At 72.2% G+C, this 56,931-nt stretch carries 46 protein-coding genes, 3 tRNA genes and 1 pseudogene (2 of these 50 only partly in view); 29 read left to right on the forward strand and 21 right to left on the reverse strand.

Annotated features, from left to right (window positions below; translation table 11 throughout):
* The 6 genes from ACSMXR_RS12050 to glmS all read left to right on the forward strand — a co-directional run.
* Positions 1-1,045, forward strand: partial view of a lysine N(6)-hydroxylase/L-ornithine N(5)-oxygenase family protein gene (locus ACSMXR_RS12050; RefSeq protein ID WP_473171842.1) — the 3' portion only. Its footprint begins 233 nt before the window's first position; the window shows 1,045 of its 1,278 coding nt (coding positions 234-1,278); the start codon falls outside the window, past its left edge; the stop codon is at positions 1,043-1,045.
* The gene (locus ACSMXR_RS12055; protein WP_473171843.1) at positions 1,042-1,611 is read left to right on the forward strand and encodes a GNAT family N-acetyltransferase; all 570 of its coding nucleotides are present in this window, start codon (positions 1,042-1,044) and stop codon (positions 1,609-1,611) included. The genes ACSMXR_RS12050 and ACSMXR_RS12055 overlap by 4 nt, the downstream gene beginning before the upstream one ends.
* Positions 1,608-3,386 carry an IucA/IucC family protein gene (locus tag ACSMXR_RS12060; protein ID WP_364884238.1) on the forward strand — a complete coding sequence of 593 codons (1,779 nt, stop codon included), beginning with the start codon at positions 1,608-1,610 and terminating at the stop codon, positions 3,384-3,386. The genes ACSMXR_RS12055 and ACSMXR_RS12060 overlap by 4 nt, the downstream gene beginning before the upstream one ends.
* Positions 3,387-3,506: 120 nt before the next feature.
* Positions 3,507-4,388, forward strand: coding sequence for a DUF4429 domain-containing protein (locus ACSMXR_RS12065; RefSeq protein WP_137232878.1), 882 nt, complete (start codon positions 3,507-3,509; stop codon positions 4,386-4,388).
* 86 nt (positions 4,389-4,474) lie between these two features.
* Entirely contained in the window at positions 4,475-4,750 is a 276-nt protein-coding gene (locus ACSMXR_RS12070) for a hypothetical protein (protein ID WP_003968990.1), read from the forward strand.
* A gap of 75 nt (positions 4,751-4,825) precedes the next feature.
* On the forward strand, positions 4,826-6,655 hold the full coding sequence (gene glmS / locus ACSMXR_RS12075) for a glutamine--fructose-6-phosphate transaminase (isomerizing) (RefSeq protein WP_137232876.1): 1,830 nt from the start codon (positions 4,826-4,828) through the stop codon (positions 6,653-6,655).
* Between the two features lie 136 nt (positions 6,656-6,791).
* Here glmS and ACSMXR_RS12080 read toward each other — a convergent pair whose 3' ends face one another.
* Entirely contained in the window at positions 6,792-7,313 is a 522-nt protein-coding gene (locus tag ACSMXR_RS12080; protein WP_103507822.1) for a universal stress protein, read from the reverse strand.
* 882 nt (positions 7,314-8,195) lie between these two features.
* Between ACSMXR_RS12080 and ACSMXR_RS12085 the strand changes: the two genes are divergently transcribed.
* The 3 genes from ACSMXR_RS12085 (at position 8,196) to ACSMXR_RS12095 (ending at position 10,222) form a co-directional block, all read left to right on the forward strand.
* Positions 8,196-9,413, forward strand: a complete 1,218-nt coding sequence (locus ACSMXR_RS12085; RefSeq protein WP_137232875.1) for a helix-turn-helix domain-containing protein — start codon at positions 8,196-8,198, stop codon at positions 9,411-9,413.
* Positions 9,414-9,423: 10 nt separating this feature from the next.
* Positions 9,424-10,029, forward strand: a complete 606-nt coding sequence (orn, locus tag ACSMXR_RS12090; RefSeq protein WP_030085331.1) for an oligoribonuclease — start codon at positions 9,424-9,426, stop codon at positions 10,027-10,029.
* Between the two features lie 120 nt (positions 10,030-10,149).
* Positions 10,150-10,222 (forward strand) — tRNA-His (locus ACSMXR_RS12095).
* A gap of 95 nt (positions 10,223-10,317) precedes the next feature.
* Here ACSMXR_RS12095 and ACSMXR_RS12100 read toward each other — a convergent pair.
* The 7 genes from ACSMXR_RS12100 to ACSMXR_RS12130 form a co-directional block, all read right to left on the reverse strand.
* Complete coding sequence (locus ACSMXR_RS12100) at positions 10,318-10,908, reverse strand: lytic polysaccharide monooxygenase auxiliary activity family 9 protein (RefSeq protein ID WP_218527381.1); 591 nt, start codon at positions 10,906-10,908, stop codon at positions 10,318-10,320.
* A 186-nt stretch (positions 10,909-11,094) separates the two neighbouring features.
* A complete protein-coding gene (locus ACSMXR_RS12105; protein WP_473172370.1) occupies positions 11,095-13,164 on the reverse strand; it encodes a TerD family protein in 2,070 nt (689 codons plus the stop codon).
* Between the two features lie 197 nt (positions 13,165-13,361).
* Complete coding sequence (locus ACSMXR_RS12110) at positions 13,362-14,399, reverse strand: LacI family DNA-binding transcriptional regulator (RefSeq protein ID WP_137232872.1); 1,038 nt, start codon at positions 14,397-14,399, stop codon at positions 13,362-13,364.
* A 169-nt stretch (positions 14,400-14,568) separates the two neighbouring features.
* Positions 14,569-16,038, reverse strand: coding sequence for a GH1 family beta-glucosidase (locus tag ACSMXR_RS12115; RefSeq protein ID WP_473171844.1), 1,470 nt, complete (start codon positions 16,036-16,038; stop codon positions 14,569-14,571).
* Between the two features lie 76 nt (positions 16,039-16,114).
* The gene (locus ACSMXR_RS12120; protein ID WP_103507818.1) at positions 16,115-17,035 is read right to left on the reverse strand and encodes a carbohydrate ABC transporter permease; all 921 of its coding nucleotides are present in this window, start codon (positions 17,033-17,035) and stop codon (positions 16,115-16,117) included.
* Between the two features lie 14 nt (positions 17,036-17,049).
* Positions 17,050-18,048, reverse strand: coding sequence for a carbohydrate ABC transporter permease (locus tag ACSMXR_RS12125; protein WP_137232870.1), 999 nt, complete (start codon positions 18,046-18,048; stop codon positions 17,050-17,052).
* 152 nt (positions 18,049-18,200) lie between these two features.
* Positions 18,201-19,523 (reverse strand): ABC transporter substrate-binding protein, encoded by a 1,323-nt coding sequence (locus tag ACSMXR_RS12130; RefSeq protein ID WP_218527379.1) that lies wholly within the window; start codon positions 19,521-19,523, stop codon positions 18,201-18,203.
* A gap of 295 nt (positions 19,524-19,818) precedes the next feature.
* Between ACSMXR_RS12130 and aspT the strand changes: the two genes are divergently transcribed.
* Positions 19,819-21,495 (forward strand): aspartate-alanine antiporter, encoded by a 1,677-nt coding sequence (aspT, locus tag ACSMXR_RS12135; protein ID WP_473171845.1) that lies wholly within the window; start codon positions 19,819-19,821, stop codon positions 21,493-21,495.
* Between the two features lie 48 nt (positions 21,496-21,543).
* Positions 21,544-23,241: a bifunctional aspartate transaminase/aspartate 4-decarboxylase gene (locus ACSMXR_RS12140; RefSeq protein WP_473171846.1), complete on the forward strand. Its 1,698-nt coding sequence runs from the start codon at positions 21,544-21,546 to the stop codon at positions 23,239-23,241.
* A gap of 112 nt (positions 23,242-23,353) precedes the next feature.
* Here ACSMXR_RS12140 and ACSMXR_RS12145 read toward each other — a convergent pair whose 3' ends face one another.
* The 3 genes from ACSMXR_RS12145 to ACSMXR_RS12155 all read right to left on the reverse strand — a co-directional run bounded on the left by ACSMXR_RS12145 (position 23,354) and on the right by ACSMXR_RS12155 (position 27,176).
* Positions 23,354-24,829, reverse strand: a complete 1,476-nt coding sequence (locus ACSMXR_RS12145) for a glycoside hydrolase family 18 protein (protein WP_473171847.1) — start codon at positions 24,827-24,829, stop codon at positions 23,354-23,356.
* Between the two features lie 179 nt (positions 24,830-25,008).
* Positions 25,009-26,448 carry a sensor histidine kinase gene (locus ACSMXR_RS12150; RefSeq protein WP_137235621.1) on the reverse strand — a complete coding sequence of 480 codons (1,440 nt, stop codon included), beginning with the start codon at positions 26,446-26,448 and terminating at the stop codon, positions 25,009-25,011.
* Entirely contained in the window at positions 26,445-27,176 is a 732-nt protein-coding gene (locus ACSMXR_RS12155; protein ID WP_381795524.1) for a response regulator transcription factor, read from the reverse strand. Before ACSMXR_RS12155 ends, ACSMXR_RS12150 begins: the two co-directional genes overlap by 4 nt.
* A gap of 134 nt (positions 27,177-27,310) precedes the next feature.
* Between ACSMXR_RS12155 and ACSMXR_RS12160 the strand changes: the two genes are divergently transcribed.
* Positions 27,311-27,865 carry a hypothetical protein gene (locus ACSMXR_RS12160; protein ID WP_364884259.1) on the forward strand — a complete coding sequence of 185 codons (555 nt, stop codon included), beginning with the start codon at positions 27,311-27,313 and terminating at the stop codon, positions 27,863-27,865.
* Between the two features lie 15 nt (positions 27,866-27,880).
* Here ACSMXR_RS12160 and ACSMXR_RS12165 read toward each other — a convergent pair whose 3' ends face one another.
* Entirely contained in the window at positions 27,881-28,840 is a 960-nt protein-coding gene (locus ACSMXR_RS12165) for a spermidine synthase (RefSeq protein ID WP_473171848.1), read from the reverse strand.
* Positions 28,841-28,917: 77 nt separating this feature from the next.
* Positions 28,918-29,355: a hypothetical protein gene (locus ACSMXR_RS12170; protein WP_374202314.1), complete on the reverse strand. Its 438-nt coding sequence runs from the start codon at positions 29,353-29,355 to the stop codon at positions 28,918-28,920.
* A gap of 294 nt (positions 29,356-29,649) precedes the next feature.
* Here ACSMXR_RS12170 and ACSMXR_RS12175 point away from each other — a divergent pair, with 294 nt between their 5' ends.
* Positions 29,650-31,092 carry a tetratricopeptide repeat protein gene (locus ACSMXR_RS12175; RefSeq protein ID WP_473171849.1) on the forward strand — a complete coding sequence of 481 codons (1,443 nt, stop codon included), beginning with the start codon at positions 29,650-29,652 and terminating at the stop codon, positions 31,090-31,092.
* A 253-nt stretch (positions 31,093-31,345) separates the two neighbouring features.
* On the opposite strand, the gene ACSMXR_RS12180 is transcribed toward ACSMXR_RS12175, so the two are convergent.
* On the reverse strand, positions 31,346-31,942 hold the full coding sequence (locus ACSMXR_RS12180) for a histidine phosphatase family protein (RefSeq protein ID WP_030631948.1): 597 nt from the start codon (positions 31,940-31,942) through the stop codon (positions 31,346-31,348).
* A 251-nt stretch (positions 31,943-32,193) separates the two neighbouring features.
* On the opposite strand from ACSMXR_RS12180, the gene ACSMXR_RS12185 reads away from it, so the two are divergent.
* The 7 genes and pseudogenes from ACSMXR_RS12185 (at position 32,194) to ACSMXR_RS12215 (ending at position 38,864) form a co-directional block, all read left to right on the forward strand.
* Positions 32,194-33,219 (forward strand): phosphatase PAP2 family protein, encoded by a 1,026-nt coding sequence (locus ACSMXR_RS12185; protein ID WP_473171850.1) that lies wholly within the window; start codon positions 32,194-32,196, stop codon positions 33,217-33,219.
* A gap of 106 nt (positions 33,220-33,325) precedes the next feature.
* Positions 33,326-34,368 (forward strand): annotated as a pseudogene (locus ACSMXR_RS12190) (hypothetical protein).
* Positions 34,359-36,002 (forward strand): hypothetical protein, encoded by a 1,644-nt coding sequence (locus tag ACSMXR_RS12195; protein ID WP_473171851.1) that lies wholly within the window; start codon positions 34,359-34,361, stop codon positions 36,000-36,002. Before ACSMXR_RS12190 ends, ACSMXR_RS12195 begins: the two are co-directional and overlap by 10 nt.
* A gap of 67 nt (positions 36,003-36,069) precedes the next feature.
* Complete coding sequence (locus ACSMXR_RS12200; RefSeq protein ID WP_218527371.1) at positions 36,070-37,404, forward strand: AAA domain-containing protein; 1,335 nt, start codon at positions 36,070-36,072, stop codon at positions 37,402-37,404.
* 119 nt (positions 37,405-37,523) lie between these two features.
* Entirely contained in the window at positions 37,524-37,865 is a 342-nt protein-coding gene (locus ACSMXR_RS12205; RefSeq protein ID WP_098025437.1) for a hypothetical protein, read from the forward strand.
* 248 nt (positions 37,866-38,113) lie between these two features.
* On the forward strand, positions 38,114-38,800 hold the full coding sequence (locus tag ACSMXR_RS12210) for a hypothetical protein (protein WP_473171852.1): 687 nt from the start codon (positions 38,114-38,116) through the stop codon (positions 38,798-38,800).
* Positions 38,791-38,864, forward strand: a tRNA-Lys gene (locus ACSMXR_RS12215). Before ACSMXR_RS12210 ends, ACSMXR_RS12215 begins: the two co-directional genes overlap by 10 nt.
* 64 nt (positions 38,865-38,928) lie before the next feature.
* Here ACSMXR_RS12215 and ACSMXR_RS12220 read toward each other — a convergent pair.
* On the reverse strand, positions 38,929-40,170 hold the full coding sequence (locus ACSMXR_RS12220; protein ID WP_137235631.1) for a M6 family metalloprotease domain-containing protein: 1,242 nt from the start codon (positions 40,168-40,170) through the stop codon (positions 38,929-38,931).
* A 386-nt stretch (positions 40,171-40,556) separates the two neighbouring features.
* Here ACSMXR_RS12220 and ACSMXR_RS12225 point away from each other — a divergent pair, with 386 nt between their 5' ends.
* Positions 40,557-42,497 carry a putative bifunctional diguanylate cyclase/phosphodiesterase gene (locus ACSMXR_RS12225; protein ID WP_473171853.1) on the forward strand — a complete coding sequence of 647 codons (1,941 nt, stop codon included), beginning with the start codon at positions 40,557-40,559 and terminating at the stop codon, positions 42,495-42,497.
* 36 nt (positions 42,498-42,533) lie between these two features.
* Here ACSMXR_RS12225 and ACSMXR_RS12230 read toward each other — a convergent pair whose 3' ends face one another.
* The gene (locus ACSMXR_RS12230; RefSeq protein ID WP_376184622.1) at positions 42,534-43,676 is read right to left on the reverse strand and encodes an LLM class flavin-dependent oxidoreductase; all 1,143 of its coding nucleotides are present in this window, start codon (positions 43,674-43,676) and stop codon (positions 42,534-42,536) included.
* A 122-nt stretch (positions 43,677-43,798) separates the two neighbouring features.
* Positions 43,799-44,563 carry a maleate cis-trans isomerase family protein gene (locus ACSMXR_RS12235; RefSeq protein WP_218527367.1) on the reverse strand — a complete coding sequence of 255 codons (765 nt, stop codon included), beginning with the start codon at positions 44,561-44,563 and terminating at the stop codon, positions 43,799-43,801.
* A 248-nt stretch (positions 44,564-44,811) separates the two neighbouring features.
* Between ACSMXR_RS12235 and ACSMXR_RS12240 the strand changes: the two genes are divergently transcribed.
* The 8 genes from ACSMXR_RS12240 (at position 44,812) to ACSMXR_RS12275 (ending at position 50,880) form a co-directional block, all read left to right on the forward strand.
* Positions 44,812-45,798, forward strand: a complete 987-nt coding sequence (locus tag ACSMXR_RS12240; RefSeq protein ID WP_473171854.1) for a D-2-hydroxyacid dehydrogenase — start codon at positions 44,812-44,814, stop codon at positions 45,796-45,798.
* A gap of 251 nt (positions 45,799-46,049) precedes the next feature.
* On the forward strand, positions 46,050-46,952 hold the full coding sequence (gene ehuB / locus ACSMXR_RS12245; protein WP_137235636.1) for an ectoine/hydroxyectoine ABC transporter substrate-binding protein EhuB: 903 nt from the start codon (positions 46,050-46,052) through the stop codon (positions 46,950-46,952).
* Between the two features lie 18 nt (positions 46,953-46,970).
* On the forward strand, positions 46,971-47,702 hold the full coding sequence (ehuC, locus tag ACSMXR_RS12250) for an ectoine/hydroxyectoine ABC transporter permease subunit EhuC (protein WP_137235637.1): 732 nt from the start codon (positions 46,971-46,973) through the stop codon (positions 47,700-47,702).
* A complete protein-coding gene (gene ehuD, locus ACSMXR_RS12255; protein ID WP_218527365.1) occupies positions 47,699-48,343 on the forward strand; it encodes an ectoine/hydroxyectoine ABC transporter permease subunit EhuD in 645 nt (214 codons plus the stop codon). Before ehuC ends, ehuD begins: the two co-directional genes overlap by 4 nt.
* Complete coding sequence (gene ehuA / locus ACSMXR_RS12260) at positions 48,333-49,190, forward strand: ectoine/hydroxyectoine ABC transporter ATP-binding protein EhuA (RefSeq protein ID WP_137235639.1); 858 nt, start codon at positions 48,333-48,335, stop codon at positions 49,188-49,190. The genes ehuD and ehuA overlap by 11 nt, the downstream gene beginning before the upstream one ends.
* 167 nt (positions 49,191-49,357) lie before the next feature.
* Positions 49,358-50,116 carry an IclR family transcriptional regulator gene (locus ACSMXR_RS12265; RefSeq protein WP_473171855.1) on the forward strand — a complete coding sequence of 253 codons (759 nt, stop codon included), beginning with the start codon at positions 49,358-49,360 and terminating at the stop codon, positions 50,114-50,116.
* A gap of 53 nt (positions 50,117-50,169) precedes the next feature.
* Positions 50,170-50,730, forward strand: a complete 561-nt coding sequence (locus tag ACSMXR_RS12270) for a hypothetical protein (protein WP_364884292.1) — start codon at positions 50,170-50,172, stop codon at positions 50,728-50,730.
* A gap of 76 nt (positions 50,731-50,806) precedes the next feature.
* Positions 50,807-50,880: transfer RNA gene (locus tag ACSMXR_RS12275), tRNA-Lys, on the forward strand.
* Between the two features lie 70 nt (positions 50,881-50,950).
* Here the strand turns inward: ACSMXR_RS12275 and ACSMXR_RS12280 are convergent.
* From ACSMXR_RS12280 to ACSMXR_RS12295, 4 genes are all read right to left on the reverse strand, one after another.
* Positions 50,951-52,603: an AMP-binding protein gene (locus ACSMXR_RS12280; RefSeq protein WP_473171856.1), complete on the reverse strand. Its 1,653-nt coding sequence runs from the start codon at positions 52,601-52,603 to the stop codon at positions 50,951-50,953.
* Positions 52,604-52,629: 26 nt separating this feature from the next.
* A complete protein-coding gene (locus tag ACSMXR_RS12285; RefSeq protein ID WP_093445071.1) occupies positions 52,630-53,220 on the reverse strand; it encodes a lytic polysaccharide monooxygenase auxiliary activity family 9 protein in 591 nt (196 codons plus the stop codon).
* Between the two features lie 227 nt (positions 53,221-53,447).
* A complete protein-coding gene (locus ACSMXR_RS12290) occupies positions 53,448-55,172 on the reverse strand; it encodes an SPFH domain-containing protein (RefSeq protein WP_473171857.1) in 1,725 nt (574 codons plus the stop codon).
* Positions 55,173-55,789: 617 nt separating this feature from the next.
* Positions 55,790-56,931 carry the 3' portion of a peptidoglycan-binding protein gene (locus tag ACSMXR_RS12295; protein ID WP_218527361.1) on the reverse strand. Its footprint extends 151 nt past the window's final position, so only the last 1,142 of its 1,293 coding nucleotides appear in the window; its start codon lies off the right edge, out of view — the gene reads right to left on this strand; it ends in the stop codon at positions 55,790-55,792.

The raw sequence follows: 56,931 nt of genomic DNA on the forward strand, positions 1-56,931 counted from the left end.
CTACCTGAAAGAGCGCGGCAGGCTCTACTCCTTCTACATCCGGGAGAACTTCTACCCGCTGCGCACCGAGTACAACGACTACTGCCGGTGGGCCGCCGGGAAACTGAGCAGCATCCGGTTCGACGAGACCGTCGAGACGGTGACGTACGACGAGGGCTCCGGGCTCTACACGGTGACCACCGTCTCCGGTGAGGCGTTCCGGTCCCGGCATCTGGTCCTCGGCACCGGAACTCCGCCGCACATCCCGGACGCCTGCCAGGGGCTCGGCGGCGACTTCCTGCACAACTCCCGCTATCTGGGCGGGAAGGCCGAGCTCCAGAAGAAGAAGTCGATCACCCTGGTCGGCAGCGGGCAGAGCGCGGCGGAGATCTACTACGACCTGCTCTCCGAGATCGACACCTACGGCTACCGGCTCAACTGGGTCACCCGTTCCCCGCGGTTCTTCCCGCTGGAGTACACCAAGCTGACGCTGGAGATGACCTCCCCGGAGTACATCGACTACTTCCACGCGCTGCCCGAGGAGACCCGCTACCGGCTGGAGACCGGGCAGAAGGGGCTGTTCAAGGGCATCGACGGGGAGCTGATCGACGCGATCTTCGACCTGCTCTACCAGAAGAACCTGCCGGGCCCCGTGCCGACCAGGCTGCTCACCAACTCCGCGCTCGTCAGCGCCCGTTACGACGAGGAGGGCGGTGCGTACAGCCTCGGTCTGCGCCAGGAGGAGCAGGGCAAGGACTACGAGCTGACCACCGAGGGCCTGATCCTCGCCACCGGCTACCGCTACGAGGCGCCCGCCTTCCTCGCGCCGATCGCCGGCCGGCTGCGCCACGACAGCCGGGGCCGCTTCGACGTGGCCCGCAACTACAGCATCGACACCACCGGGCGCGGGGTCTTCCTCCAGAACGCCTCGGTGCACACGCACTCGATCACCTCGCCCGACCTCGGCATGGGCGCCTACCGCAACGCGTACATCATCGGCGAACTGCTCGGCCGCGCGTACTACCCGGTCGAGAAGTCCATCGCCTTCCAGGAGTTCGCCGTATGAACCGCCCCGACAAACACGCTTCCGGCACCATCGGCACGTTCACCGTCCGGCCGCTGGACCCCGCCGCCGACGCCGCGCTGGTGCACGGTTGGGTGACCCACCCCAAGGCCGCGTTCTGGCTGATGGGCAACGCCGAACTCCCGGACGTGGAGCGGGAGTACCGCGACATCGCGGCCCACCCGCACCACGACGCGTTCATCGGGCTGTACGACGGCGAGCCCGCCTTTCTGATCGAGCGCTACGACCCCACCGAGGTCGAGCTGAAAGGGCTGTACGAGGCGGAGCCCGGCGATGTCGGGATGCACTTCCTCGTCGCCCCCACCGACACCCCGGTGCACGGCTTCACCCGGGCCGTGATCACCGCCGTGATGGATTTCCTGTTCGCCGACCCGTCGGTGCGCCGGGTCGTCGTCGAGCCCGACGTGACCAACAGCGCCGTCCAGGCCCTCAACAAGGCCGTCGGCTTCGAGGTGCTCCGGGAGATCGCCAAACCGGAGAAGGACGCACTGCTCAGCGCCTGCACCCGTGAGCAGTTCGAAGCAGCAACCGGAGGTAACGACCGATGACGACCGCCCTCACCGACAGCGTCGCCCACCTCTCCCCGGGGCGCTGGGCCACCGCAAACCGACTGCTGGTACGTAAAGCACTGGCGGAATTCAGCCATGAGCGGCTGCTGGCGCCCACCCCGATCGGCGACGACCGTTACACCGTCCGTAGCGACGACGCCTCCACCGAGTACCGTTTCACCGCGCGCCTCTTCGCCCTGGACCACTGGCAGGTCGAGGCCGAGACCATCACCCGGCACCGGCACGGCTCCGAACTCCCGCTGGACACGCTGGAGTTCTTCATAGAGATGCGGCACACCCTCGGGATCTCCGAGGAGATCCTGCCGGTCTATCTGGAGGAGGTCTCCTCCACCCTGGCCGGAACCGCCTACAAACTCACCAAGGAACCGGCCACCTCCCGCCAGCTCGTCGCCGCCGGCTTCCAGGCCATCGAGACCGGGATGACCGAGGGCCACCCGTGCTTCGTCGCCAACAACGGGCGGCTCGGCTTCGGCGTGGACGAGTACCGGGCGTACGCGCCCGAGACCGCCGCGGAGATCCGGCTGGTCTGGCTGGCCGCCCGCCGGGAGCGGGCCACCTTCACCGCGGGCGCCGGTCTCGACTACGACACGCTGATCACGGACGAGCTGAGCGAGGCGACCCGGAAGCGGTTCGACGGCGCCCTGCGCGGGCTCGGCCTCGACCCGGAGGACTACTTCCTGCTGCCGGTCCACCCCTGGCAGTGGTGGAACAAGCTCGCGGTCACCTTCGCCGGAGAGCTGGCCGAACGGCATCTGGTGGTGCTCGGCGAGGGCGAGGACGGCTACCTCGCCCAGCAGTCGATCCGGACGTTCTTCAACGCGGACCACCCCGAGAAGCACTACGTGAAAACGGCGCTGTCCGTGCTCAACATGGGCTTCATGCGCGGGCTCTCGGCCGCGTACATGGAGGCGACCCCGGCGATCAACGACTGGCTGGCCGGCCTCGTCGAGCGCGACGACCTGCTGCGCGGGGCCCGGTTCTCGATCATCCGGGAGCGCGCCGCGATCGGCTACCACCACCGGTCCTACGAGGCGGCCACCGCCAAGGGCTCCCCGTACCGGAAAATGCTCGCCGCCCTGTGGCGCGAGAGCCCGGTGCCGGGCCTCCAGCCGGGCGAGCGGGTCGCGACGATGGCCTCCCTGCTCCACACCGACCACGAGGGCGGCTCGGTGGCCGGGGCGCTGATCGCCGAGTCGGGGCTGGACCCGCAGGCGTGGCTGCGGCACTACCTGGACGCCTATCTGGTGCCGGTGCTGCACAGCTTCTACGCCTACGACCTGGTCTACATGCCGCACGGCGAGAACGTGATCCTGGTCGTGGAGGACGGCGTCGTCACCCGGACGATCTTCAAGGACATCGCCGAGGAGATCGCGGTGATGGACCCGGACGCGGTGCTGCCGCCGCAGGTCGAGCGGATCCGGGCCGAGGTTCCCGAGGACATGAAGCTGCTGTCGGTCTTCACCGACGTCTTCGACTGCTTCTTCCGTTTCCTGGGCGCGGGGCTGGCCACCGAGGGCGTCCTGGACGAGGACACCTTCTGGCGGACGGTCGCCGCGTGCGTACGCGACTACCAGGAGTCGGTGCCGTATCTCGCGGACAAGTTCAAGCAGTACGACCTGTTCGAGGCCGAGTTCGCGCTCTCCTGCCTCAACCGCCTCCAGCTGCGCGACAACCAGCAGATGGTCGATCTCAACGACCCTGCCGGTGCGCTGCAGTTGGTGGGGCGCCTGAAGAACCCGATCGCCGGGTTCTGAGCCCCGGCCGCCCGGTCGTGGCGGCCCTTGTACCGGTGAGCGCCCGGGGACGGTCCCCCGGGCGCTCACCCTCGTCTCCTGACTCCGTCGGCGGCGCGGCGGGCTGGCAGAATCGCGGCCATGGCGGAAATCATCCAGCGGGACGGAACGTGGACGTTCGACGGCGACACCGTGCGCATCGTGCCGGGCGGAAAGGCGCACCCGGTCCGGCAGGCGCTGGGTGAGACGGCCGTACCCCTGGAGGCGGTGGCGGGCATCTCCTTCGAGCCGGACCGCAAGGGCGGGCGGCTGCGGCTGCGGCTGCGCGGCGGCGCCTGCCCGGTGCTGCGGGCCGCCGACGGCCGGCTCAAGGACGGCGCCGACCCGTACGCCCTGACCGTGGAGAAGGACCGCACGGGGGTCGCGGAGTACTTCGTCGACGAGGTCCGCAACGCGCTGCTGATCGAGCAGGTGCCGGACGGCCCCGTGGACCGTTTCCTGCTGCCCGGCCCCGCCCTGCCGGTCTCCGGCGGGGGCGGCGACGGCACGGCCTCCTTCGACGGCGAGACCGTCCGGCTGACCTGGAACTGGAAGGCCGAGGAGTCCAAGACCTCGGCCGGTCCGACGTCCTTCCCGCTGTCGCGGATCGCGGGCGTGCGCTGGCTGCCCGCGATCGGGCTGGAGAACGGCTATCTGCGCTTCGAGCCGGCGGAGGGCCCCTCCGCCGCGCCGCCGAAGTACGACACGTACTCCCTGGACCTGTGGGGGATGTCGAAGAAGGAGTACACCGCGGTGGTGGTCGCGGCGGCGGTGCTGATGCGGCTGCCCGGGGCCCGTGCGGTGCCGGCCGCCCCGGAGGCGCCCCCGGCCCTGACCAAGGCGGCCGGGCCCGCCGCCCCGCCCGCGGGCGACCACGACGCGCTGCTGCGGCGGCTGCGGGAGCTGGGCGAGCTGCACCGGGCCGGGGTCCTCACCGACGAGGAGTTCAGCACCGCGAAGCAGGCCGTTCTGCGCAGCATGTGAGCCGATCCGGGGGCTTTTAGCGACTCCCCTGCCCGATATCGGGCAGATTTCTTGCGTAACCGCGCCCCGGCACGCAATATCGACGGGTGCTGGAACGCCGCTCGTCGCACGACGACCTCATCGACCACCTCGTACGCTCCACCGCGCTCCAGCGCGGTGAGGCGGCCCGGGTGATCCTCGACGTGCTGGCGTACTTCGACGAGAGCACCGACGACTTCGTCCGCCGCCGCCACCGCGAACTGCAGTCCGGCGGCCTGGTCAACACGGAGATCTTCGAGCGGATCGCGGCCGAGCTGCCGCACCGCGCCGTGGCGCCGCCGGAGCTCTCGCTCCGCCAGCTGCGCCGCATCGTCTACGGCTGAGCGGGCCGGGCGCCCGTGCGCGGGGCGCCACAACGCATGCAGATACGTGTACGTCGATGGAGGGGCAGAGAATCCATGTGCGGGATCGTCGGATACATCGGGAAGCGTGACGTCGCTCCGCTGCTGCTGGAAGGGCTGCAGCGGCTGGAGTACCGGGGCTACGACTCCGCGGGCATCGTCATCACGAACAAGGCCGCGGCGGGCAAGCCGGGCACGCTGAAGATGGTCAAGGCCAAGGGCCGGGTCCGCGAGCTGGAGGCCAAGGTCCCCAAGCGGTTCGCCGGCACCACCGGCATCGCGCACACCCGCTGGGCCACCCACGGCGCCCCGAGCGACGAGAACGCCCACCCGCACCTGGACGCGGAGAACAAGGTCGCCGTCGTCCACAACGGGATCATCGACAACGCCTCCGAGCTGCGCGCCAAGCTCGTCGCCGACGGCATCGTCTTCCTCTCGGAGACCGACACCGAGGTGCTGACCCACCTGATCGCCCGCGCCCAGGCCGAGACCCTGGAGGAGAAGGTCCGCGAGGCGCTGCGCCACGTCGAGGGCACCTACGGCATCGCCGTGCTGCACGCCGACTTCAACGACCGCATCGTGGTGGCCCGCAACGGCTCCCCGGTCGTCCTCGGCATCGGCGAGAAGGAGATGTTCGTCGCCTCCGACGTCGCCGCCCTGGTCGCCCACACCCGCCAGGTCGTCACGCTCGACGACGGCGAGATGGCCACCCTGAAGGCCGACGACTTCCGTACGTACACCACGGAGGGCTCAACCACGACGGCCACGCCGACCACCGTGGAGTGGGAGGCCGAGTCGTACGACATGGGCGGCCACGACACGTACATGCACAAGGAGATCTCCGAGCAGGCCGACGCCGTGGACCGGGTGCTGCGCGGCCGGATCGACGACCGGTTCTCCACCGTGCACCTGGGCGGCCTCAACCTGGACGCGCGGGAGGCGCGCGGGGTGCGCCGGATCAAGATCCTCGGCTGCGGCACCTCGTACCACGCGGGCCAGATCGGCGCCCAGCTGATCGAGGAGCTGGCCCGGATCCCCGCCGACGCCGAGCCGGCCTCCGAGTTCCGCTACCGCAACCCGGTCGTGGACCCCGACACCCTGTACGTCGCGGTCTCCCAGTCGGGCGAGACGTACGACGTGCTGGCCGCCGTCCAGGAGCTGAAGCGCAAGGGCGCCCGGGTCCTCGGCGTGGTCAACGTGGTCGGCTCCGCGATCGCCCGGGAGGCCGACGGCGGTACGTACGTCCACGCGGGCCCGGAGGTCTGTGTGGTCTCCACCAAGTGCTTCACCAACACCGTGGTCGCCTTCGCACTGCTCGCGCTGCACCTGGGCCGGATCCGTGACCTGTCGGTCGCGGACGGCAAGCGGATCATCGACGGACTGCGCCGGCTGCCGGAGCAGATCAGCGAGATCCTGGCGGGCGAGGACGAGATCAAGCGGCTGGCGGCGGAGTACGCGGACGCCAAGTCGATGATGTTCATCGGCCGGGTGCGCGGCTATCCGGTGGCCCGTGAGGCCTCGCTGAAGCTGAAGGAGGTCTCGTACATCCACGCCGAGGCCTACCCCGCCTCCGAGCTGAAGCACGGCCCGCTCGCGCTGATCGAGCCCGCGATGCCGACCGTGGCGATCGTGCCGGACGACGATCTGCTGGAGAAGAACCGCGCCGCGATGGAGGAGATCAAGGCCCGCAGCGGCCGCATCCTCGCCGTCGCCCACCAGGTGCAGGAGAAGGCCGACCACACCATCGTCGTGCCGAAGAACGAGAACGAGCTGGACCCGATCCTCATGGGCATCCCGCTCCAGCTGTTCGCGTACCACACGGCCCTCGCGATGGGCCGCGACATCGACAAGCCGCGCAACCTGGCGAAGTCCGTGACGGTCGAGTAGACGGCTCCGCACGGACGTTGGGCCCCGTACCGTCACGAAGACGGTGCGGGGCCCAACGCGTGCCGTTCCAGGGCTTCCTGGCGGCCACTCAGGTCGGCTCAGGTCGCTCGGGTCTCGTGCGGGCCGTGCGGGTCGCTCAGGGGATGACGATGACGGGGCGTTGCGCGCGGCGGGCGAGGCGGCCGGCCACCGATCCGAAGATCCGGCCGACGATGCCGTGCGTGGAGCCCACGACGATGGCGTCGGCGGCGTACTCCCGGCCGACCTCCTCCAGCTCGTGGCAGATGTCGCCGCCGCGCTCGACCAGCACCCAGGGCACCTCGGAGAGATAGTCCGCGCAGGCCAGTTCCAGGCCGAGGACCTCGGTGCGGTGATCGGGGACGTCGACGAAGACGGGGGGCTCGCAGCCCGCCCAGACCGTGGTCGGCAGCCGGTTGGCGACATGGACGATGATCAGGCCGGAGCCGGAGCGTCCGGCCATGCCGATGGCGTAGGCGAGAGCCCGCTCGCTCGACATGGAGCCGTCGAAACCGACCACGACTCCGTGCCGGAAGGCGGGATCGCACGCATGGCGTGCTTCTTCGACCGTCCGCGGCTCCGACCCGGGGTCGGCTACCGGCTTGCGGTCTTTGGGTTCAGGGATTTCGTGACCGGCCATCGGTGTCTCGGCGAAGAGAGTCCTCGTGAGGAGGGAACGGTTTCGAGAGGTGCATCAGCAGGTGGTGAAGCTCTGTCCGGGAATCATCTTCCCAACCCCATACCCCCAAGGGTACGGCGTCATACCTCCACCGCCCAGACCCCCGCAAAAGCGTGCGCGACGCTGGAGGGAGCATGCCCGAGGCTGTCCGGGATGGCAATGCCGGATGTGTCGTACACGGGCCTCGGAGGCGTGGAACACCGTCGGCCGTCCTGTTTTTCACGACGCCCTCCGGCCCCCCGTCGTACCGCCCTCCGGCACCCGCACCCGGTCCCCGTTGGCCACACCGCCGCCGGCCCATCACCCCGAGGAGTGACTCCGCTCCGCCCTCGGCCCCGACCGCACCGCGACAACCCGCCGCACCCTTCCCCCGGCAGCCCGAACCCGCCATGGTTCACCGCGATCAGGGAGCGCACCGGCGCGGCTGCCACAGGCCGGTTGTGCGCCCGGCGTGACCGGATACAGCACACACAACCGATAGTTTTCAGCCAACTTCACCTGAGGCCCGAACCCTTCGCCGTATGGCCGGACACCCCACCGCCCACCAGGCAGGAACGGACCGCGCGGTACGCTTTCACCCGACGCGGACGGGCCACGTTGTCGAAGGGCACTTCCCTGTGCGCTTCGCAGGTGAAACGCTTCGTGATCGAACGCTTCACGCCACGTTTCCTTATCGACATTGAGCTGGTGGGGGAAGGTGTCACGGCGGGACCACGCGACGCAGTAGATTCGATCTTGGAAATCGGAGACTGGGGACACGTGCGACACCGAGGGGAAACGTGCAGGAGCGACAGGCCCGTAAGGACCAGGGAGACGCGAACACCGAGGGGGGCTTAGCGTCTCATGAGCCAGGACTCCGCCGCCGCGACGGAGGCCGCACGCAAGCTGACCGGGCGGCGACGCCGGGAAGTCGTTGCCGTGCTGCTGTTCAGCGGCGGCCCTATCTTCGAGAGCTCCATCCCGCTCTCCGTTTTCGGAATCGACCGGCAGGACGCGGGAGTTCCCCGCTACCGCCTGCTGGTCTGCGGTGGCGAGGAAGGACCGTTGCGCACGACCGGTGGGCTCGAACTCACCGCGCCGTACGGCCTGGAGGCGATCAGCAGAGCAGGCACCGTGGTGGTGCCCGCCTGGCGGTCGATCACCTCGCCGCCGCCCGCCGAGGCACTGGACGCGCTGCGGCGCGCCCACGAGGAGGGCGCCCGCATCGTCGGTCTGTGCACGGGAGCCTTCGTGCTCGCGGCCGCCGGCCTGCTGGACGGCCGGCCGGCCACCACGCACTGGATGTACGCACCGACGCTGGCCAAGCGCTATCCGTCGGTGCACGTCGATCCGCGCGAGCTGTTCGTGGACGACGGCGATGTACTCACCTCCGCCGGAACGGCGGCGGGTATCGATCTCTGCCTCCATATAGTCCGCACCGACCACGGCACGGAAGCCGCCGGGGCACTCGCCCGCCGGCTCGTCGTGCCGCCGCGGCGCAGTGGCGGGCAGGAGCGCTACCTGGACAGGTCTTTACCGGAGGAGATCGGGTCCGACCCGCTCGCCGAGGTCGTGGCCTGGGCGCTGGAGCATCTGCACGAGCAGTTCGACGTGGAGACGCTCGCGGCGCGCGCCTACATGAGCAGGCGGACCTTCGACCGCAGGTTCCGCTCGCTCACCGGCAGCGCACCGCTCCAGTGGCTGATCACCCAGCGGGTGCTTCAGGCACAGAGGCTGCTGGAGACCTCCGACTACTCGGTCGACGAGGTCGCCGGCCGCTGCGGCTTCCGCTCACCGGTCGCGCTGCGCGGGCACTTCCGCCGCCAGCTCGGCTCCTCCCCCGCCGCGTACCGGGCCGCCTACCGGGCCCGTCGTCCGCAGGGGGTGGCGGAGAGCGCCGCGACGGTGGTCGAGACGATGGTGCCCAGCCAGGGGCCGCCGTCCGGACGCCGGGGCACGCCCGTGTCCTCCGCACCCGTCGCCGTGGCGGCGTCGGTGGGGCCCGGGGAGCACTCCCTGCCGGGTCCTGACGCGTACGTTCCCGGTCGCCCGGCCCTGCCGGGACAGCGGAGTGCCCCGTAGGGTGGGGCTCATGAACGACCGCATGGTGTGGATCGACTGCGAGATGACCGGGCTCTCGTTGGCGGACGACGCACTCATCGAGGTGGCCGCCCTGGTCACCGACTCGGAGCTGAACGTGCTCGGCGAAGGGGTGGACATCGTGATCCGCCCGCCGGACGCGGCCCTGGAGACCATGCCCGAGGTGGTGCGGCAGATGCACACCGCCTCGGGCCTGCTCGACGAGCTGGCCGGGGGCACCACCCTGGCGGACGCCGAGGAGCGGGTCCTGGCCTACGTCCGTGAGCATGTGAAGGAGCCCGGCAAGGCCCCGCTCTGCGGAAACTCGGTCGGTACCGACCGCGGGTTCCTGGCGCGGGACATGCGGGATCTGGAGAGCTACCTCCACTACCGGATCGTGGATGTGTCCTCCGTCAAGGAGCTGGCCCGGCGCTGGTATCCCCGGGCGTATTTCAACAGCCCGGACAAGAACGGCAACCACCGGGCGCTGGCGGACATCCGTGACTCCATCACGGAGCTCCGCTACTACCGGGAGGCGGTCTTCGTGCCGCAGCCCGGCCCGGACTCCGAGCGCGCCAAGGAGATCGCGGCGCGTCTGGCGGCTCCGGCCGCACCGTAGGAACCCGCTGGTCACGGGCGCGGACGCGCCCGTGGACCGGCCCCGGGAAACAGGGGCGCGAGCACCCTCCCGGACCCTGTACACTTTTTCTCGGCCGGTCGGAAACGACCGGGCGACATGGTGGGTATAGCTCAGCTGGCAGAGCACCTGGTTGTGGTCCAGGATGTCGCGGGTTCAAGTCCCGTTACTCACCCTGAAGGAAGGGCCCCGGTCTTCGGACCGGGGCCCTTCCGCGTACGCGCTCAGACGGTCAGTCGCTCGGACGGTCGAACGGTTCGGACGGTCAGGTCAGAACGTGACGTCGGAGCAGGCGTAGAAGGCGTTGCCGGTGTCCGCGATGGTCCAGACGCCGAGGATCAGGTGCTTGCCCGACTTCTGCGGCAGTGCGCCGGCGTGCGTGACGGTGGAGCCGGGCTGACGGCCGCCGAAGGGCACGGTCAGGAAGGGCTGCGGTTCCAGGTCCGCCCGGGTGAGGGGCTTCGCCGGGTCGTAGCCGTCCTTGGTGACGTAGTACCGGAAGTCGGTCGTGGCGTGCCGGGCGGTGATCCGCCAGCGGAAGGTGTGGCTCGCCCCGGCGCTCACCCGGGAGGCGGGCCAGGCTCCGCCGCGCGGGTCGTCCAGCTCGGCGAACCGCTGGTTGCCCCCGGCGCAGATCAGACCGTCGCGGGGACCGGCGGCCGGGAAGCCCTTGGGGCCCTCCACGCTCGGCGGCTCCCACTGGATCTGCCCGCAGTCGCGGACGGTGCCGTCACCGCAGAGCTGCTGCCTGCTGACGGGCGAGTCGGTGTACCCGTGGCTCTGTGCGCTGCCGGAGGTGGCCAGCAGGGAGACCCCGGCGATGCCGAGGCCGAGGAGTAAGGACGTGATCTTTCTGCGCATGTGGTGCTCCTGTGTGAGGGGTGGAGCGTGCGGACAGATGGACCGGTGGCCGGACCGGCGACGGCTCGTCGCGCTTGGTCTAGACCAAGACTGAGGCTAGGGCCGGAATCATGGTCATGTCCATACCAATGAAGACGGCGGCGAAGGGCCCCGAACGGCCGCCGTCCGGCCGTCCGGGGCCCCGGGTCAGACCGCCGGCGCCTCCACATGGGCGACGACCTGGGCGTGGAAGCGGTCCACGGCCTCGTCGACACTGCGGATGAAGCCGGTCTCGGCGCTGCCCCGGCCGTTGCCCATGCCCTTGAACAAGGAGAGCCGGAAGCCGGTGATCCGCGCCCCGTCCTTCGGGAGGAGGTCGGCGGGCTCCGGGCGCAGCCGCTCCAGGGTGCCGCGGGGGCCGGGGCCCTGGCCGTCGACGAGCGTCTCGATGTGCAGGTCGGCGGGGGCCTCGGCGAGCCGCCGGACCAGCCGCTTCGCCCGGGTGAGGGGGTAGCCCGTCTCCTCGGCGGGGACCTCGATGGACGTACGGAGCTTGGCGGTACGCAGATCGGCGGTGATGGCCAGGACGCCGGGCGTGCCCTCGATGCGGATCTCGGCGTTCAGCCTGCCCTGCTCGCAGAGGTGGTCGGCCAGCTCGGCACGGCGGGCGCCCGGGTCGGAGCCGCGCCGGGCGCGCTGGACCGGCAGGACCTTCTGCCCCAGCTCACCGCCCAGCCGCAGACACACCTGCCGGACCAGCCGCTCCCAGTTCTCGATGACCTCCAGGGCCCGGGCATCGCCCTGGCACAGGGTCTCGTCGTCGATGCCCCGGCGCACGGGCACCCAGGCCGCGCCCATGTTCTGGAAGCCGTGGCAGCCGGAGTTCTCGTGCTGGAGGTACAGCAGCAGCTCCTGGAGCAGCCAGGCGTGCGCGGCGTTGCCGACCCCCTCGTGGCGGATCAGCATCTGCGCCTGGTGCACGACCTCCGCCCAGGACAGATGCCAGAGCGCCACCTTGTGCTTGCGCCGCCGGTCGATCCGCACGTCGACGAGCGGGCTGCCTTCGAGTGCGACGTCGTTGGACAGGGTGATCACGGCCTCGTAGCCGCGCCGGGCGGCGATGTCCATGTACGCCTGCACCTGGTCGGGCTTGAGCGCGTTCCCGTTGGTCTTGGTCTCGACGAGCGCGGTCCACAGCTTGCCCGCCCGCTCGACCCGGACCACCCCGTCCGGGCGGCGCGGCGACTCCCCGTGCGGCAGGGTCACTTCGGTGTACGTCTCCATCCGGCCCGCCGGTGCGCCGAATCCGGCGGTGAGACGGCGGCCGAACTCCGGCACCTGGGCCATCACGGACAGCACGACGGAGGTGGCCCGCGTCTCGCGCTCACGGTCGCTCTTGAGCGCCGACACGGGGAACAGCCGGGCGGACCGCCACGACTCGTTGTCGGCGAGGCTCTTCTTGGCCGTACGGGGAAGGGTGACCTTCTTCTTCGCCGTACGCGGGCGGCGAGCGGGCTTCGGTACGGGGGCGGGGTCGGCGGGCCCCGGCACGGCGGGAGCCTGCGGTGCGGCCGGGGCCGCGGCCGGGGTCGTCGCCCTGATGCCCCGGCTCTGGGCGGGAACCACCACGGACGGCTCCGGCGCGTCCGGTCCGGTGACGGCGGGCGGCTCCGGCGCGGACGCTTCCGCTTCCGGCCCCGCTTCCGCCTCCGGCCCCGCTCCCGGCGGCTCCTCCGCCGCGTCGTCGTCGATGTCGACGCCGTAATCGGTGGCCAGTCCGGCGAGCCCCGAGGCGTAGCCCTGGCCGACGGCGCGGAACTTCCACTCCCCCGAGCGCCGGTACAGCTCGCCGAAGATCACCGCACTGACCTCGTCGGCCCCCTCCACGGCGAACCGGACCAGGCCGTCGCCCGCGCTGTCCGCGAGGGTGAGGCGGAGGTCGTCCAGTTCACCGAAGCGGGAGCCGGCGTAGCGGCTGGCGGCGACGACCACCTTCTCGATCTCCTGCGGAACGGCGTCCAGATCGAAGCTGATCCGGTCCTCGCTGCCGTCCGCCGTGGGCGTCTTGCCGAGCAGCTGAACGCTTCCGTTGCCGGCCACGGGGTTGTTGTAGAAGCAGAAGTCGACGTCGCTGCGGACCTTGCCGTCGCCGTCGAGCAGAAGTACCGAGACATCGGCGTCGCCCTCGCCCGTGGCGCTGCTCCACCCCAGGCTGACCACCACGGAGCCGACGTCCTCGCTCAGCGTCGCGAGACCGACGTTGGCGCCCTTGACCATCTCGTGCACGAGGCCCCCCAGATGCACAGCCGCCCGGAACGCACTCCGGCAGCCCGCTGCGTGACGTGTGTGGTGCGTCACACATTCGCCGTACTCCGCGAACATTAGCCGCCGGAGCCCGAGAGCGTGAAGAACTTGTGAAATCCGGAGGTCAAGCCACCGTAAAGACGGTCAGGGAGGACAGTCCCGGAGGGCGGTCACGAGGATTCGCGGACCACCAGTTCTGTGGGCAGCACCACCGAAGGGCGCTCGTCGCCCGGCGCGCGGCCCGCGATCTCGTCCAGCAGGAGCTGGGTCATACGGCGGCCCATCTCCTCGATGGGCTGGCGGACGCTGGTGAGGGGCGGGTGCATATGGCGGGCGACCACCGAGTCGTCGAAGCCGATCAGCGCCACGTCCTCGGGGATACGGCGGTCCGCCTCGCGCAGGACCTGGCGGGCCCCGGCGGCCATCACGTCGGAGGCGACGAAGACCGCGTCCAGATCGGGGCGGCGGGCCAGGAGGTCGCGCATCGCCCGCGCGCCACCCTCCTCGGTGAAGTCGGCGGGGGCGATGAGGCGTTCGTCGGGGGCCAGGCCGGCGGCGGAGAGGGCCGCGCGGTAGCCGTCCAGGCGGCGCTGGGCGCCGTAGACCTCTAGGCGGCCGGTGATCGTGGCGACCTGGCGGCGGCCCCGGGAGACCAGGTGTTCGACGGCGGCGCGCGCGCCCTCGAAGTTGTCCGAGTCGACCGAGGGCAGCGTCTCGGCCGCGTGCCGGGCGCCGCTGATCACACAGGGCATGCCCAGCTGTTCCAGGAGCTCCGGCAGCGGGTCGTCGGCGTGCACGGCGACCAGGAGGACCCCGTCGACGCGGTGGGCGGTGAGGTACTGGGCGAGGCGGCGGCGCTCGCGGTCGTTGCCGACGAGGGTGAGGAGCAACTGCATCTCGGTGTCGGCGAGGGCCGCGCCGACGCCGCGCACGATCGCGGAGAAGTACGGCTCGGCGAAGAAGCGGGTCTCCGGCTCGGGCACCACCAGCGCGATGGCGTCGGTGCGGTTGCCCGCCAGGGCGCGGGCGGCGCGGTTGGGGACGTATCCCAGCTCGGCCACGGCCGCCTCGACCGCCTCCCGGGTCGCGTCGCTGACCCGGGGCGAGCCGTTGATGACCCGCGAGGCGGTGCCCCGGCCGACCCCGGCCCGGGCCGCCACCTCTTCGAGCGTGGGCCGCCCGCCGCTCCGTACTCGCGCTGCCGCCATGGCTGCCTCCCCGTTCCCGGTCAATTTCTCACAGCCGTAACGTCAATCCAAGTCCTGGATCGATCACCTCGACGAGCGTACGGACAGTGTATTGGGAGCGCTCCCAAGCAGGGGGAAAAATATGCCGCGGGCCGGTCGGAAGCGGTCGGCCCGCGGCTGGGTCACGAGGTCAGGCGTCCGGAGCGGCCGCCGGGGGCAGTGCGTGGCGGGCGATCACGTCGCCGTACCAGTGGGCGCTGGACTTCGGCGTACGGAGCTGGGTCGCGTAGTCGACGTACACCGCGCCGAACCGCTTCGCATAGCCGTAGCCCCACTCGAAGTTGTCCATCAGGGACCAGAGGAAGTAGCCCCGTACGTCGGCGCCGTCGGCCGCCGCCCGGCGCACCGCCTCCAGATGGCCGTGCAGATAGGCGATCCGCTCGGGGTCGTGGACCCGGCCGTCCGCGTCCGGGGCGTCGTCGAAGGCCGCGCCGTTCTCGGTGACCATCAGCGGCAGGTCCGGGTGTTCGCGCGAGACGTCCATGAGGAGGTCGTACAGGCCCTCCGGCTTGACCGACCAGTTCATCGCGGTGACCGGGCGGCCCTCGGCGAGGTGGAAGGCGACGTGCTCCGAGCCGGGCCACGGGGAGTGCGCGCTGCTGCCGTGGCCGTCGTTGCGGGTGTCGCCGGCGCCGTCGGCGGGCGTGGAGACGATGGTGGGCGTGTAGTAGTTGACGCCCAGCACGTCGATCGGGTGGGCGATCGCGGCCAGGTCGCCCTCCTGGATCAACTCGGGCCAGTTCACGATGCGTTCGGTGTCGGCCAGCAGGTCCTCCGGGTACGCGCCCTTCAACATCGGGCCGGTGAAGATCCGGTTGCCGACCGCGTCGATCCGGCGCGCCGCGTCCGCGTCCGCCTCGCTGTCGGTCAGCGGGCGCACCTGGTGGAGGTTGAGGGTGACCGAGGTCTGCGCGGCAGCGGGGAGGTTCGCGCGCAGCGCCTCGGCCGCCCGGCCGTGGGCGAGGTTGAGGTGGTGGGCGGCCCGCAGCGCGGCGGCCGGTTCGGTGCGGCCGGGGGCGTGGACCCCGGAGCCGTACCCGAGGAAGGCCGAGCACCAGGGCTCGTTCAGCGTGGTCCACATCGAGACCCGGTCGCCGAGTGCGCGGGCCATGATGGCCGCGTAGTCCGCGAACCGTTCGGCCGTCGCGCGCTCGGGCCAGCCGCCCGCGTCCTCCAACTCCTGGGGCAGGTCCCAGTGGTAGAGCGTGGCGACGGGCTTGATGCCGGCCGCCAGCAGCTCGTCGACGAGCGAGCGGTAGAAGTCGAGGCCGCGTTCCACGGCGGGGCCGCGGCCGGTGGGCTGGACCCGGGACCAGGAGACGGAGAAGCGGTACGCCTGGAGGCCGAGGCGCTTCATCAGGGCGACGTCGTCGCGGTAGCGGTGGAAGTGGTCGGCGGCCACGTCCCCGGTGTCGCCGTTCAGGACCTTGCCGGGCGTGTGGCTGAAGGTGTCCCAGATGGAGGGGGTGCGGCCCCGCTCGGTGGCCGCGCCCTCCACCTGGTACGCGGCGGTGGCCGCGCCCCAGAGGAAGCCGGTCGGGAAGGGGGCCGTGGCGGCGGACGCCTGCTGCGGGACCGTGTCGGGTCGGACGGCTGTCATGCGGGAGCGCTCCCTGAGAGGTGAGGGGTGAAGGAAGAAGGGGGAAGCAGGGGGCGGGTCGGCCCTTGACGGTGGGTCAGCCCTTGACCGCGCCGGACATGATCCCGCCGACGATCTTCTTGCCGAAGACCACGAACACCACCAGCAGCGGCAGCGTGCTGATCAGCGCGCCCGCCATCACGATGGACTGGTCGGGGGTGTACGAGGCGCTGAGCTGGCCGAGGGCCACCTGAAGGGTCGGGTTCTGCTGGTTGAGGGCGAGGTAGGGCCAGAAGAAGTCGTTCCACGCCTGGACGAAGGTCAGCATCCCGAGCACCATCATCGCGGGGCGCGCCACCGGCAGCACCACGCTCACCACGATGCGGAAGTTGTTCGCGCCGTCGATCTTGGCCGCCTCGATCAGCTCGTACGGCAGCGCCTCGATCAGGTACTGACGCATGAAGAACACGCCGAACGCGCTGACCAGCGTCGGGAAGATCACCGATTCGAGCTGCCCGCCCCAGCCGAGGCCGGACATCATCATGAAGAGCGGCACGACGCTGAGCTGCGGCGGGATGGTGAGGGTGGCGATGACGGCGGTCATCAGCCAACCGCGGCCCCGGAAGCGCATCTTGGCGAAGGCGTAGCCGGCGAGCGTGCAGAAGAAGAGCGTCGCGAGGGTGATCGAGGACGAGACGATGACGCTGTTGAGGATCGCCTTGCCGAGGTTGGCCTGTTCCCAGGCGGTCTGGACGTTCTCGATCAGCTTGCCGCCCGGGAGGAACGGCGGGGTGGAGGCGAGGACTTCGTCCTGGGTGCGGGAGGCCGCGACGAGGGTCCAGTAGAGCGGCAGGAGCGAGCCGAAGCCGACGACGGCGAGCGCGACGTACGCGAACGGGCCGCCCTTCAGCTGCTGTCCCGCGCCCATCCGGAAGCGGCTCGGGCGCTTCGGGGCGCGGTTCTCCGGGGCCGGTGCGAGCTTCACGGGGGCGGGGTGCGTGGGGCTGGTCATGGTCATGGATGCGCTCCCGGTCAGACCGCGGACTTGCGGACGAATCGGCCGATGAACCAGTTGGCCGCGGCGATGATCAGCAGGAGGGCGAGCATCGCCCAGGCGACGGCGGCGGCCGGTCCGAGATGTCCGAGATTCCAGCCGTAGTTGTAAAGGTAGATGCTGAGCGTCTCGTACTGGTTCTCGTTGCCGCCGGTGGCGCCCAGCGCGCCGCCCTCCAGCAGCAGCGGTTCGCCGAACAGCTGCATGGAGCCGATGGTGGAGATGACGATGGTGAACAGGATCGTCGGCCGCAGCGAGGGAATGGTGACCTTGCGGAACTGCTGCCAGCGTGACGCGCCGTCCAACGAGGCCGCTTCGTAGAGGTCGTTGGGGACCGCCTGCATCGCCGCCAGGTAGATCAGCGCGTTGTAGCCGGTCCAGCGCCAGATCACGATGATCGAGATGGCGAGCTTCGACGTCCAGTGCCCGTTGGCCCAGTTGACCGGATCGAAGCCGACGAGGCCGAGCGTCCAGTTGAGCAGTCCGCCGTCCGCCCGGAAGACCAGCGCGAAGACGAGAGCGGCGGAGGCGACCGAGGTCGCGTACGGGGTGAGGATGATCGTGCGCCAGAACGTGCTGGCGCGCAGGCGGTAGTTGAGGAGATGGGCGAGGCCGAGCGCCATCAGGAGCTGCGGGACGGTGGAGATGACGCCGATCAGGAAGGTGTTGCTGACCGAGGTCCAGAACTCGGGGTCGTGCAGGATCTTGTCGAAGTTCTCCCAGCCCACCCACTCCATCGAGTCCAGACCGGTCATCGAGACCCGGTGCAGGGCGATCCAGCCGGTGTAGAGGAGCGGGTAGAGCCCGAAGGCGCCGAAGACGAGGAAGAACGGCGCGATGTACGCGTACGGGGACGCCTTGTCGTCGAACCGCCACAGCCGGCTGCGCCACAACTGCCGCCGCTCGCTGGGCGGTTCCTTCTTCGGTTCACGGGGCGCTTGCGCGTACGCATCCCGGGTGGAGGTCGAGGTTGCCACGGGCGGGGAGTCCTTCCCTGGGTGCGCCGACGGACGGCCGGGGCGGCTGAAGAGGCGGCTGGAGGGGGCGACGGGAGGTGGGCGGGCGGCCGGGGCGGGCGGGTGCCGCCCGCCCCGGCGCTGCGACCGGCTGGGTCCGGTCGGGTGTCAGGTCAGCCGATGGCCTTGTCGATCGTCCGCACGGCCGCGTCCCAGGCCTTGTCCGGGCTGGTGCCGCGCTGCTCCATGTTGTTGATCTGGGTGGAGATGGAGTCCTTGATCACGCCGTCCTTCGGGCCGAGGACGGCCTCGGGGATGGACTTCGCGCCGTCGGCGTAGATCTGGCCGATGGGGGCGTTGTTGAAGTACGGCAGGGTCGCGTTCTTCACGTCGGGCAGCTCGTAGGCGCCCTGGTTGGACGGGAAGACGCCGATCGCCTTGAAGACGGCGGCCTGCTGCTCGGGGGCGGTCAGCCACGCGACGAGCTTGGAGGCCTCGGCGACGTTCTTCCCGGACTTGGGAACGGCGAGGAAGGAGCCGCCCCAGTTGGCGGAGGTGTTGCCGGGGGCGCTGGTGATGTCCCACTTGCCCTTGTTGGCGTCACCGGCGTACGTGGAGATCTGGCCGGCCATCCAGGCGGGGCAGACGACGGTGGCGACGGTGCTCTTGCGCAGGGCCGCCTGCCACTGGTCCTCGAACTGGGCCAGGCCCTGCGTCAGCTTCTTGTCCGCGGCCTCGGCGGCGAGGTCCCAGCCCTTCTTGACGCTGGCGCTCGTGTCGTAGATCGGCTTGCCGCTCGCGTCGTAGTACTGCTCGGGGCTGGAGCTGACGACGGCGTTGAACATGGCGCTCGCGGAGTCCATGAAGTACGTGCCGGCGGGGGCCTTCTTCTTGTACTGCTCGCCGAGCGCGAGGAAGTCCTCCCAGCCGCCCTCGGTCAGCTTCGCGACCTCGGCACGGTCGGTGGGCAGCCCGGCCTTCTCGAACAGCTCACGGTTGTAACAGAGCGACATGGGGCCGATGTCGGTGCCCGCGCCGATGACGGAGCCGTTGGGGGCGGTGGCCTGCTTCGCCTTCCACGACACCCACTCGTCCACACCGATCGTCTTGGAGAGGTCGGCGAAGGAGTCCGCCTTGGTGTCGACGATCTCCTTGATCCGGCCGACCTCGATGCCCTGGACGTCGGCGAGGCCGCTGCCGGAGTTCAGCTGCTGGAGGAGCTTGGGGTAGTAGTTCTTCTCCTCGGCGGTGGTGTCCTCCTTGACCGTGATCTTCGGGTTCAGCTCGTGGTACTTCTCGAAGAGCCCGGCCTCCTTGTACCCGAACTGCCCGAAGTCGGCGACGGTCAGGGTGATGTTCCCGTCCGCGTCGGCTCCCTTGTCCGAGTCGGACGAGCCGCCGCATCCGGTGAGCAGGAGGGCTGTGACCGTGAGGCCGGTGGTGGCCACGAGGGCGGTTCTGTGGCGTCGACCGGCAACGCTGCGGGTGATGCGCATTCCACTGCTCCTTGTTCCGGGGGATCCGGCAATGGCGCATGGGAGCGCTCCCATGCATCGTTGCCGGAAGGTTGCTGCCTCAAGGGGGTGGGTGTCAAGAGTTGAAGACGATTCCGTTGCCGAGGGATGTCCGGCGCGTCACGGAGGGGTCGTTGGGCCGTCCTCCCGTCGGAAGGTGAACGGGGGCCGGGCCGGGTCCAATGCGGCGCCGGGGCACCCCACCCCTGTTAATTTCTCCCTTATGCACCTTTTGATCATCCCGGTCGCCGACACCAGCCCCGGTGAGTGAGGCGGGATGGGCGTCCTGCGTGACCATCCCGAACTGGCCCTCTTCTTCTGCCTCGCGGCCGGCTACCTCGTCGGCAAACTCCGCGTCGGCCCGATCACGCTCGGGGGCATCTGTGGCACCCTGATCGTGTCGCTGCTGCTCGGCACCCGGCACATCAGCGTCGACGACGACGTCAAGACGGTCTTCTTCGCGCTGTTCATCTTCTCGCTCGGCTACCTGGCCGGGCCGCAGTTCTTCGCCAACCTCAACCGCAAGAGCCTGCGCTTCTTCACGCTCTGCCTGATCGAACTGGTCTGCGTCCTCGGCATCGCCTACGGGCTCGCCAAGGCCTTCGACCTGGACGTGGGCACGGCGGCCGGAATCCTCGCCGGGGCGGCGACCGAATCCGCCGTCGTGGGAACGGCGACCGAGGCGATCGGCAAGCTCGACGACCTGACCTCCGAGCAGATCAGCCAGTACCAGGGGCATGTGGCCACCGCGTACACGGTCTGCTACCTGTTCGGCCTGATCACCATCGTGCTCTTCACCAGCCAGATCATGCCGATGCTGCTGCGCATCAACCTCGCCGACGCCTCGCGCGAGCTGTGGGAGAAGATGCGCGGCGGACAGGGCGGTCTGGAGTCCGACGAGCGCGAGGCGCTGCCCGGCATGGTCGGCCGCACCTATCTGGTGACGCTGGCGGACGGCCGGACCGTCGGTGATCTGGAGAGCGCCCTGGGCGGCCGGATCACCGTCGAGGGCGTCAAACGCGGCAGCAAGCTGCTCACCCCCACCCCCGGTCTGGAGCTGACGCTCAGCGACCTGATCCAGGTGGTCGGACTGCGGTCGGCCATCATCGAGGCGGGCCGGGAGATCGGCCCGGAGACGCCCGCCGTGCCGGGGCTCGACACCCCGCTGGCCACCGGCCAGGTCGCCGTCACCGAGAAGGAGACGATCGGCGCGAGCATCGACCGGCTGGTCAGGCGTCATCCGGAGTTCCGCGAGGACGGCGTCTACGTCACCGACGTCCTGCGCAACGACCAGCATCTGCCCGCCAGCGGCGAAACGGTCCTCGCCCGGGGCGATGTGCTCACCCTGGTCGGCGCCCGGGGCGGGCTGAACCGGCTCGTCTCGAAGCTCGGCGCGGTCGTGAAGAACGACGCCACCGACTTCATCTACCTCGGCTTCGGCATCGTGGCGGGCTCGCTGCTCGGCCAGATCGTCGTCAGGTTCGGGGACATCCCGATGTCGCTGGGCACCGGCGGCGGCTGTCTGATCTCCGGCCTGGTCTTCGGCTGGTTCCGCTCCCGCAGCCAGACCTTCGGGGCGTTCCCGCCGCAGGCCGCGAGCACGCTCAAGGACATGGGCCTGGCCGTCTTCATCGCCTGCACCGGACTGGCCGCCGGACCGCAGGCCTGGCCGCTGCTGAAGGAGTACGGGGCGCTGCTGCCGTTCGCGGGCATCGCCATGGTGCTGGTCCCGGCGACCGTCTCGCTGGTCGTCGGGCGCAAGCTGCTGAACATCGAGAAGCCGCTGCTGATCGGCGCCATCGCCGGTCAGCAGTGCTCGACCCCGGCGATCACCTCCATCACCCAGGTGGCCCAGAGCTCCGTCCCGCTCCTCGGCTACACCATCACGTACACGCTCTCCAACTTCCTGCTGCCGCTGACCGGGCCCATCCTCGTCGGCGTGCTGGGGGCCTGACGTGCCCGCCCCTCGCGCCCACCGCCCCGTAACGGAACGGACACCACCATGGACACCGACACCACCGCAGAAGCCGCTCCGCACCGGGCCGGCCTCAGCCGCGAGGAGATCCGGTCGTACGCCCGGCTCTCGCCCTTCGAGCTGAAGGACACGTTCATCCGGATCGCGACGGACGCGCAGAGCGGCCGTCCCGGCCAGAAGGGGAAGACGACCCGCGCCATGCTCAACGCGGGCCGCGGCAACCCGAACTGGGTCGCCACCGGCCCCCGCGAGGCGTACCACGCGCTCGGCTACTTCGCGCTGTCGGAGTCGCGGCGGGTGTGGACGGCCGACAACCTGGGCGGTATGCCGGAGGAGTCGGGGTGCGCGGAGCGCTTCGAGCGCTTCGTCCGTACGCATCCGGAGCTGCCGGGCATCGAGCTGCTGAAGGCGAGCGTGGACCTGGCGGTGAAGCGGTTCGGCTTCGACCGGGACGCCTTCGTGCACGAGCTGGCGGACTCCTCGATCGGCGACAACTACCCGGTGCCGGACCGGATCCTGCGCCACACCGAGCAGATCGTGCGCGGCTACGTCGCGGACGAGATGTTCGACCACCGGCCGCCGGAGGGGCAGACGCTGAGTCTGTTCGCGACCGAGGGCGGCACGGCGGCGATGTGTTACGTCTTCGACTCGCTGATGAAGAACGGGATCCTGGAGAAGGGCGACCGGATCGCCTTGATGGTGCCGGTGTTCACCCCGTACCTGGAGATCCCGGAGCTGGACACGTACGACTTCGACGTGGTGCGCGTGGAGGCGAGCCTGTTCACGGAGACCGGGGTGCGGCAGTGGCGCTACCCGGAGGAGGAGATCGCCAAGCTGGCGGACCCGTCGGTGAAGCTGGTCTGCTGCGTGAACCCGAGCAACCCGCCCTCGCTGGCGCTCTCCTCACGGGTCTCCGAGCAGATCGTGTCCATCGTCGGCGAGCGGAACCCGAACCTGATCATCGTGACCGACGATGTGTACGGAACGTTCGTGGAGGGCTTCCGTTCGCTCGCCGCCGACCTGCCGCGCAACACGGTCCTCGTCTACTCCTACTCCAAGCACTACGGGGCGACCGGCTGGCGGCTCGGGGTGATCGCGCTGCACGACGACAACGTGATCGACGCGATGCTGGCGGAGCAGGACCAGGAGCAGAAGGACCGGCTCAACAAGCGTTACGGCTCACTGTCGTTGGAGCCGGAGAAGATGCGGTTCATCGACCGGATGGTGGCGGACTCGCGGCAGGTGGCGCTGAACCACACGGCGGGTCTGTCGCTTCCGCAGCAGACGATGATGACGCTGTTCTCGCTCTTCGACATGCTGGACGAGGGGCAGGCGTACAAGCACCGGATCCGGGCGATCGTCCGGCAGCGGCTCGAACTCCTGCTGGAGGGCGTGCACATGAAGGTCTCGGAGGATCCGAAGCGGGCCGCGTACTACATCGAGCTGGATCTGCTGGCCGAGGCGGAGCGGGTGCACGGAAAGCCGTTCGCCGACTTCCTGGAGAAGAACTACGAGCCGGTCGACCCGCTGTTCCGGCTGGCCGAGCAGACCTCGGTGGTGCTGCTCAACGGCGGCGGTTTCGACGGTCCGGAGTGGTCGGTGCGGGTGTCGCTGGCCAACCTGGACGACCTGGACTATCTGAAGATCGGCCACCATCTGCGGGCGATCTTCGACGAGTACGCGCAGGAGTGGCGGGCGGGTGATTCCCGCCCGCCCGGCGCTTGAGGGCACCTTTCGGGCGCGGGTGCCGGGCGTGGGGACGCGCCCCGGCCGGAGGTGGGGTGGGGTCCGGCCGGGGCGCGCGGTGGGGGGCTCGATGGTTTCGGGGGTGTGTGAGCTACTGGTAGGCCGCGAACGCCTTCGTGAAGGCCAGCGGCTCCTGGTCGATCGAGCTGCAGGTCGCGTCGGCCGCCGGCTTGGGGCCGCCGGGGCAGGCCTTGTCCCGGGTGCCGGACCACATCGCGAGGCGGCCGATGCCCTTCTGTCCGGCGAACTTCACCAGCTGGTCCGCGTCCTCGACGGTGAAGATCTCGGTGACGACGTCGTTGACGCCGATCATCGGGGTGACCGCGACGGTCTGCCACGCGGCGGCGTCCGAGAGGCCGAGGACGCCCTTGATCTGGGCCTGGGTGGCGGTGGCCGCCTGGATCGCGTACTCACCCATGTCGTCGCTGTAGGCGGGCCCGTAGTCCATCGCCATGATGTTGACCCCGTCGACGCGGACGCCGTTCTTCTTGGCGTCCGCCAGCAGGTCCACGCCCGGCTGGGTCAGGCCCTCGGGCATCACGGGCAGCGTGAAGGCGACGTCGAGGTCCGGGTGCTTCTTCTGGAGCTGGGCGATCGCCTGGGAGCGGCGGGTGTTGGCGGCCGTGTCGGGCAGGGCGGCGCCCTCGATGTCGAAGTCGACCTTGGTGAGGCCGTAGGCGTCGACGACCTTGCCGTACGCGGCGGCGAGTTCGTCGGCGGAGGAGCAGTTGAGAGCCAGTTCGGCGCCGGCCGCGCCGCCGAAGGAGACCCGGACGTCACCGCCCTTGTCCCGCAACGCGCCGATCTGGTTGGCCACTTGGTCGTCGCCGAGGCCGGTGACACCGCCCCAGAGCGGGGCGCAGCCGCCGCCGGAGGTGATGAAGGCGAGGTGGAACTCCTTCACACCGGTCTTCGTCGCGGTGTCCAGGAGGTCGTAGGCGGGATAGAGGGACGTGTCGATGTACGGGGCGAACCGGGCGCCGGTTTCCCCACCGCCACCGGGGCGGCCGGTGGCGGTGGGGGTCGGCGTGGGGGGGCTGGTGGGGGCGGTGGCGGAGGGGGTGGCCGTCGGCGTGGGGGCCGTGGTCGGGGTGTCCGTGGGGCGGCCGCTGGGGGTGGGGGTCGCGCCGCCGTCCACGGAGCAGGCGGCGTCGTTGATCAGGCAGCCGGCCGGGTCGCCCGCGGTGCCGGTGGCGGAGGTGACGAAGCCGACGGTGACGGACTTGCCGGGGGCGAGTTCCTTGTCCCAGCTCGCGGGCTTCACGGTGACGTGGTCGCCCTTCACCGTGTGCTCGCCGTTCCAGAGCGAGCCGATGCTCGTGCCCGCCGGGAGGTCGAACTCCAGCGTCCAGTCAGTGAGGGGCTTGTCGGTCTCGTTGGTGACGACGTACTGGCCGGTGTAGCCGCCGTTCCAGTCGCTGGTACGGGTGTAGGCGGCGCCGATCGCGGCGGCCTGCGCCGTGCCGGTCAGCGCGAAGACCGTGCCGCCGATGACGGCGGCGGCCACGATCGCGCCGATCGCCCGGGTGCGGGTGGTCGTCGTGCGACGGTGCGTACGGGAAGCCATCAACGTGCCCTGCCTGCCTCTGTGTTCTGCGGATCCGCCCGGGGTTGCCGTCCGGGGATTTCGAGAGCACGCTAGCGGCAGCGGAACGGGCAAAGAGGGCGTTACGGGCGCGAGTTGATGTTCTTAGGGCGCGCTTAAGGAACGCATGGGCGCGGGTTAATGCTGGGGGCGGCGGCGGGTCAGTGCTGGGGGCCGGTGACCGTGCGGGGCTCGCCGCCGCGCTCGCCGCCGCGCTGACGGCCGAGTCGGCGGCCGACCCGGCGGCCGTGTCCGCGGCGGCCGCGCTCGGGGCGGCTGCCGTGCAGGCCGATCCAGATCCGGACCTCCGTGCCGCCGAGGACGGACCGGCCGATGCGCAGGTCGCCGCCGGTGGACTCGGCGACCCGGCGCACGATGTCCAGGCCGAGGCCGGTGGAGCCGACGGACCCGCCCGCCCCGTCGCGCCCGCTGGCGCCCCGGGCGAGGGCCGCCTTCGGGTCGTCGATCCCCGGGCCCGCGTCGGAGACGAGCACGATGACCGCGTCGCCGCTGTGGTGGACGTCGACGGCGAAGGCGGTGCCCTCCGGGGTGTGGCGGAAGACGTTGCCAAGCAACGCGTCGAGTGCGGCGGCCAGTTCGGGCCGGGCCACCGGGATCCGTACCGTACGGTCGACTCCCGCGAGCCGCACCTCGCGGCCCTCGTCCTCCGCGAGCGCCGACCAGAAGCCCATGCGTTCGCGGATCACCTCGGAGGCGTCGCAGCCCGCGCCCGTCTGCACTCCCTGGGTCTGCGGGCGCTGCTCGCGGGCGGTCCGGATGATCGTGTCGACCTCGTGCTCCAGCTGCTGGACCGCCGCCCGGGTCTGCTCGGCCGCCGGGCCCTCGCCGAGCGAGGCGGCGTTCAGCCTGAGGACGGTGAGCGGGGTGCGCAGCCGGTGCGAGAGGTCGGCGGCCAGCTCCCGCTCGTTGGCCAGGAGCTGGACGACCTGGTCGGCCATGGAGTTGAACGCGACGGCCGCGGACCGCAGTTCGGTGGGCCCTTCCTCCGGCACCCGGGTGCCGAGGCGCCCCTCCCCCAGGTCCTGGGCGGCGCCCGCGAGGCGCTGGGCGGGCTGCACCATCCGTACGCCGAGCCGGTCGGCGACCGCGACCGAGCCGACGATCAGCGCGACGCCGACGCCCGCCAGCATCAGCCAGGCGGTGGCGACCCCGTTGGAGACCTCGCCCTCCGCGACGAACACCTCGACGACGGCGATGTCCCCGGTGCTCAGCGCGGTCGGCTGGAGGAGCGCGAACCCGCCGGTGACCTCGGTGATGGAGGCGCGCCCGGCCTTGCGCACGGTCTCCACGTCCTTGGGGGTGGCGCGCCGGGTGCCGATGTCCAGGGGCCCGTCCTCGGCGGGGACATGGACGGCGAGGCGGCCCCGGTCGCCCGGTTCGGTGGACAGGACGGCCCGGGTCAGCTCCTCGCGGTCGGTGGTGATGGAGAGGGCCGGGGCGATCGTCGCGGCCTGGCGTTCGGCGTCGGAGAAGGCCCGGTCGCTGGCCATCTCGCGGATGACGAGTCCGAGCGGTACGGCGAAGGCGATGACGACCATCGCGGTGACCGCCAGGCAGACCTTGACCAGGGCCCATCTCATGCGGGCGGCTCCGCGGCCGGGGCATCGGGGTGCGGGGCGTCGGCGGGCGGCTGGAGCTTCACGCCGACGCCGCGCAGGGTGTGCAGATAGCGCGGGCGGGCGGCGGTCTCGCCGAGTTTGCGGCGTAGCCAGGAGAGATGGACGTCGATGGTCTGGTCGTCGCCGTAGGACTGCTGCCAGACCTCGGCCAGCAGCTCCTTGCGGGCGACGACCACGCCGGGCCGCCCGGCCAGGAAGGTGAGCAGGTCGAATTCGCGCCGGGTCAGGTCGAGTTCGGCCCCGTCCAGCTCGGCGCTGCGGCGCAGCGGGTCGATGGAGAGCCCGCCGACGCGGATGACCCGGGGCGGCGGCGCCTCGGCTCCGGTGGCGCGCGAGCGGCGCAGCACGGCGGCCATCCGGGCGGAGAGGTGCTCGACGGAGAACGGCTTCGTCAGATAGTCGTCGGCGCCGTCGTTGAGCAGCCGGACGATCTCGCTCTCGTCGTCCCGGGCGGTGGCGATGATCACGGGCACATCGGTGATGGACCGCAGCATCTTCAGCGCCTCGGCGCCGTCCAGGTCGGGCAGCCCGAGGTCGAGGATGACCACGTCGAAGCGGAAGTGCGCGACCTCGCGCAGCGCTTCGAGCGCGGTGCCCACGCTCCGTACCGTGTGGGAGGCCTCACTGAGGTGCCGGATGAGGGCGGAACGTACGAACTGGTCGTCCTCGACCACGAGCACACTTGCCATGGGCGGCACCGTACGCCATGCCGGCGGGCCCGGTCCCGGCCCCGCCGGAAACCTCCGCAAAGGCCGGAGAAGGGCGATTGTCCGTGGCTCCCGGGCGGGAGCGGGGGCGCGCCGGGTGGTGCAGGATGTGCCCGATGCAACGAGGACTCGTACACGCGCTGGCGTGGTCGCTCGCCACCGGCGCGGCGGTCACGCTCTCGTGGTGGGGTGTGCACACGGTCATGACGGGGACGGCGTACGACCCGCCCCGGGCGGTGCCGATCTCGGTCGGCGCGGGGCCGCCGCAGCGCATCGGGCAGTCCACCGAGCCGCCGCTCGTCTCCTCGACGCACCGGGCGTCGCCCTCGCCCTCCCCCTCCCCGCGCACCGGCGGCACGAGCCCGTCGCCGTCGGCTCCGCGCCCTTCCCGTACGCCTTCGGCCACCCCGGCGAAGCCGCCCGCGCCGACGAGTTCGGGCAAGGTGAAGAGCTATCGCACCGACGGCGGCCGGGTGGTGTTCGAGCTGGGCGCCGACTCGGCGAAGCTCGTCTCGGCGACGCCGGAGCCGGGCTGGTCGATGCAGGTGTGGACGAACGACGCCTGGATCCGGGTGGACTTCGGCGACGGGGGCGGGAAGGACGGCACGACGTACTCGGTGTTCTGCACCTGGAACGGGACGCCGCCGACGGTGCAGATCGTCGAACCGTAGGCCTTGGCGGCCTGATCAGGGGTTCTCGAAGACCGACGGGGGCGGTGCCGGGGACGGCTTGGCCGCCGTGTCGGTGACGACGGCCGCGCCGCCGGTGAAGTCGGTGAGCGCACGGCCGTGTTCGACCCGGCCGGGGTGCGGGTCGCTCGCCACCCGCCGGGTGAACTCCGCGACCGGGAGCGGCAGGGCCGAGGCGAGCAGGACCGCGTTGCCGAACCGGCGGCCCCGCCACACCACCGGGTCGGCGGCGAGCGCCAGTTCGGGGAAGACGGCGGCGGCGGTGGCCACCTGACCGCGCAGATGGGCGAGCGGGGGTCCGTCGGCGAGGTTGGCCGCGTACCGCCCCTCGGGCTTGAGGACCCGGCGGACCTCGGTGAGGAATTCCGCCGAGGTGAGGTGGGCGGGGGTACGGGCCCCGCCGAACACGTCCGCGATGACCAGGTCCGCCCAGCCGTCCGGGAATCTGCCGAGCCCTTCGCGGGCGTCGGCCGCCCGGACCCGGACGCGGGCCTGGGGGTCGAGCGGGAGGTGATCGCGGACGAACTGCACGAGGGGCGCGTCGAGCTCGACGATCTGCTGGGTGGAGCGGGGGCGGGTCGCGGCGGTGTACCGGGCGAGGGTGAACGCGCCGCCGCCCAGGTGCAGCACGTGCAGCGGCTGGAGCGCGGGGGCGGCGAGGTCGATGACGTGGCCGAGGCGGCGCTGGTAGGCGAAGGAGAGGTACGTGGGGTCGTCGAGGTCCACGCGGGACTGCGGGGCGCGGTCGATCAGGAGCGTCCAGCCGTGCGGGCGTTCCCGGTCGGGTATCAGCTCGGCGAGCCCGCCGCCGACCTGCCGCGAGACCGGCTCCCGCTCGCCCCGCCGCTCCTGCGTCCGGTCACCTGTGCCCGTGCCCCTGCCCTTGTTCCGGCCCGTGGCTCTGTCCGTGCCCGCGGCTTTGTTCCTGCCCCGGGCCGGCGCTCCTCGACGTGCCACGTTCGCTGATCCTTGCTGGTGGGGGCCCGGGTCGCCGGCCACGGCGGAGGTGTTCCGCCCGTCCGGCCATTATGGGCTCAGCGGCAGTTGTCGGCCGCCTCGATCAGCCGGGCGGCCTGGTCGAGGGCGGCGCGGAGCACGGCCGGATCGGTGACCGGGGCGTCGTCGGCGGGCGGGAGCAGCCAGCCGGAGCCGGCGCCGGTGGCGGGCGGCTCGGCGGGGATGCGCAGCCCGCGCCCGTCGGTCCGCGTACAGGCGCTGCCCGGTACGTCCCAGGCGTCGGCGGTGCCCGGCGGCACGAGGAAGCCGAGGGTGTCGCAGGCGCCGTCGTGCAGGACCGGGCCGACGGCCTCCTGGTCCCGTCCCCGGCGGAGGATGTCGACGGCTTCCAGCCCCTGGCGCGCCGGGACCGTGACGAGGTCGCAGGACTGGTCCCCCGGTGCGGAGGCGGCCGGGGCCGCGGGGGCGAGGGGGTTCCTCGGACCGGTCCGGGCCGTCGGGGCCGTCGGGGGCATCGGTTGCGTCGCGGTCGTCCGTGAGCCGGTCTCCCTGCCGAGGTGCAACAAGGGAACCCCTCCTCTCATCGCCGAACGGAGCCACACTCCGTCTCCACATGGACCAACGCCGCGGGTGCGTCAAGGGCTACGGGCGCACACCGCCGCAAAGGGTGGCAGTTCATGGCGGATCGGAGGCGGAATGCCCCTTTCGCAACGAAACGCTGTGTGTGCGTCTCGTCACAGCAGGTACGTTCTTGCTCCGCCGGGACACCGGGAACCACGGATCCCGGCCGCACCAGAGAGGGGCCGGCCATGGTGTCGACAGCGGCAGTTCCCAACCTCGCCTTCCGTCAGCTGCGCGGACAGCGCTCCGCCGGGGAGTTCGCGGCGGCCGTCCGCAGAGCGGCACGGGAGATCGGGGAGCAGGTCGCGTGCGACGCCCGGTACATCGGGCGCGTGGAGTCCGGGGAGATCCGCTGCCCCAACTACGCCTACGAACGTGTCTTCCTGCACATGTTCCCCGGGGCGACCCTGGCCGACCTGGGGTTCTCGGCCCGCGAGAGCGTACGGGGGCGGGGGGCGCGGGTGGTGTCCGAGCCGCGGCCCGCGCCGGTGGCCGGCCCGGTCCTCCCCCACCGCGACACCGAACCCGACCCCGGACCCGAACCCGACGACATCACCGTCCCCGTCCCCGTCCCCCTTACCGAGGAGAGCGACGTGCTGCGTCGCGTGTTCATGATGAGCGGCACCGCCACGGTGGCGGCCGCTTCCCTGGGTCTCGGCGAGGCGCCCGCCTCCGCCGCCCGGGTCTCTCTGCCCGCGCAGCGCCGGGTCGGCGAGGCGGAGGTGAGCGCCGTCGAGAAGGCCGTACGGCAGATCCGGCTGCTGGACGACCGGCACGGCGCGGACGGGCTCTACCGGCGGGCCGCGCAGCCGCTGCGTGCGGCGTACGAGCTGCTGGACGCGGGGACCACCGCGCGGCGCGCCACCTCGGACCGGCTGCACGCCGGGGCCGGTGAGCTGGCGATCTCGGTGGGCTGGCTGGCCCATGACTCGGGCCGCTTCGACGACGCCCGCTCGCACTACGCGGAGGCGCTGGCCACGGCGCGGCTGGCGGGGGACGCGGGTCTTGAGGCGCACGCGTTCTGCAACACGTCGTTCCTGGCCCGGGACGCGGGGCGGCCCCGGGAGGCGGTACGGGCGGCGGAGGCCGGACAGCGGGCCGCCCGCGGGCTGGGGTCGCCCCGGCTGCTGGCGCTGCTCGCGCTGCGGGAGGCGGGGGGCCGGGCGGGGCTCGGTGACCGTACGGGGTGCGACCGGGCGATCGGGCGGGCCCGGGCGGCGTTCGAGCGGGGGCCTGCGGCGGGTGATCCGGAGTGGATGAGCTTCTTCCGGGAGGCGGAGCTGGAGCTGCTGGAGGCGCAGTGCTGGTCGGCGCTGGGCGACTGGTCCCGGGCGGCGCGGCACGGGCGGCGGGCGGTGGTGCTCCAGGACGCGCACTTCACCCGGAACCTGGCGCTGTACCGGGCCCAGCTCACGGGTGACCTGGCCCGGGCGGGGCGGGCGGACGAGGCGGCGGCCACGGGGCACCAGGTGCTGGATCTGCTGACCCGGGTGCGGTCCTCGCGGATCCGGGGGATGTTGGCGGGGGCGGCGCGCGTGCTGGAGTCCCGGGCGGGGGCGGGCCCGGTGGCCACATTCCTGACCCGCCACGAGGACTCGGCCACCACCCCTTCCAGCCCGTCCGGCGTTTGAGGACGGAACCCTTCAGCACGTTCCCGGGTGCGCACAACCAGCCCGTCCGGCGTTTGAGGACGGAACCGTTGAGCGCGTTCTCGGGTGCCGATCAGGGGCTCCCGCGCCCTGGGTCCGTGAAGAGCCGCCCACCTGGCCGGAGGGTTCCGTCCTCAATCGCCGGACGGGCTTGAGTGGCCCAAGGGTTCCGTCAAGGGGACGCCCGCCCGAGCAGGGGGTTCCGTCCTCAATCGCCGGACGGGCTTGACAGGCGCTACCGCTCCAGGTGGCCCGTGTCGTTCCAGCGTTCCACGGCCGGCAGGCCGTACGCCCAGCCCAGGACCGACAGCGACGTCGGCTCCAGGCGGACGCGGGCGCCGAAGGACAGGTCCTCGCCCAGCCACCGCGCCCCCAGCGCCCGCAGAATGTGGCCGTGGGCGAAGACCAGGACGTCCCGGTCCGCCGACCGCGCCCAGTCGACGATCTCGTCCGCACGGGCGGTGACGTCGGCCACGGACTCCCCGTCCGGCACCCCGTCCCGCCAGATCAGCCAGTCCGGCCGGTCCGCCTTGATCTGGGCCGGGGTCAGCCCCTCGTACGCCCCGTAGTCCCACTCCATCAGCGCGTCCCACGGCTCGGCCCGCTTCCCGAACCCGGCCAGTTCGCAGGTCTCGGCGGCCCGGACGAGCGGGCTGGTGCGGACCTCGACGCCGGGCAGCCCCGCCCAGGGCTCCCGGTGCAGCCGTTCGCCGAGCAGTGCGGCGCCCTCGCGCCCGGTGTCCAGGAGCGGGATGTCCGTCCTGCCGGTGTGGTTGCCCCGGACCGACCACTGGGTCTGGCCGTGCCGGGCGAGCAGGATGCGCGGTGCCATGACGGCTCTCCCTGAAACGCTGAATCGCTGGTGATGGGCCTTCCATCATCCCGTACCGGGCGGAAGGGCAACCTCCGGGGCCGTGCGGGCGTCCCTCCCTGAGCAGCTGCCCGCCGACCGCTTCCGACCACGGCGGGGACCACTGCGTACGGGATGTCCGGAAGGGGACACCCCGGGGGAAGCGGCGGCACGGTGCCGCCGTACGGTTGAACGCCCGCCGTCGGCCGCATGAACATGGGGAGAGCTACCGGATGCCGCACGCCACCGCGCCGCCCGTGACCGGTCATCGGCCCCGCTGGTGGACGGAGCTGCCACTGATCGCGGTGGTGTACGCGCTGTACTCGGTGGGCCGGCTCCTGGTGCGCGGCGATGTGTCGACCGCGGTCGACCACGGCCTGGCGATCCTGCGGCTGGAACAGGCGCTGTACCTCAACGCCGAGCACCCGCTGAATCGTCTTTTCACCAGCACCCCGTCGCTCGGGATACCCGCCGACTTCGCGTACGCGTCCCTGCACTACCTGGTCACCCCCGGCGTCCTCATATGGATGTTCCGGCGCAGATCGTCGGCGTACCGGGCGGCCCGGGTCTGGCTGATGAACTCCACGCTGCTGGGTCTGGTCGGCTTCACGCTGATGCCGACCTGTCCGCCCCGGCTGCTGGACGCGAGCCACGGCTTCGTCGACACGATGGCGCAGTACAGCGCGTACGGCTGGTGGGGCGCGGGGGCGAGCGCCCCGCGCGGGCTGAGCGGGATGACCAACCAGTACGCGGCGATGCCCAGCCTGCACGTCGGATGGTCCCTGTGGTGCGGGATCCTGCTGTGGCGGCACGGCCGCCATCCGCTCGTCCGGGCGGCGGGCATCGCCTATCCGCTGATCACCACGATCGTCGTGATGGGCACCGCCAACCACTACTTCCTGGACGCCGTCGCGGGCGCCGCCGTGATGGGGGTCGGAGCCCTGCTGGTCCGGCCCGTCGTCCGGCTGGCGGACCGGGTCAAGGTCTGGGCCGGAGCCCGGGTCGGCGGCCCGCTCGCGGCGCTGTTCGACGACCGGTCCGCGAGCGGCCGGAGCGCCGTTCCCGCGGACGTTCCCGAGGCCGTTCCGGCGACCGTGCCCCCGAATGTCAGTGCCGGGTGCAAGACTTCCCCGGGTGAGCGAATCCCCGGCCAGCGGACCACCTCCGCAGATCCCCCCGGCACGGCAGTCGGCGGCCCGGCAGACAGAGACGCCGCCGGCGCGGCCGCGAGCGACGACGCTCCGGCAGCGGCTCGCTGAGCTGCGCGGCCCGTCCGTCGCACCGCATCCGCTCGACGCCAGAGCCCTCGCCGCGCTGGCCGCCAACCCCGGCTGCAAGCGGCGGGCCCTGCTCGACGGCGCCGGGGTGGACAAGGGCGTGCTGGCCACCGCGCTCGGCTCCCCGCCCCCTTCGGGCAGTCCCAGTTCGCCTTCATGCGGGGCAACGCGTTCGAGGCGAAGGTCAAGGCCGACGGCGGGGCCGAGCTGCTGCGCCTGCTGTACGAACGGCTCGGCGGGGGCGCCCCGGCCCCGGCCGGTGACGTCGCCACACCCGATCTGAGCGCCGCCGGTCCCGAGGGCCGGGCCGCGCGCACCGCGCTGGCCCTGCGGGAGGCCACGGCGGCGGGCGGCTGGGCGCTGCTGGACCATCCGATGCTGGCCCTGGAGGTGGCGGGCTCCCCCGCCTATCTGGAGCCCGACGCGGTGGTGGTGCACCCCGACGGCCGGTGGACGGTCGTCGAGATCAAGTCGTTTCCGATGATCGACGCCTCCGCCGACGCCTCGAAGGTCGGCGCCGCCGCCCGCCAGGCCGCGGTGTACGTGCTGGCGCTGGAGCGGGTCGCGGCGGTCACGGAGGGTGCCGAGGTCGGGCACCGGGTGCTGCTGGTCTGCCCCAAGGACTTCTCGAACCTGCCGACCGCCTCCGTCGTGGACGTACGCAAGCAGCGTGCCGTGACCCGCCGGCAGCTGACCCGGCTGACGCGCGTCGAGGACATCGCGGCGGCGCTGCCGGAGGGCACGACGTTCGACCCGGCGTGCCCGCCCGAGGAGCTGGACGCCGCCGTGGCCGCGGTGCCCCCGGCGTACGCCCCGGAGTGCCTGGCCGCCTGCGAGCTGGCCTTCCACTGCCGGGCGAAGTCCCGGGCCGAGGGCGCGGTGGAGGCGCTGGGCCGCAGTGTCCGCGGTGAGCTGGGCGGGCTGACCACGGTGGCCGGGGTGCTGGCGGCCGCCGCGGGCAAGGAGGGCGATCCCGCCGATCCGACGGTCGCCGCGCTGCGCCGGGCCGCCGCCCTGCGCGCCGAGGCCCTGGAGAGCGCCGCCGTCCTGCGGGCCGGGGCCCGGGAGGCCGCCTCGGTCGCGGGCGCCGGAGCGCCGGAGGGTATGGAAGGTGCGGCCGCATGTCGCTGATCACCACCCTGGCCCGGCTGGAGGCCGTCGACACCGGCCGCGCCCAGCCGCTCGCGACCGTACGCCACCGCCATCTCACCGACCGGCCGCTGGTGCTGGTGCCGCTGACCACCGCCGGTGAGGCCGGGGCCCCGCTCGGGGCGCTGGTCGGCACGGACCGGGAGGCGCCCCGGCTGCTGGCCGTCGCCCAGCCGCGCGACCGGGACCTGCGGTTCGCGTTCCTGGCCGAGCTGGCGGAGGCGGTGCTGCCGCACATCGAGGCGTACGCGGACGTCGTCGAGCCCGCCGAGCGCAACGAGACCGATCCGGCGACCGGCAAGAAGACCAAGGTCGAGGTCGAGCTGTGCACGGATGCCGCGCAGCTGATCGTGCCGAGCCGGGCGGGCGTCGAGTTCGTCCGGCTGCTGGGCCGGTCCATGCGGTTCCGCCGTACCGCCGAGGACGATCCGGACACCCCGTATCCGGCCCCGGCCCGGGTGCCGCTGCTCGGCCGCTGGCTGACGCACTACGGGGAGCGGGCCCGGGTGCCCGGTTCCTCGCTGCTGCCCGCCGCCACGGATCTGCTGAACCGGCACTGGGCGACCGGGCAGAGCAGCCTGGAGGACCAGCACCTGGGCGCGCTGCTGGCCTGGATCGACCCGCCGGCCGGTTCCTCGGGGGCCGAGGCGGCGCTCCGGGCGGAGCTGGCCCGGGACGGCGAGGGCCAGCTGCTGTGCCCGCCGGCCGGTCCGGCCACCGATCCGGACTTCGACAACCGTCTCCTCGCCCCGGCGATCGAGCGGTACGACCGGGCGCGTACGGCGTTGGCGTCCGCCGAGGACGGTCTCGCGGCGGATGCCCGCCTCGGTGAGCTGAGCGACGCCGAGCGGGCGATCCGTTCCCTGCTGGCGAAGGTGATGCTGCCGACCTGGGACGCGGTGTGGCGGAGCCTCGATCTGCTGCGGGAGCTGCCGGAGGGGTCCCGGGCCGAGGACCGCTGGACCCGGGACCGCTGGTCGTTCACCGCACATCGTGACCGGGTGCGCTCGGGCGAGCCGCCGCAGCCGCGCCGCGACGACGCGGTGACGGCGGCCCAGAAGCTGGCCTCCCGGGAGACCGCCCAGGCGCAGCTGGAGGCGCAGGAGGCGCTGGACGATCCGCTGGTGCTGGCGGGACGGCGGCTGGCGGGCGAGGCGTTCCTCGCCACGGTGACCGAGGTGGAGATGGCGTACACCGAGTCCAAGCGGCCCTCCCCGCGCCCGCTGGTCACCGTCCGCACGGACGAGCGTCCGCATCTGGGCGAGCGGACGAAGGTCTACCGCTCGCTGGACGGCAAGCCGCAGACGGCGGAGTTCGTGCGGTACGAGGACACCTCCCCCGCCGACGGGGACGCCTCCCCGGTGGCCGAGGACGGCGAGATCCTGCTGGTGCTGCGGATCCTGGACCGGATGGGCCGGGGCAAGGAGCCCGCACCCGGTTCGGTGCCGGAGCCCGGGGAGCGGATCGCCTGGACCCTGTTCGAGCACGACCAGCGCGGCGGCCCGAAGCTGCCGGACCCGGAGGAGACGCCGTGGACCCACGGCGGCCCGCCGGGCGCGGACGCCACGACGCGCGCGGAACACCCCGACCCCGTGACCCCGGAGGACCTGCTGTGATCCCGACCGCCGTCGCCACCGCCACGGAGGGACCGCTGTGACGACCGGCCACCCGGGAGGACCCGCTGTGCGTGCCGTCTTCGACCCGGGCGCGGAGGCGGCGCGCGCGACCGGCGCGATCCTCGACGACACCCTGCGCGGCTCCTCCCGGGGCGTCGTCGTGGACTCGCCGCCCGGCGCGGGCAAGTCGACGCTGGTGGTCCGGGCGGCCCTGGAGCTGGCCGCCGCCGGGCATCCGCTGATGGTGATCGCGCAGACCAACGCCCAGGTCGACGACCTGGTGGTGCGGCTCGCGGAGAAGGACCCGGAGCTGCCGGTGGGGCGGCTGCACAGCAGCGACTCCGACCCGTACGACAAGGTGCTGGACGGGCTGGCCAACGTGACGAAGTCCGCGAAGGCGGCGGATCTGGCCGGACTCGACGTGGTGATCTCGACGGCCGCCAAGTGGGCGCACGTGAAGAACGTGGAGCCGTGGGGGCACGCGATCGTCGACGAGGCGTACCAGATGCGCTCGGACGCCCTGCTGGCCGTGGCCGGGCTGTTCGAGCGGGCGCTGTTCGTCGGCGATCCGGGCCAGCTGGACCCGTTCTCGATCGTCGGCGCCGACCAGTGGGCGGGGCTGAGCTACGACCCGTCGGCGAGCGCGGTGTCCACGCTGCTCGCGCACAATCCGGAGCTGCCGCAGCACCGGCTGCCGGTGTCGTGGCGGCTCCCGGCGTCGGCGGCCCCGCTGGTGTCGGACGCGTTCTACCCGTACACCCCGTTCCGCAGCGGTACGGACCACGGGGACCGGAAGCTCTCCTTCGGGGTGGCGTCGGACGGTTCGGGGCCCGACCGGGTGCTGGACGTGGCGGCGGAGTCCGGGTGGGGGCTGCTGGAGCTGCCGGCCCGGCACACCCCGCGCACCGACCCCGAGGCGGTACGGGCGGTGGCGCTGGTGGTCCGGCGGCTGCTGGACCGGGGCGGCGTCGCCACCAGCGAGCGGGCGGAGGATCCGGTGCCGGTGACGGCGGACCGGGTGGCGGTCGGCACGGCCCACCGGGACCAGGCGGCGGCGGTGCGGGCGGCCCTCGCGGAGCTGGGCGTCACCGGGGTCGCGGTGGACACGGCGAACCGGCTGCAGGGCCGCGAGTTCGACGTCACGGTGGTGCTGCACCCGCTGTCGGGGCGGCCCGACGCCACGGCCTTCCATCTGGAGACGGGCCGGCTGTGCGTGCTGGCCTCGCGGCACCGGCACGCCTGTGTCGTGGTGTGCCGGGAGGGGGTCGCGGATCTGCTGGACGAGCATCCGTCCACCGAGCCGGTCCAGCTGGGCGTCACGGTGAAGTTCCCCGACGGCTGGGAGGCGAACCACGCGGTGCTGGCCCACCTCACGGAGCGGCGGGTGCGGTGGCGGCCCTGAGCGGGCTCCGCTCCCCCGCGCCCCCGACGCACGCCCCGGCCCCCTTGCGCGGGGTTGGACAATGGAGGGTGGCCGTCCGGGTCTTCCGGTCATCAGGTCGCCCGAGGGAGGAACACCACATGACACAGTCCGAGCGGAACGAACGGCAGCGGCTGCGCCCCGCGCCGCTGCTCTTCGAGCCGTCTCAGGCCACGGCGGATCCGGAGCACTTCTTCGACCTGGAGTCGATGGAGGACCCCCGCGAGCTGCTGGCCCGTGCGACCGAGCTGACGCAGGCCTTCCGGGCGGCGACGGACCGGTCGGTGGAGTTCCAGGCGCTGGCGGCGGCCCAGCTCGCCGACCCGCGCCGGTTCGACCGGCTGACGGCGGCGGATGTCGCGGAGCGCGCGGAGTGGACCGAGGACTACGCGAAGAAGATGATCGAGTTCGGCCGCACCCTGCTGGACGCTCCCAGAGCCTGACGCCCGGAGCCCGGCGCCCGAAGCCCTGCCGCCCGGAGCCTGACCCACGGGGCGTTCCTTCCGGGCAGGCGCCGGTCCATGGGGCCGATGTGACGTGTGGGGCGGGCGGGGCAGGTGCTGTTCCGGCAGGCCGGGGGTCAGGTCCCGTGGCATATTCCGGCGCGCAAGATACCCCTCCCCCTCCGGCCCTGTCCCGGTTTCCCGCAACTCTCGGAATCCTTTCCGTCACTCCCGGTAGACCTTTCTCCATGAGCGCATGGCTGAAAGACGAAACGACCCTGCAGGCCGGTGCCGCCCCGCACCACGGCGTCGACATCTTCGCCCTGCTGCGGGACCAGTCCGGCCCCCAGGCCGCCCAGGTCACGGCGGCCGGCGCCGCCTGGCTGGCGGGGGCCGCCCCCTACCCGCGCAGCACGCTCTCCCAGTGGGAGGAGCGCCCCACGGCGCCCGGGGTGCTCCCGTGCGGCTCCGCCTTCGACGTCGTGAACGTGCCGGCGCTGTTCGGGCGGCGGATGCTGGAGCGGCTCTGGGCCGAGGGCCCCGGCTCCGGTCCGGTCGCCACGCACCGGGGCCGGATGCTGCTGTTCGCCGCCCCCGGGACGGCCCAGCGGCTGCCCTCGCTGCTCGCCTGGGAGGAGTGGGGGTCCGGTGGTCCGGCGGGCTCCGGCGAGCGGCGCGGGGAGGTGCCGCCGCTGCTCTGTCACGGCACCGGTGACGCCGTGACCGTACCGCCGCTGACCTGCGCGTCGTCCGACGGCGGGCCCCGCTGGGTGGTCGCCCCCGACACCCGTAACCCCTGGCTGCCGGGCCCCGATGTGCTGCTCTGGGCCTGTGTGCGGGTGAGCCGGTCCGCGGCCTCCCGGAGTACCGCACCGGCGATTTTTCCTCGGGCGGATCAGGATGCTAATGTCTACGACGTCAGCAGGCGCCGTTAGCTCAGTTGGTTAGAGCAGCTGACTCTTAATCAGCGGGTCCGGGGTTCGAGTCCCTGACGGCGCACAGACGGAAGAAGCCCCTCGCGGAAGCGGGGGGCTTCTTCGTGTTCCGGCACCGGGCGGTGCGGTCAGACGCCGGTGGTGATCCGGACGGTCCAGGAGCCGGACGGGGTGCGGTCGGCGACCTCGACGCGGGTGCCGGCGCCCGGCACGGTGAAGGTCTCCCCGACCCCGAGCGGGGCGTCGGCCAGCGGCGGGTAGACGGAGCGGTCCCAGCAGGCCCCGGTGTTCGGATGGGTGTCGACCACCTCGACGGGTCCGCCGCCGGAGGCCGTACCGCTGCGGACGCGGTAGATCAGGATGCCCTCGGCGCAGGTGCCCCGGTCGTTGCCGGTGGCGCTGCGGGCCTCGATGGCCAGGGCGCTGTCGCTGCCGGTACGGACGACGGCGAGCCGGGTGCCGATCGACCCGCCGGGCACCGGGGCGGCGGCGACCGGTTCCAGGGTGAGGTCGGCCGAGCCCTGGACGCAGACGACCTGGCGGCCGCCGAGCCAGCCGAGCTTCCACTTGTGCCAGCCGAACAGGTCCGGGGCGAGGCCGAACTGGCTGCCCATGACGTCCCAGTCGCCGACGTGGGTGTCCCAGTCGCCCTTGCCGTCGGTGGGCCGGTGGTAGAGGTCGGCGAGGTCGAAGACGTGCCCGGTCTCGTGGGCGAGGACGTTGCGGTCGGGCGGGTGCTGCTCGAAGACCGTGACCACGCGCCGGATGTCGCTGCCGTCGGCGCGCAGCGGCCGCTCGAAGTTGACGACCTTGGTGGCGTCGGAGTCGACTCCGGGGGCGTCCGGGTCGGCCACCAGGTAGACGACGTCGTACCGGGAGAAGTCCACGTCCGCGTCGGCCGCGTCGATGGCGTCGCGCAGATAGGCGGTGCGCCGCTCGGCGTCCCAGTCGCGCTCTATGCCGTACCAGGTGGAGTCGCGCGGCATCGGTGTCCAGGTCCGCTGCGGGTGGGCGCGCAGGGTGAACCGGCCGTAGCTGGCGCGCTCGAAGAAGCGGGTGGTGGCGGGAAAGTGGTCGGCGGTGAGCGTCTCGGGGGTGAGCGTGGGCTCGGAGTCCGGGAAGGACAGGAAGATCATGACCGCGTCGAGCCCCCGGTCGGGGCGCGGGTAGGACCCGTTCCAGGTGTTCAGGCCGAGCGAGTGGTGCGCCGCCGTCCGGGGCAGGGCGCAGGGAGCGGCGTCCCCCGTGGCGGCCGCGGCGGGGCCCGCGACGAGGGACATGGCGGCTAGCGCCAGCAGCGAGGTGGCGGCGGCGGCCAGACTGCGCAGGGGCGGCCGTTCCGCTCGCTCCGGTCCGCGACGGGACGGCACATCGACCTCCGGGTGGGGAAACGCGGTCCTTCCCGTCCACCCTGTGCCGCTTCACCACGGCACGCCCTGTTGTGCTGCCCCACACGGGTCAGCGGTCAAAATCACCACCCACACCTTCACGGAACGTCACCATCGGTCAGGTCAGCCATCCGATACAACAGATCCGCGCAGAACTGATCAGGACCGGGCAAAGCGGAACGCCTGCTACCAGCCATGCACGGACCCGCGCGATGGCCCGGACCGGTCGGCGAGCTGGAACGGCCCACGCGGCACCCTCTATGCTTCACCACGCTTTCCCGCGTGGAACGGGTCCCTTCACGGAACCGCCACCCGGTGGCCTGTCCGACCCCACCAGTTCACGACGACCTTCACAGCGGGAGCGAGCGGTGAGCGGAACCTCCGAAGGGCCGAGCGCCCCGGCAGGCACGGCCTCCGGCGCGCCCTCCGCGCCGGTCACGGAGCGTCATGCGACGGCGGCCCCGCCCCCGGCGGCCCTGTCCCCGGCGGACCCCCCGCAGACGGCGACGGAGCCGCACCCGGACCCGTCCCCGGCCGGTGACGGCCCCACCGCCGCCGAGCTGCGCGACTACCGGGCCGCCTTCAACGCCGCCACGCTCCCCATGGGCGTCGTCGACGGCCGGGGCCACGTCGTACGCGCCAACGAGGCGCTCGGCGGGCTCCTGGGCGCCCCGGCGGCGGTCCTCGCCGGGCGGCAGGCGTGCGAACTGCTCGACCTCGCCTCCGACGACCGCACCTGGCACGCCTACCGCGAGGTCCTGCTGGGCCGCCGGTCCCGGTTCCGCTGCACCCGCCGCCTCAAGCACCCCGACGGGCGCTCGCTGTGGGCCGAGATCACCGTCGTACCGATGACCGGGGCGTCGGCGGCGGAGTCCGCCCGGGTGCTGCTGACGGTCGCGGACGTCAGCGACCGGCGCGAGCTCCAGGAGCGGCTGCGCCACCTCCAGATGCACGACCCGGTGACCCGGCTGCCCAACCGGACGCTGTTCTTCGAGCGGCTCGCCTCGGCCCTGGAGACCCCGCCGTACCAGGACGACTCGATGCCGCCCCGGCAGCACGGCCGGATCGGGCTCTGCTACCTGGACCTGGACGGCTTCAAGGCGATCAACGACACCCTGGGCCACCGGACCGGCGACCGGCTGCTGGCCGCCGTCGCCGCCCGGCTCACCGACTGCGCCGAGAACGACGCCTCCCGCAATCCCGGCGGCAGCCGGCTGGTGGCGCGCCTGGGCGGCGACGAGTTCGCCATCCTGGTCGAGGACTCGGCCGGTACGCGGGAGCTCACCGACCTGGCCCGCTCGGTCCTCGCCGCGCTCCAGCAGCCGTTCGACCTGGCCGGGCAGCGGCTCTCGGTCTCCGCGTCGATCGGCGTGGTCGAGCGGACCGCGGCGGGCACCTCGCCCACCGGTCTGATGCAGGCCGCCGACACCACGCTGTACTGGGCGAAGGCGGACGGCAAGGCCCGCTGGACCGTGTTCGACCCGGAGCGCAACGCCCACCGCATGACCCGGCAGTCCCTCTCCTCCACGCTCCGGCCCGCCGTGGAGCGCGGCGAGTTCACGCTGGAGTACCAGCCGCTGGTCGGGATGGCGGACGGGGTGCTGCGCGGGGTCGAGGCGCTGGTGCGCTGGAACCATCCGCAGTTCGGCGTGCTGCCGCCGAATCGGTTCGTCCAGATCGCCGAGGAGGACGGCTCGATCGTCCAGCTCGGCCGCTGGGTGCTGCGCACCGCGTGCCGGCAGGCGCGGCGCTGGCAGCTGGACCACCCGGACGAGCCGCCGCTGTTCATCAGCGTCAATGTCGCCGTACGGCAGGTCTGGGACTCCGACCTGGTCGCCGATGTGGCCCAGATCCTGACGGAGACGGAGCTCGCCCCCGGGCTGCTCCAGCTGGAGCTGACCGAGTCGGCGGTGATGGGCTCGGGCGGCCGTCCGCTGCGGGCGCTCCAGGCGCTGAGCGACATGGGCGTACGGATCGCCATCGACGACTTCGGGACGGGGTACAGCAACCTCGCCTACCTCAGCCGGCTGCCCGTCTCCGTGCTGAAGCTGGACGGGGCGTTCGTGAAGGGCTTCCGGTACGAGGACGGTACGCATCCGAGCCCGGCCGACGAGACGATCGTGGAGGCCATGGTGCAGCTGGCGCACCGCCTGGGCCTGACCGTCACCGCGGAGTGCGTGGAGACGGCCGGGCAGGCGGAGCGGCTGCGGCGGATCGGCTGCGACACCGGGCAGGGCTGGCTGTACTCACGGGCCGTGGCGCCGGAGCAGATCGCCGGTCTGATCGGGTCCCGGCCGCTGGAGGGCTGACGCCCCCGGACGCCCGGGACCCGTGGGAGGACGGGCCTACGAGGCGGCGGGCAGGCCGTACGCGTCCGCGATCAGGTCGTAGCTGCGCAGCCGGGCGTCGCCGCCGTGGGCGTTGGCGGTGATCATCAGCTCGTCGGCGCCGGTCCGCTTGGCCAGGTCGTCGAGGCCGCTACGGACCTCATCGGCGGTGCCGTGGACGACATTGGAGAGCCAGCCGTCGACGAACTCCCGCTCCATCGGGGAGAAGTCGTACGCCTCCGCCTCCTCCGGGCTCGGGATCAGCCCGGGCCGGCCGGTGCGCAGCCGGACCATGGACAGCGCGCCCGTCAGCACCTGGCGGCGGGCCTCGCGCTCGTCGTCGGCGGCCAGCGCCGAGACCCCGATCAGGGCGTACGGGGCGTCCAGCACGGCGGAGGGCCGGAAGGACTCGCGGTACAGGTCGAGCGCGGGGATGGTGTTCTGCGCCGAGAAGTGGTGCGCGAAGGCGAACGGCAGCCCGAGCGTGCCGGCCAGCCGCGCGCTGAAGCCGGAGGAGCCCAGCAGCCAGACCGGCGGCCGGTGCGCGGACTGCACGCCACCGGCGGCGGTCGCCTGGACCGGGCCGGGCACGGCGTGGATCCGGCCGTACGGGTGCCCGTCCGGGAAGTCGTCGTCCAGGAAGCGGATCAGCTCCATGAGCTGCTGCGGGAAGTCGTCGGCCCCTTCGTTGAGCCGGTCGCTGCGGCGCAGGGCCGCCGCCGTCGCGCCGTCCGTACCGGGGGCCCGGCCGAGGCCGAGGTCGACCCGGCCCGGGGCCATCGCCTCCAGGGTGCCGAACTGCTCGGCGATCACCAGCGGCGCGTGGTTGGGCAGCATCACGCCGCCGGAGCCGAGGCGGATGCGCTCGGTGTGGGCGGCGATGTGCGCGAGGATCACGGCCGGGGAGGACGAGGCGACCCCGGGCATGGAGTGGTGCTCGGCGACCCAGAAGCGGTGGAAGCCGCGGCTCTCGGTGAGCTTCGCGATGTCCACGCTGGTGCGCAGGGCCTGGGTCGCGGTGCGGCCCTGCCCCACGGTGACCAGGTCGAGGACGGACAGCGGAACGGCGGCCGTTCCGGCTGCGACGCCCCGGATCCCGTCACCGTCACTCGCGCCGCCCCTCGCGTCGTCGCGGGTCTCGTCGCCTCGGATCTCGTCCACGTGTCGGCCTCTCCCGGTGCTGCTGTCGTACGTCTGCGTATCGGAGAGAGACAACAGGAGGGCGACTCCGTTTTATTCCCGACGGGTCCGGTGCGCGCGGCCCCGGCACGGCCGCGGCGGTACTACTCCCGTACCTCGATGCCCTTCGGCTCCAACTGCCGCAGCACCGGCTCCCGGGTGGCGAACAGGGTGCCGAGCGTGGGCGCCCAGGTGCGGCGGTCGGTGAGGCGCAGCCCCTCCCACACCGTGACCTGGTTCGCCGTGAGGACGGGCTTGCCGAGCAGCTCCTCCAGCTCGGGGACGTACGCGGCGGTGTGCAGCGAGGTGTCCGGGATCAGCACCACCTCGGCGTCCGGGTGGTCCGCCTCGCGCACCAGCCGCTTCACCTCGTCCGGGCCCCAGGACCCGGCCTCCGCCGAGGAGCCCGCCCCGCCGGACGCGGCGGCCACCACCTCGACGCCCGCCGACGCCAGGAACTCGGCGAAGAGCCCGGTGACGTCCTCCGGGTAGGGCGCGGCGACGGCGACCCGGCCCGCGCCGAGCTCCCGTACCGCGTGGCCGAAGCCGATGGAGGTGCTGGACGCGGGCAGGCCCGCCGCCCGGGCGAGTGTGGCGATCTGCTCGTGGGCGCCTTCCCAGCCCAGCCCGAAGCTGCCGCCGCTGGAGGCCCAGAGCAGCGCCTCGGCCCCGGCGAGGCGCAGTTCCTCCACGCCTTCGGCGATCCGCTCGGCCGCGCCCTGCTCGCGCAGCGCGTCGGGACGGTAGGCGTCCTCGCCGGTCTCGGTGGAGAACAGGGGCAGCCTGATGTCGGTGTCGAGCAGGATCTCGATCCGTGGGAAGTCGTCCTCGGCGGCGTGGCCCGGGTAGAGAAGTCCTACGGTCGTCATGTCCACCCTTCCTGTGCGTCGACGGCTCGCCGCGCGGCGGGCGGCCCCGGCACGGGCGTGGCGGCCCTGCGAACGCTCCGGCGGCCGTGACCGCGCGACCGGTCACTCTTGCCCCGACTTGTTCCCAGTATTCCCCCGCGCGGGCGCCGGGGCGCGCGGCCGGGCCTCGTTGACGCGGGGGTGGCCTGCTGCGAGCGTGGCGATCGTTCACATCCGTATCCACGTCCACCGCGGAGGGCCGACCGCCGATGCCGGATCCCGTCCTGCTCGTCCTCGACGCCGAACCGTCCCCGCGGCTCGGCCGGCTGACCGGCAGGGTGGACGTACGGTACGCGGACGCCGCCTCGCTCGCCGAGCGGCTGCCGGCCGCCGATGTGCTGCTGGTGTGGGACGTCGCGTCGGACGCCGTACGGGAGGCCTGGCCGGGGCCCGGGCGGCGGCCGCGCTGGGTGCACACGGCGAGCGCGGGCGTGGACCGGCTGCTCTGCCCGGAGCTGGTCGCCTCCGACACCGTGCTCACCCACGCGCGGGGGATCTTCGAGCGGCCGGTCGCCGAGTACGTGACCGGTCTGGTGCTGGCGTTCGCCAAGGATCTGCCCGCCACCCTCGCCCGCCAGCGGGAGCGGCGCTGGCACCACCGGGACGGGCAGCAGGTGGCCGGTTCACGGGCGGTGGTCGTCGGCGCGGGCCCCGTCGGCCGCGAGATCACCCGGCTGCTGCACGGCCTGGGCGTCACGGTGGCGCTGGTGGGGCGGACCGCCCGGCGCACCATCCACGGCGTGGCGGACCTGGACCGGCTGGCGGCGCGGGCGGACTGGGTGATCGCGGCGGTCCCGCTGACGGAGTCGACGCGCGGGATGTTCGACAGGCGCTTCTTCGGACTGCTCCAGCCATCGGCGCGGTTCATCAACGTGGGACGCGGGGCGAGCGTGGTGCAGACCGATCTGGTGGACGCGCTGAACCGCCGCTGGTTCGCGGGGGCGGCGCTCGATGTGTTCGAGGACGAACCGCTGGGCCCGGAGAGCCCGTTGTGGGACGCACCGGGGCTGCTGGTCTCACCGCATCTGAGCGGGGACACGGTGGGGTGGCGCGACCGGCTGAGCGAGCAGTTCGTCGCGCTGTACGAACGCCGGTCGCGGGGCGAGCCGTTGCCGAACGTGGTCGACAAGGAACGCGGTTACGTCCCCTCCGCCGACCTCCTCGCTCCCGGCAGGCTCGACGACCTCAACGGGTGAGCGGCGCGGCGCGGCGGACGAACGCCTCGATGGCCTCCCTGTCCTCGAGTGACTGACGTGAGGTCATGAATTCTCCGCGCCGGGGGAACACGCCCCGCGCACCGCCGGTCGCCCTCCGCCCTCCTTCGGGCACGGGAAGGTCACCTTCCGGCCACTGTTGGGTTACATGCCCCGGCTTCCTGCATAGACGTACGGGATCGGGCAGGCGCTCACCCTGTCCGGACTGTTCGACCTCCAGGAGATTGCGAACCATGGCTGAATTCCCGAACCTGTCCCGCCGGGGTTTCCTCAACGGATCGGCGGCCGTGGGCGGCCTCCTCGTCGTTCCCGGCCTCCTCACCGCGTGCAGCAAGACCGACTCCGGCTCCGCGACCGGCGAGGGCGCCCTGGACAAGCTCCGCAAGCAGGGCTTCGTACGGGTGGCGTACGCCAACGAGGCGCCGTACGGCTATCTGGAGGGCAAGGAGCTCAAGGGCGAGGCCCCGACGCTGCACCGCGAGATCTTCAAGGCGCTCGGGGTGGACGAGCTGAAGCCGACGCTCTCCGAGTGGGACGGGCTGATCCCCGGGCTCCAGGCCGGTAAGTACGACGTGGTCAGCGCGGGCATGGCCATCACCCCGGAGCGCTGCGGCAACGCGATCTTCTCCGAGCCGGAGTTCATCTCGCCGACCGCGCTGATGGTGAAGAAGGGCAACCCGAAGAAGGTCACCGACCTGGCCTCCGCGAAGGAGGCGGGGATCACCGTCGGTGTGATGTCCGGTGCGGTGGAGGGCAGTTACGCCAAGGGCGCGGGCATCGCCGAAGGCAAGATCAAGACGCTCCAGAAGCCGCAGGACGGGGCCGACGCCGTCAAGGGCGGCCGGATCGACGCCTTCCTGCTCACCGGCATCTCGCTGCGCTGGCTGGCGAAGACCAACCCGGACACCGAGGTCACCGAGGCGTTCGTGCCGGAGATCGACGGCAACGCGCAGTTCTCGCCGGGCGGCGCGGTGTTCCGCAAGGGCAACGAGGATCTGCGGGACTCCTTCAACCGCGAGCTGAAGAAGATCGTCTCCGACCGCTCGCGCTATGTGCAGCTGCTGGAGCCGTACGGGTTCGGCGAGACGGAGATCCCGCCCGCCGATCTGAAGACGGCGGATCTGTGCAAGGGCTGACGGGGCGGGCGGGCACGCATGAGTGACTTCTTCTCCCTCCTCGTCGAGGAGTTCCCGAGAGTCCGGTCGGGTCTGTGGGTGACGCTCCAGGCCACGGTCCTGGGCGCGCTGCTGGCCGGGGTGCTGGCCTTCGCGCTCGGGCTGATGGCGGGCAGCCGGCTGCTCCTGGCGCGCGGGTTCTCCCGGGTGGTCGTGGAGTTCTTCCGGGGCACCTCGCTCTACATCCAGCTGTTCTGGCTCTACTACGCGATGCCGCTGGTCACCGGCTACGAACTGACCCCGGTCATCTGCGGGGTGGTCGCGTTCGGCCTCAACTTCGGTGCGTACGGCGCCGAGGTGGTGCGGGGCGCCGTCAACTCCGTACCGCGCGGGCAGTACGAGGCGTCGATCGCGCTCAACCTGAGCCCGTCCAGGCGGCTGTGGAAGGTGATCCTGCCGCAGGCCTGGGTGCAGATGATCCCGAGCTTCACCAATCTGCTGATCCAGCTGCTGAAGGCGACCCCGCTGCTGTGGCTGATCTCCGCCGCCGATCTGATGACGGTGATCCAGCAGCTGCGCGACCGTACCGGTGAGACGCTGACCGCCTATCTGACCCTGCTGGCCGCCTACTTCGTCCTGGCGTACGCGCTGACGATGCTGATGAATCTGCTGGAGCGAAGCGCCAAGCGGCGGCTCGGCCTGGACACCGGCGCGAAGAGCCTGTTCAAGAGCCGCAGCGCGTCCACCGCCGCCGTGGGAGGTACCCGATGAACGACGGCTTCGACTGGGGCGCCGTCGGCGAGTCCCTGCCGCTCCTGCTGGAGGGGTTCCGGATCACCCTGCTCGCCACCGTGCTCGGCACCCTGGTGGCGGCCGTGCTGGGGCTGGCCGTCGCGGTGGCCGGGCGGGCGCCCAGCAGATTCGTGACGGTGCCGGTGCGCCTCGTCATGGAGTTCGTCCGCTCCACCCCGCTGCTGGTCCAACTGGTGGGCGCGGCCGCCCTGTTCAACACGGTGGAGCCGCTGTACATCGGCATCACCGTGCTGGGCGTCCACTACGCCGCGTACACCTCCGAGGTCTACCGGGCCGGGATCGACGGGGTGCCGAAGGGGCAGTGGGAGGCGTGCCGCGCGCTGTCGCTGTCGCCCCGGCGCACCTGGCAGGCCGTGATCCTGCCGCAGGCGGTGCGCAATGTGCTGCCCGCGCTCGGGAACTACGCGATCTCGATGTTCAAGGAGACGCCGTTCCTCGCCGTGATCACGGTGCAGGAGATGGTCTTCGAGGCCCGGTACTACGGGGCCGAACACTTCGCGTACACCGAGGTGTTCACCCTCGCGGGCCTGATCTTCCTGGTCGCGAGCTACCCCACGTCGCTGTTGATGAGAAAGCTGGAGAAGCGCCTTGGCCACTGAACCCCTCCCCCTGAAGAAGACGGAGTCGCCGGGGCCGGCCGCAGCTCCCGAGGACGCCGTCCCGGCCGCGGCCCGCACGGGCGAGCCGCTGGTGCGGTTCGACAAGGTGGTGAAGCGCTACGGCGACCATGTGGTCCTGGACGAGCTGGACTTCACCGTGGACCGCGGCGAGCACGTCACCCTGATCGGGCCCAGCGGTTCGGGCAAGACCACGATCCTGCGGCTGCTGATGACGCTGGAGAAGGTCAGCGGCGGGGTGATCTGGGTCGACGGCTCACCGCTGACCCACGTCCGCACCCCGGACGGTTCGCTGAAGCCCGCGGGCGAGAAGCAGCTGCGCGAGTCCCGGAAGAAGATCGGGATGGTCTTCCAGCAGTTCAACCTCTTCCCGAACATGAAGGTGATCGAGAACATCACCGAGGCCCCGGTCAGCGTGCTCGGCAGGAGCCGCGAGGAGGCGGAGACCCGGGCCCGGGAGCTGCTGGACCTGGTCGGGCTCTCGGCGAAGGTCGACGCCCACCCCTCCCAGCTCTCCGGCGGCCAGCAGCAGCGGGTCGCCATCGCCCGCGCGCTCGCCATGGAGCCGGAGATCCTGCTGCTGGACGAGGTGACATCGGCGCTCGACCCGGAGCTGGTGGCGGGCGTGCTGGAGCTGCTGGAGGACATCGCCCGGAACACCGACATCACCATGCTCTGCGTGACCCACGAGATGAGTTTCGCCCGGGACGTCTCGGAGAAGGTGCTGATGTTCGACGCGGGGCGGGTCGTGGAGTCCGGATCCCCGGAAAAAATCTTCTCCGATCCGTCGCACGAACGTACGCGCGAGTTCCTCAACGCGGTCCTGTGACCTCGCGGTTGAGCCACCGCCCATGACGGTGGCATATGCCGGACGGGTGCGCCCCAGATGACAGCTCCGGGGCGCGCCTACTGACTCGTCAACTGCCGCCCCGTACCGGCGGTTCGGCGGCTATCGTGGGGCGAAAGCTTGCGGTCACAACCTGGTAGGGGGACACCGTGGCGTTGAAGCCCGAGCCGACCGCGCCGTTCCACTCGGTGCAGTACGCCCTGCGCGTGCTCGAAACGGTCTCCAAGCACGGCGACGGCGTGACCGATGCCCAGATCTCCCGCGAGACGGGGCTGCCCACCGGCCACCTCTCCTCCCTGCTCCTCACCCTGCGCCGCGAGGGCTATGTGGAGCAGGTCAGCGACGGCGCGTACGTCATCGGCGCCTCGCTGCTGCTGCTCGGCTCCGGGGCGTCCCGCCGCCAGGCCCTGGAGGACCGCCTCCAGCTCACCCTCGCCGAGCTGCGCGACTCCGTCGGCGCGGCGGTCTACCTCAGCCGGTACGTCGACGGCGAGGTCAGCGTGACCCAGGTCGCGGACGGCCCGCTCACCCCGGCGGTCAACGAGTGGGTGGACTTCCGCTCCTCCGCGCACGCCAGCGCGGTCGGCAAATGTCTGCTGGCCCAGCTGGACCACGACGGGCGGCGCGACCACATCTCCCGGCACCGGACGGCCCGGCTCACCTCGCGGACGATCACCAACGAGAAGATCCTCTTCTCCCAGCTGGACGCCCAGTCCGCCACGGTCCCGGTGCTGGACCTCCAGGAGTACGCGGTGGGCACCGTCTGCGCGGCCGTGCCGCTGACGGCCGGCTCCTCCGCGGGCTGCCTCGCCCTGTCGCTGCCGATCGAGGACGCGCACCGGCTGAAGTCGGCGGCCGAGACACTGAGCCGCCGGGCGGCTCCGGTGCTGCTGTCGCTCGCGCTGTAGGGCCTCACCCGCCGGGGCGGCCGGTGTCCGAGGTCCCGGGTAGCGTCACCGCCATGCGGAAACCGACCCCCACCCTGGACCTGCTCGCGGAGTTCGACGCGGGCGTCGACGACTACTACGCCCCCGGCTTCGAGCTGATCGAGTTCGGGCACGACGACGGTGGCTACCCCCAGCTCTCCGACCGTATCCGGCCCTTCGCCCAGGCCACCGGCTCCGGCTCGACCTATGCGTTCTGGCTGCTCGACGACCGCGCCGACCTCGCCGCCCTGCCGGTGCTCTTCCTCGGCGACGAGGGCGGCGTCCACGTCGTGGCGCGCGATCTGCCCGAGCTGCTGCGCGTCCTCGCCTCCGGCTGGGAGCCGATGGGCGGCTGGGACCACCTGGACTACTTCGACGAGCGCGAGGCGGAGGGCGGGGAGCAGGACGGGGACGACGGGGACGGGTACGACCCCTGCCCGGAGAACCCCGCGTTCCGGACCTGGCTGCGCGAGCGCTTCGGCCTGGCGGCCGCCGAGGATCCGAACGAGATCGTCCGGGCGGCGGGCGAGGAGCTGCGGGAGCCGTTCGCCGCCTGGATCGGGCCGCTGATCCCGGACGCGGTGGGCGGGGCCTAGGCGGGCCTCCGGGAGGTCCCGGACGGAGGGTGTCATCAGCACCCCTGCGGACCGGGTATTATTTTCGAGTCAGCAGGCGCCGTTAGCTCAGTTGGTTAGAGCAGCTGACTCTTAATCAGCGGGTCCGGGGTTCGAGTCCCTGACGGCGCACGACACGGGGTGGCGGTCTTCTTCACGAAGGCCGCCACTTCGCTTTTCCCACTGGCACCGGCTACCCCGCTCACACCGCCCTGCCGTGCTCCTCGTACCGCTCCAGCAGGGCCGCGATCCCCTCGGCGTCCAGCGGTACGTAGGCCCCGTCGCCGTCCCGGTCCCACCAGACCGGGTCCGGGCAGCGGAAGCCCGCCCGGCGCAGCGCCACCCGGTGGATCTTGTTCGTCGCGGTGACCGGCATCCGGTCGAGGATCCGGACGAAGCGCGGGGCCATCTTCGTCCCCAGGTCCGGCTGGGCGCGCAGGAACGCGGCGAAGGCGGCCGGATCGAAGGCCGCGCCCGCCCGGAGCGTCAGGGCGGCCATCACCTGGTCGCCGGTGACCGGGTCCGGGACGGCGTAGACGGCGGCGGCCGCCGCCTCCTCCCAGCGGGCCAGGATGTGCTCGATCGTCGCGGCGGCCAGGTTCTCGCTGTCGACGCGGAGCCGGTCGTCGGTGCGGCCGGCGAAGTAGAGGAAGCCGTCGGCGTCCCGGTAGAAGAGGTCGCCGGTCCAGTACCAGCCGCGCCGGGCCCGCTCCGCGTCCGCCGCCGGGTTGCGCCAGTAGCCCTCGAAGGGCGTCGGGCCCCGGTTGACCAGCTCGCCGATCGCCTCGTCGCCGTTGAGCAGCCGCCCGCCCGGGCCGAAGCGGGCCGGGGCCCGCTCCGCACCGCTCTCCGGGTCGACGACGGCGAGATCGTCGCCCGGGGCGGCCCGGCCGATCGCACCCGCCGGGGTGCCGGGGGTGTGCTGGATCGCCGCGCCGCCCTCGGAGGAGCCGTACCCCTCCACCAGCCGGACCCCGAACCGCTCCCGGAAGCGGGCCGCGTCCACCGCGCCCGCCTCGGTGCCGAAGCCCAGGCGCAGCGGGTGGTCCCGGTCGTCGGGGCGCTCGGGGGTGGCCAGCAGATACTGCACGGCCCGCCCCACGTAGGTGAAGTACGTCGCCCCGTAGGCGCGTACGTCGTCGAGGAAGGCGGAGGCGGAGAAGCGGGGGCGCAGCGCTATGGCGGCTCCGGCGGCCAGTGCGGGTGCCCAGTCGGCGAGGACCGCGTTGCCGTGGAACATCGGCATGCAGATGTAGTGGGTGTCGGAGGGCCGTACGCCGAAATGCCCGGCGAGGGAGGCGCCCGCCCCGGCGAGCCGGCCCTGGGTGCAGATCGCGGCCTTGGGCGCGCCGGTGGAGCCGGAGGTGAAGTAGAGGAGCATACGGCTGTCGGGGCCGACCGGGGCGAGCACGGCGTCGCCGGGGCGTGCGCCCGCGTACGGGGCGAGCAGGGCGGCGTACGCCTCGGTGCCGGTGACCACCACCCGTACGCCCGGCAGCTCCAGATCCGCGAGGAGCGGCAGATGGGCGCGCTCGGTGATCAGGACCGGGGCTTCGGTGTGCAGGATGTCGCGGGCCAGCTCGGGGCCGCGCCGGGTCGGGTTGATGCCCGCGACGGCGGCCCCGGCCAGGGCCGCCGCGCTGAGCCACAGCGGGAACTCAGGGGTGTTGTCGAGCAGTACGCCGAGGTGCGGTTCGCCGCCGCGCGGCAGCAGATCCGCGAGGAGCGCCGCCCGTGCGGCGGCGCCCTCGACCACCTGGTGATGACTGAGCACGGTGGGGCCGTGCTTCAGGGCGGGCCGGTGGTCACCCCATTGACGTCGTACGAGCTCCGCGACGGTGCCGGTACTCCTCATGGCGCCGCACGATAACTGATGAAGCGTCAGAACTTAACGTCGGAGCAGGCGTAGAACGCGTTGGTGGTGTCCGCGACGTTCCACACGGCGAGGATGATGTGCTTGCCGCTCTTCTGGGTGGGGATCGTGCCCTGGTGGGTCAGCGTGGCCGGCGGCTGCTGGTTCCCGTAGGGCACGGTCATGAAGGGCTGCGATTCGAGCGCGGCCCGGGTGAGCGGCTTGGTGGAGTCCCAGCCGTCCTTGGTGATGTAGTAGCGGAAGTCGCTGGTGGAGTGGCGGGCGGTGAACTGCCAGCGGAAGTTGTAGCCCTGTCCGCCGGTGACCTGGGTGGCGGGCCAGTTGCCGCCGCGCGGGTCGTCGAGCTGGGCGAACTGTCCGTTGCCGCCGGAGCAGATCTTGCCGTCCGCCGGTCCTGCCGCCGGGAAGCCCTTGGGCCCCTCGACGCTCTGCGGCTCCCACTGGATGTTGCCGCAGCCGGTCACCGTGCCGTTGGCACAGAGCTTCTGACGGCTGATCGGGGAGTCCGTGTAGCCGTGGCTGCTGGCGCTGGTGGTCGCGAGCACCGAGACGCCCGCTATCGCCAGACCGATCACGGCCGCGCTTGCCTTTTTCCGCATGGGCTGTCGCTCCTCTAGAACGTGGGGGAGGTTCCATGAGCATTGCTCGACTGCTGCGCGCTTGGTGCGTGTGCATGGTGCCTGTGCGACACCTGTGTGGTGCCTGTGCATGCGGTGCTGCGGTCTAGACCAAGTCTTAGATTATTGACGCGGCGTGAACATGTCCAGACCAATGAGCGTCATATTCCGACGGCCCGCCGAACCCGCTCCGAACCTCCCCCGGGCGCTCAGGCCCCGTCTCCTCCCCCGCTGCGACCGGTGTAGAAGGCAACGGTCAAGTCCTTGACGAGTGCCTTGCGTTCGTAGTCGTCGAGCTCGACGATGCCGCGGCTGGTGAGCCGGTTGACGGTGTCGTCGACCGCGTCCACCACGGAGGTGAGCACGCTGTCGCGGTGCTTGGAGTCGATCGCGGCGATCCGCCGCCGCTGCATCGCCGCCGCGACCTCGGGGGCGTACTCGATGCCGGTCGGCTGCGCGGAGTACACCTCCACGCCCACGGGTTCGCAGTCCGCCTTCAGCATCCGGGTCAGCGCGTCGCCGACCGCCTCCGCGTCGCGCAGGCTCGGGGCGTCCTCGTGGAACGCGTCGGCCGGCAGCTGCGAGAGGACCCGGGCCATGGCGGCCTCGACCTGGGCGCTCAGATACGCCTCGTGGTCCTCGATGCCGAGGACGGCCCGGACGGTGTCCTTGATCCGCCACACCACGAGGACGACCACGCGCAGTGCGGTGCCGTTCGCGTCGACGGCGGGCAGCGGTTCGCTGCGCCAGTGCCGCAGCCGTACGTCGACGCGGCGGCGCAGCAGCAGGGGCGAGACCCAGACGAGGCCGGTGCGGCGGACGCTGCCCCGGTAGTCGCCGAACAGCGTCAGCACCCACGCGTACCCGACCCGGCCGCGGCCGAGGCCGCCGAGCGCGAGGAGCACCACGGTGGCGAGGAGGGCGAGCAGGGCCCAGGCGCCGACGCCGATGCCGAGGTCGGGGCGGGGGGTGAGGCCGACGGCGTTCTGCCAGGCGGCGGGCAGTGCGCCGCGCCACCACAGGACGGCCAGTCCGCCGGCGATTCCGGCCGCGCCGGTGAGGAGGGCGGCGTAGCCGGGCAGGGCGGGTCCGGGCCGTTCGGCGAGCCGGGGGTCGGCGACCGGGGCGGGCCGGGTCGACGGCTGCACCCGGGTCTGCGGCGAACGCGGCACCGGGGGCCGCCGGGTGGCGGGCGCGCGGTCGCCTCCGGCGGGGCGACGGACGACGGCCGCGGGCAGGGCCGCCGCTTCGGCCGGCTCCTGGTCGTCACGGAAGAGGAGGTGTACGGGGATGGAGGCGGTGGTCTCGTTGGCGATGACGGAGTGGCGGCGGGCGGGGTACGGAGGGGTCGCCGCGGTCGTGGTGGCCGGCGCCCCGGTCCTGCTCCCGGCCCCTGCCCCGGTCCCGGTCCCGGAAGCCGATGCCGATGCCGATGCCGATGCGGGCACGGGTGCCGTCCCGGACGCGGGTACGGGGACGGACACCGGCACGGAGAAGGTGGCGGAGGCGGCCCGGTCGCCGGGGGCCAGGTCCAGGACGAGGTCCAGCTCGGTGTCGGGTCCGGAGTCGTCCACGGGGCCCTTCGCGGGGGCGGCCTGGCTCTCCCGTTCGGCGGAGGCCTTCTTGGCCGGCCCCTTTCCGGCCCCCGGCTCGGCCCCGTAGGAGGGATGCGGGGTCCACTCCGCCGAGGGTTCCGTCCTCAAACGCCGGACGGGCTTGAGATGGAGGTTCCCGTCCAGCGGGGCGGGGCGCGCGGGGGCGGAGGCCGAGGCCGGCCGGTCAGGGGCGGGACGCGCGGGGGCCGGGCGGTCCGGGGTGCGGCCCTCCGGGGTGGATCCGCCGGTCGGCCGGCCCGGGCGACGGTCAGGGGTGCGGCCCTCCGGGGTGGAGCCGTCGGTCGGGCGGTCCGGGGCCGGGCCGAGGTGCAGGCTCACGTTCGGGGGCTCCGGGGTGACGGTCCTGGGTGGTACGGGCGGGGTCTTGCCGGCGCGCGGCGGAGGCCCGGGCTCGGCGTCCGCCGCGGGTGCGGACTCGGCGCGCGGCGAAGGCGGAAGCTGACCATCCGACGCGGGCGCGAGCCCACCGTCCGGCGCGGGCCGACGCTGACCATCAGATGCGGGCGCAAGCCCACCGCCCGGCGCGCCCGGAGGCTCACGGTCCGGCGCGGCCCGAAGCCCACCGCCCGGCGCAGGCCGAAGCTGACCATCCGGTGCGGGCACGAGCCCATCGCCCGGCGCAGCCCGAAGCGCACCATCCGACGCGCCCAGAAGCCCACCGCCCGGCGCGGGCGCGAGCCCACCGCCCGACGCAGGCGGAAGCGCACCGTCCGACCCGGGCCTGCGCTCACCGCCCGGCGCAGCCGCTCGCTCGTCCTCCGGCTGCGTCGGGCTCGTCACTGCCGGCCCGAACAGCGGGGGCGGGCTTCCCTTGCCCGGTGGGGCGAAGAGCGACGGGGGGAGGTGGTCGTCCAGGGGGTGGGGGGTGGGGGTGGTCCGGGGGGTCTGGTCGTTGTTGGGGGTCACCGGTTCCCGATTCCTTTCCGTCACGTCCGTCACGCGAAGAGCCGGCGCCAGGTCTCCGGCCCCGGGTAACCATCGGCCGCACCGCCGCGCCAGCCCTGGGCCCGCTGGAACGCCTCGACGTTGCGGCGGTCCGCCTCGGTCCAGAGCGGGCCGGGGCCCGACACGTAGTGCTTGCCGTATCCCTTCTTCACCAACTGTTTGCCGAGCCGGTCGACATGGCTGTTGGACTGACCCGGCTTGAAATAGCCGCGTCCGGGGAACGCGACGGCCGTATTCGGGCTGCCGCCCGCGCCGGCGGCCGGAATGTTCCGTCCGGCGCCGGTGGTCAGCAGGCGCCAGGTGTCCGGGCCGGGGATGCCGTCCGCCTCCTTGCCCTTCCAGCCCTGCGCCTGCTGGAACGCCTGGGTCGCCCGCTGGTCCGCCGTTCCCCACACGGGCCCGGGGCCGACCGCGTAGAACCGCTTGCCGCCCCGCTGGACCAGCATCTGGCCGAGCTGGGTGACGTACTTGTTGTTGGCGCCGGGGCCGAACTGCTTGGCTCCGGGGAAAGCGGTGGAGGAGCCGGAGCCTGGCGAACCGCCGGTGACTCCTTTGTACCGGTAGGCCACGTATCGGGATGAGTTGTTCCAGTACGCCATGGGTGTCGACTGCTTACGCGTCTGCGGGCGCGCCTGCTCGTAGGCCACGTAATGGGTGCGCGTGTAGTCGGTCCAGCCGCCGAAGATCGTGACGTGCGAGCCCTTGGACGGGTCGGCCGGGTTGTGGAAGAGGAGGATGTCGCCGGGCTGGAGGTCGGCGCGGTCGATCCTGGTCCCGTAGGTGGCGAGGCTGCCCGTCCACTCGTTGGTGCCGAGGTTCCAGGCCATCGACACATAGCCGGAGCAGTCCTGGCGGTAGCCGTCCGACCAGTACTTCTCCATGCTGTACGGGACCTTCGCCGACACCCACCGCTTGGCCCGGTTGATGATGTCGGCCCGGGTCGTCTTCGGCGCGGCCGCCCCGGCGGACGGCGGGCCCGAGGCGCCGCTGCCCTTCAGCGGGCCCTTCTCGCCCTGCGGAGTGGCCGGCTCCGGGTCGGCGCCCCCGTCGGCGTGCGGGGTTTCCGGGGCGTGGCCGCCGGCGGCCGCCGCACCCGCCGCCCCGCAGGAGAGGACCACCCCGGCGGCCGTCG

The sequence above is a fragment of the Streptomyces sp. DSM 106670 genome, from assembly GCF_055792845.1.

Excerpts from the sequence above, each read along its gene's own strand:
- ehuB (WP_137235636.1), top strand. The coding sequence starts at position 46,050 with ATGGCTGAATTCCCGAACCTGTCCCGCCGGGGTTTCCTCAACGGATCG.
- ACSMXR_RS12140 (WP_473171846.1), top strand. The coding sequence starts at position 21,544 with ATGGACACCGACACCACCGCAGAAGCCGCTCCGCACCGGGCCGGCCTC.
- ACSMXR_RS12130 (WP_218527379.1), bottom strand. The coding sequence starts at position 19,523 with ATGCGCATCACCCGCAGCGTTGCCGGTCGACGCCACAGAACCGCCCTC.
- ACSMXR_RS12280 (WP_473171856.1), bottom strand. The coding sequence starts at position 52,603 with ATGAGGAGTACCGGCACCGTCGCGGAGCTCGTACGACGTCAATGGGGT.
- ACSMXR_RS12235 (WP_218527367.1), bottom strand. The coding sequence starts at position 44,563 with ATGACGACCGTAGGACTTCTCTACCCGGGCCACGCCGCCGAGGACGAC.
- ACSMXR_RS12175 (WP_473171849.1), top strand. The coding sequence starts at position 29,650 with ATGGTGTCGACAGCGGCAGTTCCCAACCTCGCCTTCCGTCAGCTGCGC.
- ACSMXR_RS12155 (WP_381795524.1), bottom strand. The coding sequence starts at position 27,176 with ATGGCAAGTGTGCTCGTGGTCGAGGACGACCAGTTCGTACGTTCCGCC.
- ACSMXR_RS12160 (WP_364884259.1), top strand. The coding sequence starts at position 27,311 with ATGCAACGAGGACTCGTACACGCGCTGGCGTGGTCGCTCGCCACCGGC.
- glmS (WP_137232876.1), top strand. The coding sequence starts at position 4,826 with ATGTGCGGGATCGTCGGATACATCGGGAAGCGTGACGTCGCTCCGCTG.
- aspT (WP_473171845.1), top strand. The coding sequence starts at position 19,819 with ATGGGCGTCCTGCGTGACCATCCCGAACTGGCCCTCTTCTTCTGCCTC.
- ACSMXR_RS12105 (WP_473172370.1), bottom strand. The coding sequence starts at position 13,164 with ATGGTCAAGGGCGCCAACGTCGGTCTCGCGACGCTGAGCGAGGACGTC.
- ACSMXR_RS12170 (WP_374202314.1), bottom strand. The coding sequence starts at position 29,355 with ATGCCCCCGACGGCCCCGACGGCCCGGACCGGTCCGAGGAACCCCCTC.
- ACSMXR_RS12240 (WP_473171854.1), top strand. The coding sequence starts at position 44,812 with ATGCCGGATCCCGTCCTGCTCGTCCTCGACGCCGAACCGTCCCCGCGG.
- ACSMXR_RS12055 (WP_473171843.1), top strand. The coding sequence starts at position 1,042 with ATGAACCGCCCCGACAAACACGCTTCCGGCACCATCGGCACGTTCACC.
- ACSMXR_RS12150 (WP_137235621.1), bottom strand. The coding sequence starts at position 26,448 with ATGAGATGGGCCCTGGTCAAGGTCTGCCTGGCGGTCACCGCGATGGTC.
- ACSMXR_RS12110 (WP_137232872.1), bottom strand. The coding sequence starts at position 14,399 with ATGGCGGCAGCGCGAGTACGGAGCGGCGGGCGGCCCACGCTCGAAGAG.
- ACSMXR_RS12065 (WP_137232878.1), top strand. The coding sequence starts at position 3,507 with ATGGCGGAAATCATCCAGCGGGACGGAACGTGGACGTTCGACGGCGAC.
- ACSMXR_RS12205 (WP_098025437.1), top strand. The coding sequence starts at position 37,524 with ATGACACAGTCCGAGCGGAACGAACGGCAGCGGCTGCGCCCCGCGCCG.
- ACSMXR_RS12180 (WP_030631948.1), bottom strand. The coding sequence starts at position 31,942 with ATGGCACCGCGCATCCTGCTCGCCCGGCACGGCCAGACCCAGTGGTCG.
- orn (WP_030085331.1), top strand. The coding sequence starts at position 9,424 with ATGAACGACCGCATGGTGTGGATCGACTGCGAGATGACCGGGCTCTCG.
- ehuC (WP_137235637.1), top strand. The coding sequence starts at position 46,971 with ATGAGTGACTTCTTCTCCCTCCTCGTCGAGGAGTTCCCGAGAGTCCGG.
- ACSMXR_RS12115 (WP_473171844.1), bottom strand. The coding sequence starts at position 16,038 with ATGACAGCCGTCCGACCCGACACGGTCCCGCAGCAGGCGTCCGCCGCC.
- ACSMXR_RS12085 (WP_137232875.1), top strand. The coding sequence starts at position 8,196 with ATGAGCCAGGACTCCGCCGCCGCGACGGAGGCCGCACGCAAGCTGACC.
- ACSMXR_RS12080 (WP_103507822.1), bottom strand. The coding sequence starts at position 7,313 with ATGGCCGGTCACGAAATCCCTGAACCCAAAGACCGCAAGCCGGTAGCC.
- ACSMXR_RS12100 (WP_218527381.1), bottom strand. The coding sequence starts at position 10,908 with ATGCGCAGAAAGATCACGTCCTTACTCCTCGGCCTCGGCATCGCCGGG.
- ACSMXR_RS12145 (WP_473171847.1), bottom strand. The coding sequence starts at position 24,829 with ATGGCTTCCCGTACGCACCGTCGCACGACGACCACCCGCACCCGGGCG.
- ACSMXR_RS12120 (WP_103507818.1), bottom strand. The coding sequence starts at position 17,035 with ATGACCATGACCAGCCCCACGCACCCCGCCCCCGTGAAGCTCGCACCG.
- ACSMXR_RS12060 (WP_364884238.1), top strand. The coding sequence starts at position 1,608 with ATGACGACCGCCCTCACCGACAGCGTCGCCCACCTCTCCCCGGGGCGC.
- ACSMXR_RS12270 (WP_364884292.1), top strand. The coding sequence starts at position 50,170 with ATGCGGAAACCGACCCCCACCCTGGACCTGCTCGCGGAGTTCGACGCG.
- ACSMXR_RS12210 (WP_473171852.1), top strand. The coding sequence starts at position 38,114 with ATGAGCGCATGGCTGAAAGACGAAACGACCCTGCAGGCCGGTGCCGCC.
- ehuD (WP_218527365.1), top strand. The coding sequence starts at position 47,699 with ATGAACGACGGCTTCGACTGGGGCGCCGTCGGCGAGTCCCTGCCGCTC.
- ACSMXR_RS12185 (WP_473171850.1), top strand. The coding sequence starts at position 32,194 with ATGCCGCACGCCACCGCGCCGCCCGTGACCGGTCATCGGCCCCGCTGG.
- ACSMXR_RS12285 (WP_093445071.1), bottom strand. The coding sequence starts at position 53,220 with ATGCGGAAAAAGGCAAGCGCGGCCGTGATCGGTCTGGCGATAGCGGGC.
- ACSMXR_RS12195 (WP_473171851.1), top strand. The coding sequence starts at position 34,359 with ATGTCGCTGATCACCACCCTGGCCCGGCTGGAGGCCGTCGACACCGGC.